This window comes from Kitasatospora sp. NPDC127116 (assembly GCF_042677365.1).
GTDB classification, from domain to species: Bacteria; Actinomycetota; Actinomycetes; order Streptomycetales; family Streptomycetaceae; genus Kitasatospora; species Kitasatospora lactacystinica.
Map to the genome: position 1 here is coordinate 1 of NZ_JBHXTL010000067.1, position 53,185 is coordinate 53,185.

The following is a 53,185-nucleotide window of genomic DNA, read 5'->3' on the forward strand; positions in this document are numbered from 1 at the left end:
GCACCAGTTGCTGGTGTGGGGCTCTGTGTGTTTGTTTAGGTTTATCTGCTCACGCTGGGGGTTTGGTTCGCGGCCCGCCCCGTCACCCCACTCCCGGCACCACTCCCGGCACCACTCCCGGCGACACGCCCGGCAAGACCCCTTGGGACGCTCCTCAGGGCGCTCCGGGGACGCGTTCGACGCGCGCCGCCTCCGGCGCGGGTGCCCCGTTCAGTGCTTGCGGCGGGTGACCAGTTCGGCGAGCGCCAGCAGTTCGTCCGCCGCGGCCGGCTCCGGGACGGCGGCGGCCAGCTGCGCCATCGCCGCGGCCATCCGCTCGCAGGACTCGCCCTGCGCCCAGCCGCGCCCGCCGGCCGCCTCGACGGCCGCCGCGCACTGCGCCAACTCATCGGCGTCCAGCGGGCGTTCGATCGCGTACAGCTCGGCCAGCAGCTTGCCCTCGACGGTGCCGGATCCCAGCGCCGCGACCACCGGCAGCGACTTCTTCCGGGCGACCAGGTCCGCGCCGACCGGCTTGCCGGTGACCGCCGGATCCCCCCAGATGCCGATCAGGTCGTCGATCAGCTGGAAGGCCAGGCCGATCTCCCGTCCGAAGCAGTCCAGCGCCTGCGCCGCGTCCTCGGAGGCGCCCGCGTACAGGGCGCCCATCGCGCAGGCCGCGCCCAGCAGCGCGCCGGTCTTGGCCTCCGCCATCGCCAGGCACTCGGGCAGCGAGACGTCGTTGCGCCGCTCGAAGGCGCAGTCGATCTGCTGGCCCTCGCAGAGCTCCACCACGCAGTCGGCGAGCCGGCGGATCGAGCCGTGGGCGGCCGGGTGGGTGTCCTCGGCGAGCAGCCGCAGCGCGAGGGAGTGCATGGCGTCCCCGGCCAGGATGGCCTCGGTGGTGCCGAACACCCGCCAGGCGGTGGGCCGGTGGCGCCGGGTGTCGTCCCGGTCGATGACGTCGTCGTGGAGCAGGGTGAAGTTGTGCACCAGCTCCACCGCGGCGGCCGCGGCGACGGCCTCGTTGGGTTTGCCGCCCAGGGCCTGGGTGGCGGCGAGGACCATGGCCGGTCGGATCGCCTTGCCTGCGGAGGCCTGGGCTGGGGTGCCGTCCGCCTCCCACCAGCCGAAGTGGTAGCCGGCCACCTTGCGCATGGTGCCGGGCAGCGAGTCGACGGCGGCCCGCAGGACCGGGTCGACCAGGGCGCGGGTCCGGGCGAGGATGTCGGCCGCCTCGTGGCCCTCTTTGTGGTCCCGCTCCAGCGTGGGACTGGTCATGGGTGTTTCCCCCTGTCGGGCGCCTGTCGTGGGACGGCCCGCCGACGGCGGGCCGGGGTTGCGCTGTGCCGGTGCGCGCCGGGCCGGTGCACAGCAGGTACGCACTGCGCCGGTACGCAGCAGGTATGCACCGGGCTGGTGCGCAGCACGTACGCGTCGGGCCGGTTACGCATCCGCCCGGCCGGGGCCGGTGGACGGCCCCGGCGGACGGCGCGGCTCTGCGAGCGGCCCCGCGAACCGTCGGTACTGCGCGATCCGTCAGTACTGCGCGATGTCCACGTTCTCCAGGACACCGACCGCGTCCGGCACCAGGATCGCGGCGGAGTAGTAGGCGCTCACCAGGTAGGAAATGATGGCCTTGTCGTCGATTCCCATGAACCGCACCGAGAGGCTGGGCTGGTATTCATCCGGAATTCCGGTCTGGTGCAGGCCGATGACGCCCTGGTTGTCCTCCCCGATTCGCATCGCGATGATCGAGCTGGTGCTCCCGACGATCGGGATCTTGTTGCACGGGAAGACCGGGACGCCGCGCCAGGACAGGATCTGCTTGCCCTCGACCTCGACCGTCCCCGGGTAGAGGCCGCGCTTGTTGAGCTCCCGGCCGAAGGCGGCGATGGCCCTGGGGTGGGCCAGGAACATCCTGGTGCCGCGGCGGCGGCTGAGCAGCTCGTCCATGTCGTCCGGGGTGGGCGGGCCGGAGTGGGTCTGGAACCGCTGCTCGTACGCGGCGTTGCCGAGCAGGCCGAACTCGGGGTTGTTGACGAGCTCGTGCTCCTGGCGCTCGCGCAGGGCCTCGATGGTCAGCCGCAGCTGGTGCTCGGTCTGGTTCATCGGCTGGTTGTAGAGGTCGGCGACCCGGGTGTGCACCTTGAGGATCGTCTGCGCGACGCTCAGCTCGTACTCGCGCGGCTTGAGCTCGTAGTCGACGAAGGCGCCGGGCAGCTCGTACTCGCCCTGGTGGCCGGCGGCGAGGTCGATCGCGGCCTCGCCGTGCTTGTTCTGCGCCTGCTGGAAGCCGTTCAGGTACTCGATGACCTGGAGCTGCAGCGCCTCGGAGCGGTCGTGCAGCTCCTGGAAGGAGGGCCAGGACAGCGTCAGTACGGTGCCGGAGGTCGCGGCGCGGACGGTGTACGGCCAGGCGCCGCCGTCCTGCCGGATCGCCTCGTCGCCGAGGTGGTCGCCGTCGGCGAGGGTGCCGACCACCGTCTCCTCGCCGTACTTGCCGGTGCCCAGCCGGTCGAGCTTGCCGTGGGCGATCAGGAACACCTCGGTGATCGGCGCCCCGGCCTGGACCAGGACGTCGCCCGCGCCGAAGTCCCGCTGCACGAAGCGCGAGGCCAGTTCCTCCAGCACGGCCTCGTCCTGGAAGCCGCGCAGCACCGGCACCTCGGCCAGCGTGGGCGGGACGATCCGCACCTCGGCGCCGGTCTTGACGAAACCCACCCGGCCGCGGCCGACCGAGTGGCGCAGGCGGCGGTTCACCCGGTAGGTGCCGCCGGACACCTGCACCCAGGGCAGCCTCCTGAGCAGCCAGCGCGGGCTGATGCCCTGCATCTGCGGCGCCGACTTGGTGGTCGTCGCGAGGTTCCGCGCGCCCGCCGTGCTCAGACTCTGCTGCTGCCGGATCTCCGGTTGCGCACCGGGCGCGGGAATACCGGCATTCGTTTCGGTCGACATGAGGGGAGCCCTTCGCATATCCCAATGAAGCGTCGCCTTGCACATGCGTGTTGCAGCTTCATGGTGGGCCCATTCAGGGGCGCCCCGCAATCACTCGTTCGAGTGGTTCCGAATGGCCGAACAAATAGTACGAATGGATCACCCGATCGATATTTGTTCGACTATTTATTCGAACATATCGGAGTGCCGCGCCCCATCCTCCCCCATCGAAGCCCCGACCCGCGCCACCCCGCGCCACCATCCGCCCACGGCGCCCCTGCCGTCCGGGCCGTTCGAACAGGCCGCTAGGGTGCCCTGACCCTTCGTCAACTTCCCTCCTGGGAGGGTCACATGAGTGCACCCGTACGTGTCTGGCTGAACCGCACCTACGCCGAGAACGTCTTCTTCATCGAGCAACTGCGCGCCGCCCCGCGCCCCGTCGTGGTCCACGCGACCCACGGCGACCCGGACTCCCCCGTGCTCGCCGCCGCCGACCACGGCACCCCGGAGCCCGCCGGCCTGGCCGCGGACGGCTACGTCGGCTACGCCCTGGACTACTGCGCCCGGCACGCGATCGACGTCTTCGTCCCGCAGCTGCACCAGCTCGCCATCGCCCTCGCCCGGCCGGAGTTCGAGGCGATCGGCACCACGCTGCTCTGCCCGCCGGCCACCGCGATAGCCGCCTTCACCAGCAAGGCGGACGGCTACGCCACGATCGCCGGGGCCGGGCTGCCCACCCCGCCCTGGTGGCGGGTGCGCACCCCCGCCGAGCTGTGGGACGCCGTCGAACGGATCGAGGGCACCGGCCGCACCGCCTGCCTCAAGCCCACCACCGGAGCCGGCGGCGCGGGCTTCCGGGTACTCACCCGGGAGCCCTACAACGCACGGCGGCTGGCCGGCTGGGACCACCGGGTGCAGGTCGAACAGGTCGCCGCGGCACTGGCCGGGGGCAGCCCGGACGGCGAGCCGGTCGACCTGCTGGTGATGCCCCACCTGGACGGGCCGGAGGTCTCGGTGGACTGCCTCGCCGACCGGGACGGCAGCCCGCTCGCCGCGGTCGGGCGCACCAAGGAGGGCCGCCGCCGGGGCTTCACCACCGAAGATTGCTACCTGGAGCCCGTCCGGCGGCTGGTCCGGGCGACCGGGATGGCGTACCTGTCCAACGTCCAGTTCCGCCGCCTCGACGGCCTGCCGGTGGTCATCGACGTCAACACCCGCCCCGCCGCCGGGCTCCACCAGCTGCGGCTGTGCGGACTCAACCTGCCGTGGGACGCGGTGCGGCTGGCGCTCGGCGAGCGACCGGAGTGCGCGGGGGCGGAGCCGGACGTGCGCGGCATCGAGTACACCCTGGTACCCGGCATCCGGCCGGTGCACCCGCAGCAGGAGCCCGGGCGGGTGTCTCCGGGGGCGCAGCCGGCGGCGGCCCGGGCGTGACGACCGGCGGGAGCGGCGGGCCGGGCGCGACGACCGGCGGGAGCGGCGGGCCCACTGCCGGCCGCGGGCCGCTCGCCGCCGCCCGCGCCCCCGCCCGCACCCCCGCCGCTACAGCGGGCCGTTCCAGTCGAGGGTCGGCTCCAGCACGCCCTCCAGGGTGAGCAGCCAGCGCTTCACCTCGATGCCGACCCGGCCGCCGCCGAAGCCGCCGATCCCGTCCGCCGCCACCACCCGGTGGCAGGGCACCAGCAGGGGGACGGGGTTCGCGGCCATCATCTGCCCGACCGTGCGGGCGGCCAGGCCGGGCTCCGTGATGTCCTCGAACACCCCGCTGCGGGCGGCCAGTTCGCCGTAGGTGATGGTCCGGCCGTACGGCACCTCCCGCCAGAGCGTCTGCAGCACCGCGCGGTGCGGGCCGGAGCTCAGGCTCCAGTCGACCGGCAGGCCCAACTCGCGGGTGCGGCCCGCCAGGTAGGCACCGATCCGCTCGGTGACGGCGGTGATCTTCGACTCGTCGGTGCACGCCGGCAGCTCGCCCTCGCGCGGCCCGGTGTAACCGGCCGACGCCACGCCGAGCGGGGTCACCGCGATGCGCATCGGCCCGCTGGGCAGCGGCGTGGGCACGGTCAGCCAGGACATCGACCAGGACTGCGACACGCTCGGGCCCCCACCCTCCGCCGGACCGGCCGCCGGCCACCCCGGCACCCGGGGGGCGTCCCCGCCCCGCGCGCCATCGTACGGCGGGCGGTCGCGCGCCGGGCGGTCGCGCGGCAGGCCGTCGGGCGGCGGGTGCCGGGGCGGCAGGCCGTGGCGCGGCGGTCCGCCGGACGACGGCCCGCCTGCGGCACGGGCGGCTCCGGTCAGAGCTGCGTCTTCAGCCCACGGGCGAGCGAAGCGCACCAGTGCACCAGATCGGCGCGGTCCGGGGACCGTCCCTCGCACAGCACGGCCAGCTGGTCGTCACTGAGCCGGTTCGACCCCGGGATCTCCAGCAGGTACGCCAGGTCCGCCAGTACGGTGGCGAGCCGCTCCGCGTCCGCGTGGTCCAGGGTGACCGCGGTCCCGTGATGGCTGATGGTGAGCGAGCCGGGCATGATCGACCTCCTCCGTCTCCCCCGTCCTCCACCGTACGACCGGGTCGGCCGCCCCGCCCGCCGCGGAGGCCTGCGTGCGCGGGAGGGGCAGCCGGTCGCGCTCCGGGGCCGGCCGGGCGCGGTGCGCGGTGGGCCGGGGGTGCGCCCCGAAGCCGTCCGAGGGGTTGGTCAGCTGTCCGGGCCCTCCTCCCAGCGGCGGTTCCGTACCGCCGGTACGGCCAACACTACGGCCCCGGCCGCCAGTTGCCAGACCGCCCCGACGAGCAGCACGGTGTCCGCGCCGAACCGGCCCGCCAGCGGACCGGCCGCCGCCAGTCCGAGCGGGCCGAGGGCGAAGGCGCCCAGGACGCCGAAGGCCGTCATCCGGCCGAGCAGCTCCACCGGCACCCACTTCTGCAGGGTGGTGTTGTAGAGCGTCCCGCAGACCGCCGAACCGGCCCCGGCCACCAGCGCGCCGGCGGCCACCCAGGGCAGCCCCGCCCCGGCCGCGAGCGCCCCGGAGGGCAGCGCCCAGGCCAGCGCCGCCGCGGACGCCACTGCGAGCGGACGGGCGGGCGCCCGGCCGAGCATCAGCAGGCCGCTCAGCACCGCCCCGGCGCCGTACACGCCCATCACCAGGCCCCAGGCCCGGGCGCCGCCGAGGCCCCGCTGCGAGAGCAGCGGGCCCAGCACCAGGAAGGGGGCCCAGACCAGCAGGTTGAACAGGCCCATCTGCGCGGTGGTGATCCACAGCCACGGGCGGGAGACGAACTCCGACCAGCCGGCCCGCACGTCCCGGATCATCGACTCCTCGCCGCCCGCCGCCCGTACCGGCAGCCGCAACCTGGCCAGCGCGAAGGCGCCGACGCCGTACGTCACCGCGTCGGCCAGCAGCACCGTCGCCGGCCCCCAGGCGGCGGTGACCAGCCCGGCGGTGGCGGGGCCGACCACGGTGGACACCGAACGGGCCAGCCCCAGCAAGGTGTTGGCGTCCGCCATCAGCTCCTTGCGGCGCACCAGATCGGGCACGATCGCGCCGAAGGCCGGCATGAACAGCCCCTCGCCGACCCCCCAGAGCGCCACCAGCACGACCATCGACCAGACCGGCGCGTGCCCGGCCGCCAGCAGTCCGGCGAACAGCGCCTGGACCAGGCCGCGCAGCAGGTCCGAGCCCAGCATCACCCGGCGGCTGCCGAGCCGGTCCGCGATCACCCCGCCGGCCAGCAGCACCAGCACCACCGGGAGGATCCGGGCCGCCATCACCCACCCCAGGGCGGTGCCGCCGCCACCGCCGGCTCCCCCGGCGCCGCCCTCGCCGTCGAGCACCGCGAAGGCGACCGCGACCGGCGCCATCGAGGAGCCGATCAGGGAGGTCGTGTATCCGATGAAGAACCACGTGAATTCGCGCTCGCCGAGCACGGCGAGACGGTCTCCCAGTCGCCTTCTGCGGGCCGGGATCCGTTCGGTCTGCATTGCCATGTGCAGCAAGTCTGCGGTCCGAAGGGGAGCGCTTCAAGGGATTCCGGCGAAAAAGTTGAGCCTTTTGGAGTCAATTTTCCGGGCGGAGCGAACTGCCGCAGTAAATTCGTCTTTCAATGGCTCCCGACCTGCCCTTTACTGCGATTCTTGGCTAGGGTTCGAGCGGCTTGGCGGAATTGATTTACTGCGGAAGAAGGCGATCGTGACAGAAACCGCGGCAGGACTCCCACCGGTCGAGTACGCCGTCGCCGTCGAGCGCTACCTGGCCGCCTCCGGGCTCGCCGACGGCTCCCGGCGGATCTACCGGATCGCGCTGGACACCTGGGCCTGGGCGCTCGCCGACCGGCCCTCCCCCACCGGCCCCGAACGGCGGCGGGCCCGGCCGCCCGTCCTGCCGCTCGCACTGCTCGACCACCCGGACGCCGCCGAACGACTGCGCGACGCGGCCGCCCGGCGCGCGGCCGACACCGACCCGCGCACCCTCAACCGGGAACTCTCCACCCTGCGCGCGGCCGTGGCCTGGTGGCGGGCCAGGGGCTGGCTCGACGGCGACCCGACCACCGGCCTGCTCGCCCGCCCGCTGCCCGAACCCGCGGCGGCCGCAGGCCCGTTGACCCCCGAGCAACTGCGCGCCCTGTTCACCCTCCGCGCGCCGCTGCGCGAACAGGCGCTCTGGCACCTGCTGCACGAGTCCGGCGCCGCGATCGAGACGGTCCTCGCCCTGGACACCGACCACCTCGACCCGCCCCGCCGCCGCACCCGCGCCGGGCAGGCCACCGTCCACTGGCAGTCCGGCACCGCCCGGCTGCTCCCCCTCCTGGTGGCCGGCCGCGTCACCGGCCCGCTCTTCCTCACCGACCGCCGTGCCCCCGCCGGCACCCCCGCCCGCGACCGCTGCCCGTACACCGGCCACGCCCGCCTCTCCTACCGCCGGGCCGCCGAGCTCTTCACGGCCCACACCCGGCCGCTCGGCCCGGGCTGGACCCTCCGCCGGCTGCGGGCGGGGCGGTAGCCGCGGGGCGGCGGCGCGCGGCGGGCAACGGGCAACGGGCAACGGGCAACGGGCAACGGGCAACGGGCAACCGCAACGTCGGCAGCGCCGCGCCGTTACGCAGCCGATGAACGGCCGTGACACGACCGGCCGAGGACCGCGACACGGCCCTCCTACCGTCATCCACGACGCCACCGGCCGAACCGGTCGAACCGGATGAGCCGGCCGGAGGGCGTCCTCGACGAGGACGTACGCGTCCGGCGCCGACGACGGACGTCCCGCGACACCGGCACGCCGGGGCCCGCGAACCGCACCGCGGACCGGCGGCCACCACCTACCGACCGATGCAGATGGAGACACCCCGCATGAGCAGGAGCCGTACCCACCACTCGCCCGCCCGCCGCGTCCTGGCGGTCTGCGCCCTGACCGGCGCCGCGCTGCTGGCCACCATCAGCGGCGGGCAGGCCTGGGCCGACGGCGTGCCGAAGCCGGCCGCCCCCAGTGTCGCCGCCCCGAACGGCGACGCGGCGCCGAGGACCGCCGTGCCCACGCCGTCCGCCGCCCCGAAGACCGACGCCTCGCCGGCCGTGGCCGCCCCCAAGGGCGTCGCCTCGCCCGCCCCGGTCGCGCCCGGTGCCGCCCAGCCGCAGGTCCGCGAGGTGCCCAAGGGCGCCGCGCAGGCCGGTGACGGCTCCGCCGCCTCCGAGGGTTCCGGCCTGATGCTCGCCGGTGGCGGCACCGTCGCGGCCGTCGGCGCCGCGGCCCTGGGCTTCGCCGTTCTGCGCCGCCGCTCCGGTGCGCGCGGCTGACACCGGTCCCGAGTCCGCCGGGGCCGTCCCGGTGGCGGGGACCGACACCCGCCGTCGCGCCAAGGACCACCGGCGGGGCCGCCGACGCGCCGCCCGGCCCGCTCCGGGCCCGCTGCGCCGCACCGCCTTCGGCACCGCGGGCCTGCTCTGCCTGGTCCTCGGCACCTCGCTCGCGCTGTCCGGCCGGGAGACCCCGGTGGTGCGGGTCGAGACCTCCGGGCACGGCACCGGCACCGGCACCGGCACGGACGCCCCGGCGATGGCCCCGGGCACCCCGGCCACGGCCGGCGCCGCGTCCACATCCACGTCCACCGCCCCGAAGCCGTACGCGTCCTCGCCGCCGACCCGCCTGCTGGTCCCCTCCGTCGGAGTGGACGCACCGGTGACCGACCTCGGCCTGAACCCCGACGGCACGGTCGAGGTACCGCCGGCCGACCGGGGCGAGGAGGTCGGCTGGTACCGCAACGGCCCCACGCCCGGCGAGAACGGCCCCGCCGTGCTCATCGGGCACTACGACACCGTGCACGGCCCGGCGGTCTTCAAGCAGCTGCCGAAGCTGCGGCCCGGCGAGCTGATCCGGATCCGGCGCGCCGACGGCAGCACCGTGGACTTCAAGGTCCGCACGCTGCTCCAGGCCGCCAAGGACCACTTCCCGACCGAGCAGGTGTACGGCGACACGCCCGCGCCCGCACTCCGGCTGATCACCTGCGGCGGGCGGATCGGCTCGGACGGCCACTGGACGGACAACATCATCGTGCTGGCGGACCTGGCCTGACGGCCGGGACCGGTCGTACGGACCGCATGAACCGCATGAACCACCTGGACCGTACGAGCCGTACGACCCACGTGGTCCGGACTACCCGGACTACCCGGACGACCCGCACGAAGTCACCGTCGCGGAACCGCCGACCACCGACCGCGCGACCTACCACCGGGGCGGTGACGGGAGCGACGACCGGAACGACGACCGGAGCGACGCCGCAGAGCAGGAGGACGAACACCGACCGTGGCAGCAACACCACCACCCCGCCGCCGGCCCGGCGCCGTCCAGCTCGCCACCCTGGCCGGCCTGGTCGTCGTCCTCGCCCTCGCCGGCCTGGCCTTCGGCCGCGCCACCCCCGGCGACCTGCGCGACCAGGGCCCGGTCCGGGCCGTCACGCCGCCGCCGGTGCTCCAGCCGCTCTGGCCGAAGCTGCCCACCTCCCCGCCGCCGTCCGCCGCCGCGGCGGCCGGCGTCACCCAGGAGCCGCCGCAGCCCGTACCGGACCTGACCGTCCCGGGGCACGACATCACCGCGGTCGACGTGCGCACCGTCCTCGCCAAGGACCCGAACGTGGGCCCGGAGGAGCGCCAGGCGCTCGGCTCCTGCGCCGGGTGCGAGGTCCGCGCCCCCGAGTTCCGCGACCTCTCCGGGGACGGGCAGCCCGAGCTGATCACCGTCGTCACCACCCCCGGGCGGGTCGTGCTGCACGTCTACGCCCTCGCCGAGGAGCACCTGCTGCCCGTCCTCCAGGTGCAGGTCCAGCCGGCGTTCAGCGCCGCTACCGTCGGCACCGACCTGTGGCTGTTCGAGCCCACCAGCGCCTACGCCCGGACCACCAGCCTCTACCAGTGGAACGACAACAGGCTCGTCCTGAAGGAGCGCAAGGACGAGGGCGTCGGCCTGCTCCCGCGCACCGGCGCGGACACCGCCGCCCCCGAGTCCGGCCCGGCGGTGGCACGCCCCACCCCGTTCGCGCCGAGGCAGGCGGCCCCCGAGGCCGTCGTCCCGTCCCCGCGCCCCGTCCGGCCGTCCTCCGGGCCCGCCGCGCCCTCCACCCCCTCGGGGCCCTCCGCCCCCGCCGTGCTCCCGGAAGCCAAGCGATGACCCCCGCCACCACCCCCGCCCACCCGCACATCCTCCTGGTCGAGGACGACGAGGTGATCCGCGAGGCCACCCGGATGGCCCTGGAACGCTACGGCTTCCCGGTCACCACGGCGGCCGACGGCCTGGAGGGGCTGGAGGCGTTCCACGCCGTCCGGCCCGACCTGCTCCTGCTGGACGTCATGCTGCCGCTGCTCGACGGGGTCGGCCTCTGCCGCCGGATCCGGGAGGAGAGCCAGCTGCCGATCCTGATGATGTCCGCCCGGACCGACCCGGTGGACGTGGTCTCCGGCCTGGAGGCAGGGGCGGACGACTACGTGGTCAAGCCCTTCGAGAGCGCCGTCCTGGTCGCCCGGATCCGTACGGTGCTGCGCCGCGTCCGGGTCGTCCCGGCGACCGACGCCCCACCGCCCCCGGACGCCCCGGCGGCCGACGCCCCGCCGCTCCCCGGCACCCCCGGGGTTCCCGGAGTTCCCGGGGTCCCGCAGCCGGCGGTCCCGCCGACCGCCCCCGCCCCCACCCCGTCCGTCCGCAGCTTCGACGGCCTCCAGGTGGACACCGACAGCATGGAGGTCCGGGTGGACGGCCGCCTCGTCCCGCTCACGCCCACCGAACTGCGGCTGCTGCTGGAGTTCACCGCCGCGCCCGGGATCGTGCTGGAGCGCTCCACCCTGCTCGAACGCGTCTGGGACTACGAATGGGGCGCCGACACCCGGGTCGTGGACGTCCACGTGCAGCGGCTGCGCGCCAAGATCGGCTCCGGCCGGATCGAGACCGTCCGCGGGTTCGGCTACAAGCTGCGGCGCCCGGCATGACCCTGCGCCGCCAGATCGCCACCGCCGTCGCCGCCATCGCCGTCCTGGTCGCGGTGGCCGTCGGCCTGCTGGTCCACCAGGCGATGATCCGTCAGCACGTGGACCAGGCCCGCTCCTCCGCACTCGCCGCCCTCGACTCGGCCCTGGCCGGCTACGGGCGCGACGGCGAGGTGGCCGGCCACGGCGCCGCCGTGAACGACCCGGCCCTGCCCGACCGGCTGCGCGCCCTCGCCGACGGCGGCCGGCACGGCTCGCTGCTCGCCGCCGACGGCACCGGCGAGTCCATGTGGGCGGCCGGCCCGGTGCAGAACGGGGTGCTGTCCGTCCGGGTGGACTTCACCCAGGACCGGCAGGCCATCGCCGACCTGGACCGGATCATCCTGCTCACCGTCGTCGCCGCGGTCTTCACCACCGTGCTGGCCGGCGTGCTCGTCGCCGACCGGATCAGCCGCAGGCTGCGCACCGCGGCCACCGCCGCCCGGGGCATCGCGGCCGGCGGGACGGACACCCGGATCGGCGAACTCGTCGACGGCAAGGACGAGGTCGCCGACCTCGCCGCCGCCGTCGACCTGATGTCCCGCACCCTGCACCGGCGCCTGGAGGACGAGCAGCGCTTCACCGCGGACGTCGCCCACGAGCTGCGCACCCCGCTCACCGGGCTGGTCACCGCCGCCGAGCTGCTGCCGCCCGGACGCCCCACCCAGCTCGTGCAGAACCGGGTCCAGGCACTGCGCGGCCTGGTCGAGGACCTGCTGGAGGTCTCCCGCCTGGACGCCGACGCCGAGTCCCCCGACCTCTCGGCCGTCCCCCTGGAGCGCGCGGCGCGCCGCACCGTCTCCCTCACCGGCCTGGACGTCACCGTCGACATCACCGCCGACCGGCAGGTCCGCACCGACCTGCGCCGGCTGGACCGCATCCTCGGGAACCTGATCCTCAACGCCCACCGCCACGGCGCCGGCCCGGTCCACCTGCACGTCGACGGCCTGCGGATCACCGTCCGCGACCACGGCCCCGGCTACCCCGAGGACCTCCTCCGGCACGGCCCGCAGCGCTTCCGCACCAACGCCCCCGAACGCGGCCGCGGGCACGGCCTCGGCCTCACCATCGCCACCGGCCACGCCCGCGTCATCGGCGCCGCCCTGACCTTCACCAACCACCCCGACGGCGGCGCCGTCGCCACCCTCGCCCTCCCCCCGGACTGACCCCGCCCACGCGAAAGGGCCGGCCCGACACCCCGTCGGACCGGCCCTTCCCTCGTACACCTGAGCCCCCTGTCGGGTTCGAACCGACGACCCCCGCTTTACAAGAACAGCGGTCACGGGGTGGCTGGTTGAGAGAGTCTCAGAGAGGTCCAGAGGGCCCAGGTAGACGCCTTGCCCCGCCGTCATCCCCCACTCCCGGAGAGTCTCAGAGAGGCTCAGAGAGTGGGGGATGTGGATTGGATGTGGACTCAGGACACGGCCCGGAGCTGCGGCTTCCCGCGCCGGACGAGCGCATCGCGCACCGACTCCACAACCTCCGGACCGGCGTGCTGGTACAGCCAGGTGACCGAGGACCCGCGGTCGTGCCCCATGATGGCCTGCACGTCCTTCTCCGGCACCCCGGCATCCTTGAGCCGGCTCGCGAAGCGGTGCCGGTAGTCGTGGGGGCGCGGCCACCACTCCATGCGCCCGGTCTCGGTGTTCAGCACCTTCCGGGCTACCCCGGCCTCCTGGATGGCCTTGATCCACACCCGCCGGAAGTTGTGCCGGCTGAGTACGCCGCGGCGCGGACCTACGAAGACCAGTTCCTCGGCGTGCATTCCGGATTGAGGCCCGGTCCTGGCTTCCGACGGCGACCAGCGCGCGACCATCGCCTCAACGGCAGCCAGCGCCGCAGGTGTCAACGGGACCGTCCGGAAGCCGGCGTTCGTCTTGGGAGCTTCCTGCCTGAACAGCTTGCCGTCCTCGTCCTCAGAGATCACCTCGACCACGCGGGCCGTCGCGGCGTCCCGGTCCACGTGGCACAGCCTCAGCCCGGTGTACTCGCCCCAACGCATACCGGTCTCGTCGGCGATGGTGAGGAGCGGGTGATAGTAGGCGGGGATGTGCGCGAGGATCTTCGCGCACTGCTCGTCTGTGGGCGGTGCGAGGTCGTCGGGGTGCTTGGCCGGCGGGGCCTCCAGCTCGACACCGAACGTGCAGTTGCTGGTGATGCGCTTGTCGAGGATCGCGGCCTGCATCATGCGGCGCATGAACTCCAGCACCTTCTTGCGGGTGTGGAAGCCCTTGACGTCGTTCTGCAGCCACGCGTCGAACTCGATGAAGCCGACCCCGTTGATCTTCCAGTCGCCCCACTGCGGCTTGATGTGGGTCGTCCAGACGCCTACCTTGCGCGCCCTGGTGGTCGGACGGCCCTTCTTCTTCTGGGTCTCCCACCACTTGGCGTGCCACTCCGTGACGGTGATCTCGCCGCGCTTCGGGTCCAGGTAGGTACCCTGCCGGACGTCCGTCCGGGTCTTGTCGAGGAAGGCGAGGGCCTCCTTCTCCTTCTCGAAGTTCTTCGCCTTCTGCCGGCCGTCCGGCCCGCGGTACCGGGCCTGCCACGAGCCGATGCAGTCGCGTCTCGCCTTGCGATTGCCCGGGTACTCCTCCAGGCACAGCTTGCAGCCGCAGGCCTTGTTCCGGATCTGTCGCGGGTTGTTCTGCGCCCTACGAGGCAACTCGGGCCCCCTCAGTCGCACGCTGGGCGGGGATGAGCGGCAGCCGTACAGGCTGGCCGCAGCAGCAGACGGCGCCGCCCGGCGGCTGAGGAATGGCGAGGGCGACGAGGACGGCCCGGATAGCGGTGATTGCTGCTCCGGCGGCGAGGCCGGCGGGGATCGTGATGGTGAGGGTGTCCGGATCCCAGGGCATGAGGGTGACCACTGGGGCCGTGCTTCTGCGGACGGTGATGCACATGCGCGCGCTCCCCCTGAGGGCATGGGTGAACTTGCCTGCGGCCGCTGGGGGAGGACGGGTCAGTGGCGCTGAGCACCAGAACATAGCGTGTGGCGTGGGGGTTGCGCGAGCAGTATGAGGGCGGGCGGCACTGGGTGACGCGCCCCTGTGGCATATGCCCGGGTTACGCCTGCGGGTCGTCGGCAGCGAGTGCCATCAGCTGCCGCTCGACGATGCGCTGCTCCTCGGCACTGAGACGCCGGTACAGCTCCAGGATGCGTTCCTCCGCATCCGGGGACAGCGGGCCCGGGGTGCGCCGGTTGGCCGCCGCAAAGACGTGCTCGCGGGGTTCACCGAGGGCATCCGCGAGCTTGTCGCAGGACTTGCGGCTTGGGATCCGGACTCCGTTGGCCCACGCATTCACGGCGGAGACGGATACGCCAGCACGTCGCGCGATCTCGGTCTGAGTGAGGTCCGGGTGCTCGTCCTGGACTCGCCGGATCAGCTGCGCGAGCGTCTCGCCGCCCTCGTCAACCGTGTTCATGACGCAAGCATGCCGCAGGCCCTTCCACATTTACAAGCGTGTCGTGGAAGGGTGGCGCAATCACGACCGTACCCAAACGGACGTTCGATTACTCGCGACACACCCAACCTCTCCAGGCCTCTCCGATCCCCTTGACGACCTTCCACTTCCACCGTAGAAATGTGGATGTCGGCAGCGACCAGCCACCGACACGGAAGAGAGGTCCCCATGTCCCGCCTGAACCGCAAGAGCGGCGGCCGGCCACTCCGCGAGGCCATGGCCGCCGCGGGGATGTCCATCCCCCAGCTCGCCGCGGCTACCAGGGCCGTGGACCCGGACGGCCGAGGCGTCAGCCGCTCCATCATCGGCGCCCTCGTCTCGCGGGGGTCGTTCACCCGCGACGTGGTCCGACTGCGGACGGCATGGCTCATTGCCACCGCCCTCGACCAGCCGCTCCAGCATCTCTTCGACATGCCTGGAGCTTCCACATCCACAAAGGAAAGGTCAATAGCCGGATGAGCATCACCGCGCTGCCGGCCCCGCTGCTCAAGCAGCGGGACGTCCAGGAGCACTACGGCGTCAGCGACTGGACCGTCAACCAGTGGGTCCGCAACGGCTGCCCGGTCGAGTACCTGCCGAACGGCCACCGCCGGTTCAACCTCGCCGAGGTCCGGGCCTGGATGGCCGAGCAGGCCCCGGCCGGCCGCGAGCAGCGCCGCCGCCAGTCCGAGCACGCGCTCTCGCAGCGCTCCGCCTGACCCCTCAGACATGGGTCGGGCCGCCCCGGATGCGACCCCAGGGACGGCCCCGGCCCACCGATCAACTCGTCGATGAAGGAAGGAGGTAGGCCAACATGAAGCCTACCCCGCGCACCACGCACCCCGCCCAGCTCAGCCCCGCGATCGCCCTCACGCAGCTGCTCTCCGAGAACCCCCACCTGCCCGCCCTGTACTGGGACATCCGGCTCGACGGCGAGCTGAACGGCCACCTGTGGGTGGACGACTCCCGTGCCGCGTCCGCCGCGTACCGGGCCGCGCTCGGCATCGACTACGTGCTGACGACCCCGTACAGCCTGCGGGGTGTGCCGGTGGTCGGCGAGTCGATGCGCACGGTGTGGCGGGACGTGCCGGTGCACCTGTCGTTCCGGTCGCTGGCGGCGGCGTACGAGCCCGCGTTGGCGGTGGCGGCATGACCGAGCCGCTGAGCATCAAGTACCTCGACAGGATCCGCTCCTCGTACGCGGGCACCGAGTCGACCGAGGGCCGGATCATCAACGAACTCCTCGACGAGATCGAGGAGCTGGACGCCACGCTGCGGACCTCGGAGGACGAGGTCGAGCGCCTGCGGGCGCAGGCCAAGCCGCAGGCGACGCCGTCCGGCAAGTGGCGCGCTCGGTGGCGCGACAAGGACGGGCAGCACTCGAAGATGTTCGACCGCCCCGCGGAGGCCCGGTCCTGGGCCCGCCAGATGGGCGGCCGGGTGGAACTCGCTCGTCCCAGGGGCGGTGTGTGATGTCCGACGTCACGAACCCGATCACCCGACGCGCGGCGATCCTGATCACCAACACCGCCGGTACGCCGGAGGAGATCGCCGCCGCGCTCGACGCCGCGGGGATGCTCCGGCGGCCGGCCGAGCGGATCACCGGCGCGTACCCGCTGTGGGTTCGGCCGACGGCGCTCGGTGTCGCGATCGACGCTCACCCGCTCGTCTCGGCGCTGGTCCGTGCCCTCGCCACCGAGGTGGCCGAGGACCCGGAGGGCGTCACGGCCGAGCTGGCGGTGATCGCTGAGGCGTCCGGGCCGGAGCAGGACTCCATGGTCGAGCAGCTGCTGATGCGGCTCGGCGGTACGGACGCGCGGTACGCGGCGGCGGATGCCCGGCGGTTGGCCGAGGTGCTGCTGTCGATGGTCGGTCCGGCGCTCTCCCAGCAGCAGAGGAGGGCCTCCTGATGGCCAAGCTCATCACGCGTGACGAGTGGCGGGTCGTCGTCACCGGCACCATCGACCTGTCCCTGCCGATCGGGCCCCGACTCCAGGTGCGTGTCAAGGACGCGGTGATCCCGCCCCAGCGTCTCGGCGACTTCGGGTGGGTGTCGATGTCCGACCGCCTCGCCAGCAGCGACATCGAAGGCGACTACCGGCGCCGGTGCGAAGAGATCATCCAGGCGTTGCGGGCCCAGCACCCGGGTGTCACGGCCACCGTGGAGTTCGACGCCACCGAGACGTGCTCGCACTGCGGGCTCGGCTGGGACGAGTGGACGACCGAGAGCGCCGAGCGGTGGCCGGACGAGGACTACGTCGTCGGTGAGCCGCTGTGCTGCGACGAGGCTCAGGGCGAGTGGCGTGCGGCTCGGGCGGGGGTGGCGTGATGCCGTGGATCTCTCGCCGCGCGCTGGCCGAGACGGCCGCCGCGATGACCCGACTCCGCGACCGGGCCCGCCAGTTGGAGGCTGACCTGCTGGAGCAGGGCCGCGCGAACGGGCGCCTCGCCGCCCGGGCCGTCGCGGCCGAGGCCCAGAACACCGGGGCCGCCTTCGCAGTCCGGGCCGCGCACCGCGGGCAGCACGAGGAGAACGCCAGGCTCCGGGCCGTACTGGACCAGCGGGACGCCACCATCCGGAGCCTGCGCCGGCAGCTCGACGACGCGCTCGGCTACGACCCCGACACCCACCTGTGTGTGGACGGGCGCCCGCACGACTTCGACGAGTTCGGGGCCGTGAACGACCGGCGCCGGTGCAAGCGGTGTCGGCACTCGTTCCCGACGGCCGAGCAGGCCGCACTTCTGAAGGAGGGCACTGCGTGACCACCACCGTGCCGGCCGGGGCTTCGGCCCCGGCCGCCGGGCGGCGCATCACCCCGACCGCCCGACTGCTCCTCCCCGCCGACGCCAACCGCGACCTGTGGCTGTCCGCCCGCCGCGACGGCATCGGCAGCAGCGACGTCGCCGGGATCCTCGGCGTCAGCGACGGCGACCACTCCACCCCGCTCCGCGTCTACCTCGACAAGCTCGGCGAGCTGGTCGACGACGCCGGCCAAGCTGCCTACTGGGGCACGGTCTTCGAGGAGCCCGTTGCCCGCGAGTGGGCCAAGCGCAACCGCTCCGTGGTCCGCCGGGTCGGCCTGGTCGCGCACCAGGACGAGCCGTGGATGCGCGCCACCCTCGACCGGCGAGTCGCCGAGTGCCCGTTGCCCGAGACCAGCCGCGAGGCCTGCGCGCTGGAGGTCAAGACCCGCAGCGCGTTCAAGACCGCCCGGTGGCACGCCGGCGCCCCGGACGACGTCCTCGCCCAGGTGCTGTGGCAGATGGCCGTCACCGGCTACCAGCACATGCACTACGCGGTACTGATCGGCGGCAACGACTACCGGCAGGGCGTCGTCCGCGCCGACCAGTACGCCCGGGTGACGGCCGACATCATCACCGCCGTCCGGCGCTTCTGGGAGGACCACGTCCTCGCCCAGACCCGGCCGCCGCACACCGGCAACCCCGAGCGGCTCGTCGAGATGTACCGGCGCCAGCACCCCGAGCGGGATGGTGTCGTGCACCTCGACCGGGTCGACGGCGCGCACGACGCGCTCATCGACTACGAGCAGAACCGCCTCGCCGAGGCCGCCGCAAAGAAGCGCAAGCAGGCCGCGCAGGCGGAGATGCTCCGCCACCTCGGCCCGGCGCAGACCGCCGTCCTCGGCGACCAGCGGGCGTACTCGCTGGAGCCCACCGAGCGCTCCACCTGCGACCTGGAGCGCCTCGCCGAGCGCTGGCCCGAGGCGTACGCGGACTGCGTCCGTACGACGCGCGGTGAGCGCCTCGACATCGACCCCCGATTCCGTCTCAAGTCCAGCAAGGAGGCCTGACCGCATGGGTCTGGCTGAGAACGCCGCCGCACTGGCCGGCCGCACCAACGACGTGCCCGCGGTCGAGCACCGCGAGGCCCTCGACTTCACCGAGCCCGACCTCGGCGACCTCACCCGGGACGCCGAGCAGGTATCCGCCGTCACCGCCTGGTCCCGCGTCATGGGCGAAGTCCGCTCGATCGGCAAGGACGACAACTTCGACGGCGGCCGGGCCGGCCGTTTCAAGTTCCGCGGCGTCGAGCGCGCGCTGAACTCGTTCGGTCCCGCGTGCCGCAAACACGGCGTCCTCGTCGTGCAGCACCGTGTCGAGACCGAGTACCGCGACATCTCGACCAGCAGCGGCGGCCGGATGCGCGAGTGCACCGCCCTGGTGACGTTCCGGATTTATGGCCCCGACGGCTCCTTCTTCGAGTCGCAGGCCGCCGGCGAGGCGTCCGACTCCGGCGGCCGGTCCACGCCGAAGGCCCAGTCGATCGCCCTGCGGACCCTGCTCATCAACAACGGGCTCGTGCCGACCGAGGACCGCGACGCCGACGCCGAGCACTTCGAGCGCGCGCAGGCCCCGGCCCGATCGGCAAACGACTACCGAGACGAGATCGTCGACCCGAACACCTCGCCCGGGCGGCTGAAGCAGATCGGCTACGAGCTGGGCAGCCTGCGGATGCTGAACGCGCGGGTCGTTAACGAGGTCGGTGACGAGGAGACCCTCGACGCGCTCGGCCGGCGGATGTACAGCGAGCGGACGGGCGGTGCCCAGTGAGCTGGCACACCGGCCGCTTCGCGGCCTTCGACACCGAGACGACCGGCGTGGACGTCGAGAAGGACCGCCTCGTCACCGCAGCTCTGCTGTTGGTCGGCGGCGGCCAGCCCACCGTGCCGCACACGTGGCTGGCCGACCCCGGGATCGACATCCCGGAGGCCGCCAGCGCGGTACACGGCGTCACCACCGAGCGCGCCCGCGCCGAGGGACGGCCCGCACCGATGGTCATCTCCGAGGTGGCCGCGCTGCTGGCCGACCAGATCACCGCCCGGGTGCCGCTGGTCGTCATGAACGCCCGGTACGACCTCACCCTGCTCGACCGCGAGTTGCAGCGTCACGGACTGCCGTCGCTGGCCGAGCAGGCCGGGGCCGAGCCGCTCGTCCTGGACCCGCTCGTCATGGACAAGCGGGCCGACCGGTTCCGGCGTGGCGGCCGCAAGTTGGTTGACCTCGCCCGGCACTACGACGTCCAGCTCGGCGACGACGCACACGACGCCGGCGCCGACGCCCTCGCCGCGGCCCGGATCGTCTACCGCATCGCGACCCGGTACCCGGCCGTGCAGGAGATCGACCTGCCGGAGCTGCACGACATGCAGGCGCACTGGGCGCGGGAGCAGGCCATCGGCCTGCAGGAGTACCTGCGCCGCAAGGACCCGGCCGCCGTGGTCGAGCCCGCGTGGCCGCTCGTCCCCCGCCCCCGGGCCGGTGCCTGATGGCCGCTCAGCTCGCTCTCCCGCTGCCCGCCAGTGTCTCCGTCCCGGCTCCGGCCGGGGCGGGGGCCCCCGGCCCGGTCCCGCTCGTCATCGGGCTGGACGTGTCCCTCTCGTGCACCGGCGTAGCCGGCCGCGGCTGGGCCGAGGCCATCCACTCCGGCAGGCTCACCGGCCACGAGCGCCTCGCCCACCAGCTCACCGAGATGCAGTCGTTCTACCGGCACGCCGAGCTGGTCGTCATCGAGGGCGCCGCCTACTCCCGAGCCCTGCAGCGCGGGCACGACGAGCTCGCCGCGATCCGCTGGATGGTCCGCCACGACCTGTGGCGCCGCCAGATCCCGTACGCCGTCGTGCCGCCCGACAACAGGACCATCTTCGCGACCGGCCGGGCCCGGTGGACCGGAGAGACCCCGGCGCAGGTCAAGGGCCGCGTCCGCGACGAGGTGCAGCGCCGCTACGGCGTGGAGTGCACCGGCCCGGGCCGCTACGACCAGGCCGACGCGTCGGTCCTCGCGGAGATGGGCCTCGCCCACCTCGGCCACCCCGGCGCCGCCCTGCCCCCTACCCACACCCGCGCGCTGGCCGGCGTCGACTGGCCCGAGAGGAGCGACGCGTGATCGCCACCGAGATCGACACCGCCTTCCCCTGCAAGGCCGCGCCCGAGCTGTTCCACGTCCCCGAGGGCCGCGAACCCGCCAACCACGCGATGGCCCGGATCAGCGCGGCCAAATCCCTGTGCTTCGTCTGCCCGGTCATCTCCGCGTGCCGCAACCTCGGCCGGCAGCTCCGCGAGATCGGCGTGTGGGGCGGCGAGGACGATGACGAGCGCGAGGCTGCGGGCTTCACGCCGGGCCCCACCGTCTACGTGGTCCACTACCCCGAGTGCGGTACCGAGGCCGGGGCGAAGCGCCACCGTCGTGCCGGAGAAGCGCCGTGCAGGCCGTGCCAGACCGCGGAATCCTTCGCCAACGTCGCACGTAAGCGCGAGTCCCCCCGACGCGGAACCCGGCCCGGTTACCAGCGGCACCGGCGCCGCGGCGAAACCGCGTGTGACCCGTGCCGGCACGCGAACTCGGCGGCCGACCGGCGCCTCGCCACGACCGGCAGCACCAAGGCCGCGGCGTGACGGCCACCGGCTGGGTCGGCGGGCTCACCATCCGCCCCAACCTCCGGCCGCCGACCGCGGACTACCTCTGCACCCGCTGCTGGCACCACCAGCGGCTCACCGGCCGCGACGCCATCCGGTACGGCGCCCGCGACCTGCCCATCACCCACCGGGCCGTCTGCCCGGCCCTCTCGAAGGAGCGCACCACATGACCGAGATCAAGTTCGACAGCAAGATCCTCGCCGACGTCGCCGCCGCCCTGGAACCCCACGCCGACACCATGTTCCAGCAGCGCAGCGGCCGGTGGATGGCCGTCATCGAGCTGGCCCACGTCGAGCGCACCGAGCCCGGCCCCGAGGAGGACAAGGACCGCGCCGTCAAGGTCCGCGTCGTGGCCGTCGAGGTCGCCGCCGACGAGTTCACCGACGAACGGCTCCGCGTGGCCCAGCAGGACATGTACCGGCACCGCACCTCGCGGGGCACCCTCGACGAGGTCGACAGCTACCGGGCCGACAACATCCTGCGCAACGGCATCGGACTCCACACCGACGCGGCGTGATGAGCGGGCCCCGCACCGCGGCGCGCACCACCTGCCCGCGGTGCGGGGCCACCATCCTCCGCACCCCCGACGGCCGCGAGCTGGACCCCGAGCCGCATCCCCTCGCGGTCCACCTCGCCGACGGCGGCCAGCTCGACGCCGCGCAGGCCCTGCCGATCCTCCTCGGCCACCAGCCGCCGCGCGCGCACCACCCGCACCGCCCCGGCCCCTACGGCTGCAACCCGCCCCCGCCGGCCGAGCAGCCGACCCTCTTCTAGGAGCACCGCACCGTGAGCAACGTCCACCCCTTCCCGGCCCCACCGGAGGACGACGGCGACTACATCGACCGCCCCGTCCCCGAGGACCAGGCAGCCGAGACGGCCGTGCTCGCCGCGTGCATGTACGACCCGGCCAACATCACCCGTGCCAGCTTCCTGCGCGGCTCGGACTTCGCCCGCCCCGTCCATGAGCTGATCTGGACTACCCTCCAGCAACAGGCCCGAACCGACGGGCCCACCGACCCGGTCGCCCTGCACAACGAGATCACCAAGCTCGGCCAAGGCCACCGCATCGGCGGCAACGCCAACCTGCTGTTCGGCATCGCCAACACCATCGTGGCCGGTGGCGTCGACTACTACGCGGGCATCGTGGCCGAGCAGGCCGCACTTCGCCGTGCCGACGCCCTCATGGTCCAGGTTCGGACGGCCATCGCCAAGCGGGTCAGCCCCAGCGACATCAAAGCCCTCCTCACCGAGCACCTGACCACCGAGCAGACCCGCGCGTCCGAGGCCGACGGCGGCGGGCCCGCCCACCTCCTCGCGTCCGCCCTCGACTTCGACGTCCTGTTCGGCACCAACTACGGCAACATCCAGCTCCTACCCGGCCAACTCCTCGCCCCCGGCCAGCAGGCCGCGCTGGTCGGCGAGGGTAAGGCCGGCAAGTCGCTGTTCGCGCAGGAGTGGGCGTGGCGTATGGCCACCGGCCGGCCGTTCCTTGGCGACCGCGCGCAGGCCCCGGTCCGCGTCACCTACATCGACGCGGAGAACGGCCACCCGGAACTGCAGCAGCGCCTACGCTCGTTCGGCGCCGGCCCGGCCGACATGGGCTCCATCACCTACCTGTCGTTCCCGCCCGTACGGCCCCTCGACACCCCCGGCGGCGGCCAAGACCTCTTCGCCATCGCCACCGCCACCCAAGCGCAGGTCGTGTTCATCGACACCATCAGCCGTTTCATCACCGGCGCCGAGAACGACGCCGACACGTGGCTCAACCTCTACCGCCACACCCTCATGCCCCTCAAGGCCGCCGGCATCGCCAGCATCCGGCTCGACCACATGGGCAAGGACGGCGAACGCGGCGCCCGCGGCTCGTCCGCCAAGACGCAGGACGTCGACCAGGTGTGGGAACTCAAGGCCCAAGGCGGCGGGATCCTCTCCCTCAAGCGAACCCACTCCCGGAACGGCATAGGCCCGAGCGAGTTCACCGTCCTGCGGCACTCGAAGCAGGTCGGTGGGGACTGGGTGTTCGGCGCGACCCGGCACGAGCTGATGACCTTCGCCGACCGCGCCACCCTGATCGAGGGCACCACCGAGTGGCTGGTCGCCCAGCTCGACAAGGCCAGCGTCGACCCGACGTGGGGCAGCCCCCGGGTGCTGACGTGGTGCCGTGATAACGGCATCCGGACGGCCAAGGCCAAGGTGGAGGAGGCGGTCCGGGTGCGGAAGGCGAGGCCCTCCGGGGACCTCCCCCCACACCTCCCCTACCCGTCAGTAACAGAAACTCCCCCCGACGCGCGGGGAGTTCAGGACAAAACCCCAGGTCAAACATCCCCCGGGGAGGTCCCGGGGACATCGGGGGACGTGCCTGCTACACCTCCCTCCCCCCGCCTCCCCCCTAAGGAGGGGGGAGGGGGGAGCGCACCGGGGGAGGAACAGCCTCTCTGCACCAACTGCGAACAACCCCTCCCCGCCTACCGAGCCACCGCCGGCTACGACACCCACCTCCTCTGCGACACCACCAACTGCCCCAACACCGAGGACCCCACCTGATGAACCAGCCCCAGCCCGCCCCCCTCGACCTCGACGCCATCCAGGCCCGCCACGCGGCGGCCACCGGCGGAAACTGGCGCTACGAGGCATACGCCGGACTCGGCGAGCACGGAGTCCTCGGCGCCGCCGACATCCCCATCGGCCGCCTCGACTTCGGAGACGGCGACCAGGCCGACGCCGACCGCGACTTCGTCCTCAACGCGCACCAGGACGTCACGGCCCTGCTCGCCCGGGTCCGGCAGCTGGAGACCGAGCTCGCCACCGAACGCGCCGTCGCCGAGTCCAACCAGCGGGCGGCCCGGCTCCTCGCCGAGGACGTGAAGCAGCTCACCGCCGAGGCCACCGCGGAACCCGAACTCCCCGTCCTCTCCGGCTGGGCCGCCGACATGGCCGGCGCCGGACTGGAGCCCTACGACGGCGCCCTCACCCTCGACGGCGACGACCGGCCCTTCCTCCGGGCCCACTTCGCTTTCGGCCCCGAGGTGCCCGAGGCCGCCCGCGCCGGCTTCGTCACCGAGATTGGCCGCATCATCCTCGACGAACTGTGAGGCCCCGTGCGCGGCCAGGACCGGACCGAGACAGGCCGCGCACGACCCCAGGCACCCCGAGTGCCGCACCGACGCCCACAGGCCCTTCTAGGGCCGCCACACACACCCACCACGGAGACCCGATGACCACTCAGCCCGCCCGTGACCTCCTCCTTGCCGAACTGCTGCACGGCGAAGACCCGACCGCCCCTGAGTACGCCGACGCCCGCGCCCGCCTGGACGGCCTGATCACCGACCACCGGGCCGAGGTGATCGCGCAGTTCAGTCAGACCGACGCCCGCGACGTCCTCGACCGCCACCGCGGTGAGACCCTGCGCAACGCCGCCGCCCGCGTCCTGGCCCTGCCCACCGCCAACGCGGGCCGGCACATTGCGGCCACCAGGGCCCAGATCGTCACGGCCGTGCAGGACGCCCGTACCACGCCCAGCGGCGACCCCATCGAGGACCCGATCGTCGCCAACTGGGACCGCATGGTCATTCACCCCACCGACCCGGCCGAGCCGACCATCGTCTGCTGCCGCACCGACGACGGGACGCCCGTCGCCCTCTTCCTCGACCCCGAACACCGCGAGGCCCTCGGCCTGCAGCTCGTCGACCCCGACGGCAGCTGACACCCCGTTGACGCCCGTCAGCCGCCCGCACGCTGCGGGCGGCCCCACCCCAAAGGAGAACCCGTGACCGACCAGCACCCCACCGACCTGCTCGCCGCTGCTGCACGCCTCCTGCGCGACCGCGCCACCACCGCCGCCGACCACGGCGGCCAGCAGTGACCAGGACCCTCACCATCTTCGAGGCCGACGTCCTCCGCTACCGCGCCCAGGGCTACCGCGACCACGAGATCGCCCGAGCCCTGCCCGCCGGCACCACCGAGCGGGACGTTCGCAACGCCGTCCTCCGTGCGGTCCGCGCGCTCGGCGCCCGCACCCTCGACCAGGCCATTCAGATCCAGATCCACAACCAGTCCAACCCGAACGGAGACCAGCCGTGATCGACCCCACCCACATCACCGCCTATCTCGACAAGCTCGTAACCGGCGCCCAGCCGTTCATCCTCCGCCGCCACACCGACGTCACCGGCGTCTCCGGCACTGGCATCGTCGCTGATGGCGTGCTTTTCCCCGCCGCTGGCAAGTCCCGGGCCGTCGTTCGTTGGCGCGGCGACCGCGGCTCCACCGTCGTCTGGGACCACCTCGGCCACGTCAAGGACATCCACGGCCATGACGGCGCCACGACCATCGAGTTGGTTCCGGTTGACGAGCTGATCGCCGCCCTCAAGGCCGTCGCCGCCATTGAGGGCGCGCCGACCACCTCCAGCGACCCGGGGGAGGCCGCCGCCAACGAGGGCTACAACGACGCCCTCGACGCCGTTCGCCTGGCCATCACTGATGCGATCGAGTCCCTCCACGACCACGACGACGCCGCGTGACCGTGTCCCCGTGGCTGGTCCTGGCCGGTGGCCTCCTCGGCGCCGGCCTCGGATCGGCCCTCCTTGGCCACCTCGACTCCCGGCAGCAGGCCGAGGAGACCGAGCAGGCCGCCACCGACGACCAGTTCGCCGTCCTCGTCACCACCCTGGAGCGCCAGTGACCGAGCACACGCCCCGCCCCGGTCGCACCTGGGAGACCGCCCTCGCTCGGGCCGAGATCGTCGTCCCCGACGACGCCCCCGACCCCCGTTCCAACCGGGCCGCGCGCCGGGCCCTCAAGCGCCAGCAGCGCAAGACCCGCAACCGCTGACACCCGTCACCCCGAGGAGGCCGCCCCCATGCACCTGCCCACGTTCATCCCCCGCACCGAGGCCGGCCTCCTCCCCTGCGCCGGCCAGCCCGAGCTGTACGACACCCCCGACACCCAGCCCGAGGCCGCCGCCCTGTGTGCCCGCTGCCCCGTCCGGCAGGCCTGCGACACCTGGGCCGTCGACCACGCCGAGTGGGGCACCTGGGCCGGCCGCACCGACCAGGACCGCGGTACCCCCCGCGAGGAACTCCCCGACCTCCGCCGCATCCCTGTCAACCCGGCCCTGCCCTGCGGCACCGAGCAGGCCCGCCGTCGCCACATCGGCCAGCAGGAACAGTGCCCGGTCTGCGACCAGGCATACGCCGGCCGCCTTCGTGACGAGCGCCTCGCTGCCCTTACCGCCCAGCACCGACGCCCCGGCGGCCCGACCAGGACCGGCTACCGGCTGCACCTGCTCCTCGACATACCGTCCTGCGGCCCGTGCCGTGCGGCCCAGGCTGCCAGCCTTCGCGAGCACCGCGGTCGGGCCGCGCTCGCAGCGTGAACACCCGTACCCGGTAGGCGTGTTGATGCCCGTCACCGGTAGACTGACCAGCAACAACAGAACGGGCCCACCTCGGCGACTGCAACGCCGGGCGGGCCCTTGACCGCAGGAGCATGCACTCCCATGGCCATCACCCAGCCTACCCGCGCCGTCGACCGGCACCGGGCCGTCCTCGGCCTCACCATCGGCGCCGCCCTCGTCACCATCGCGCTGACCGGCGGCGCCTTCTGGTTGAGCTACGAAGCCCTCCACGACCTCGCGCTCGACCACCACCTGACCGGCGCCCGCGCGTGGGCATGGCCCGCCACCCTCGACGGCTTCGTGATCTCCGGGGAGCTGCTCGTCCTGCGCGCCTCCCTGATGCGCCGCCTCGACTGGCTCGCCATGATCCTGGTCGCCACCGGCTCGGCCGGCTCGATCATCCTCAACGTCGTCTCCGTCGGCAGCAGGGTGGACACCACCACGCAGGTCGTCGCCGCGATCCCCCCGACCGCTGCCCTGCTCGCGTTCAGCGCGCTCATGCGCCAGCTCTACCGGGCGTTGGCCGGACTGCCCGTCGAGCCGCAGCCGCCCCTCGCCCGGCAGTCGGCGCCCGCCGAGACCGAGTTGACGCCCGTCATCATCCCGGCCCTGCCGCCCCGCCCGACCACGCCGCCCGCCCTGCCGCCGGTCACCTACGCCGACCCGCGGTGCGAGGCCATCCGCCGCCTGTACGACGGCGGCCGCCGGCCGGGCACCTCCACCATGCGGACCGCGCTGGAGCAGGCCGGGTACGGCACCCTCTCCGATGGGCTGATCCGCGGTACCCTGCGTGCCGAGGTCGAGCGGCTGGAGCCGGTGCTTGAGACCTACCCGCCCGAGAAGCAGCTTCGTGCCGCCTGAGCACGAGAGGATGGCCAGCATGAACAGCGACGACCTGCGAGCGTTCCTGATCGCCCGCCTCGACGAAGACGAGCAGGCCGCTCGTACCGCGCTCGGCACCAACGAGGTGGCCCGCCCGGCCGAGCAGCGCGCCCGCTGGGTACGTCGAGGAGACGAGATCTGGTCCCAGGGCCGGAACGACGTAATCGTGGTCGGGAAGACATGGGCCCGCCCCGGCGACCACATTGCCCGCCATGACCCGGCGCGGGTCCTGGCCGATGTGGACGCCAAGCGGCGGGTCCTCGCAGATGTGGAGAGCTTCACCGAGGACGGCGCGCTCGCCGTTCTCCAGCTGCTCGCGTTGCCCTACGCCGACCACCCCGACTACCGGCCCGAGTGGGCGCCCACCGCCTGACCCGGTAGCCGGGCTGCCTGATCCCGAGACCTCCCTACCCTCCGTGGGCAGGGAGGTCTCTTCATGCCGCACCAGCGAGCCGACATCACGCAGGCCAAGTTCGCCGCGTCCGACGCCGTCGAGATGCGCCGCACCGGCATGTCCTACCGCGCCATCGCTGCACAGCTCGACGTCGACCCGAAGACGGCGTGGAGGTACGTGCAGAACGCCCTCGCCGAGCGCGCCCGCGAGACCGCCCCCGACCGGGACGCCCTGATCGGCGAGCAGATCACCGTCTTGGAGACCATCCTCGAAGGCCTGCTGCCCAAGGCGGCGGCGGGCGACGCGCGCGCCGCCGAGGTGGTCATCCGGGCCATGGATCGGCATGCCCGGCTCTGGGGCCTCGACGCCCCCGTGCGGATCAAGACCGAGCCGACCGACGAGCGCATCGCCCGAATCCGGGCGCTGGCCGAGCAGATCGCCGAGGCCGGCCAGTGACGCCCGAGCAGCTCGCCGAGCTGGAGACCTACACCCCCGAAGAACTGGAGGTGCTGGAGCGCGAGCTGTCGGCCCGCCTGTGGCAGGCCCGGTGGGACCGGTGGACGCCGTACCCGTGGCAGGTCCCGCCCGGCGAGATCGAGACGCACGGCATGTGGCTGCAGCTCGGCGGCCGAGGAACGGGCAAGACGGACGGGTGCGCCAGGTACATGGTGCAGCACGTCAACGGCCCGCCCTGCGACCCCCGGCTGCCCGGCGGACACCGTATGAGCATCATCGCGCCGACGCAGGGTGACGCCGTCGAATCGGCCGTCAACGGGCCCAGCGGGCTCAAGGCCCACGACGCGCGGGTGATGCTGCGGACCACCGTCGGTGGCACCTACGCGAAGTGGCCCAGCGGGGCCGAGGCCAAGCTCTTCGGCGCCCACGGCCCGGACGACGTCGAACGCCTGCGCTCCGGCGGCAACAGGTGCCTCGTCTGGCTGGAGGAGGCCGCCGCGATGCGCCACCTTGGCCCGGCCCTCGCGCACTCCGCCATGGGCCTGCGCATCGGGGCGAACCCGCACTACATCGCCTCGACGACGCCCAAGCCGCGGCCTGAGCTGGTCGACCTGCTCGCCCGGACCGACGTCATCACCACCCGAGGCCGCACCCGCGACGCCCACCACCTGCCCGAGATGATGCGCACCAAGTTGCTGGCGCAGTACGCCGGCACCCGTCTGGAGCGGCAGGAGCTGAACGGCGAGATCCTCACCGACGTCGAGGGCGCCCTGTGGTCGGTCGGCCTGCTCGACGCCACCCGCGTCGGTGCCGCCCCGCCGCTGTCCCGGATCGTCGTCGCCGTCGACCCGGCCGCCACCTCCACCGAGGAAGCGGACGAGATGGGCATCATCGTGGCCGGCCTCGGCGCCGCCCGCGTCCCCGACCTCAACGGCACGATGCGCCAGCACGGCTACGTGATCGACGACTTGTCCGGCCGGATGCGCCCGATCGATGCGGCGCGCAAGGCGGTTGAGGCCTACCACGCGCACCGGGCGGACGCGATCGTGGCGGAGGTCAACAACGGCGGCGAGTGGATCGGCACCGTCGTACGGCAGGTCGACCCGCGCGTCAACTACCGCACCGTGTCCGCATCCCGGGGCAAGCTCACCCGCGCCGAGCCCGTCGCGGCCCTCTTCGAGCAGCACGCCGCGCACCTGGTCGTCCGCTCCTTCCCGCTCGACGACCAGCTCACCACCTGGGTACCCGGCCTCGCCGACTCCCCCGACCGCCTCGACGCCCTCGTCTGGGCCCTCACACACCTGATGCTCACCGCCGCCGGCAACTACGCCGCCGCGGCCTGAAAGGAGTTGACGCTGGTGGGACGCATCGCTGACGCCCGTCACGCCCTGTTCGGACGGCGCGCCGTCGCGCCTGCAGCCCTCGACACCCTGCGGGACCGCCGGCCGCTTGTCGTGTCGTCCGGCACCACGCTGACCCTGGACCTCGACGCGGAGGCCCGCGGCTACTCCAACAGCGCGGTGGCGTACCGGTGTGTCGCGGCGATCGCCGACAACGGCGCCTCGGTGGACATGGTCGTACGCAACGCCGAGGGCGATGCCATCCCCGGGCACCCGGTCGCGCACCTCTTCAACAAGCGACCCAACCCGCAGGTCTCCGCCCGGGTGTTCAAGAACATCCTGCTGCAGCAGGGCGAGCTGGCCGGGCAGTCCTTCGTCTACCTCGACCGCGGCGAGACCCGGCAGGGCGACGTCCAGGCTGCGTACAACGTCTACGACCCGGTGCAGGTCATCGTCGACCGGCCGGCCGACGGCAGGCCCACGGCCCGCGACATCCTCGGCTTCGTCGTCACCCGGTCCGACGGGCAGCGGATCCCCCTCCTCCCCGAGGAGGTGTTGTGGCTCAGGTACCCGCACCCCTTCGAGCCACTCGGCTGCATTGCCCCGTGGAAGGCCGCGCGGCACGCCGTCGACATGGACGCCTACGCCCGCGAGTGGCAGCGCTCCAGCTACCGCAACGGGGCGAGCCCGACCGGTGTGGTGTACCTCGGCGAGATGACCGAGGAGCAGTACAGCCAAGCCCGTGCCGCGTGGAAGTCGTCCGTTGCCGGACCGGCCAACGCCGGCCGCGCGCTGCTGGTCGCCTCCCCGCCCGGCTCCGCTGGGTCGGCCCCGTCGTACTCCCGCGTCGGTCTGACGGCGGAGGAGATGGACTACCTCGAATCGCGCATGGCCAACGCCGCGGAGGTGATGCTCGCGTTCGGCGTGCCCCGGGACTACCTCATGGGAGGCGCGACCTACGAGAACCGGGCGGCCAGCAAGGCGACGCTGTGGTCCGACACGATCAAGCCGAAGCTGGACGTCATCGCGAGCGAGGTCGACCTGCGGCTCCTGCCGTCCGATGCCGAGGAGGCCGGGTGGGCGTACGACGCCGTCGACGCTCTGCAGGAGACCCAGGACTCCCGTGCCACCCGGGTCCGGGACAACACGGCCGCGGACCTGCTGACCATCGACGAGGCCCGGGCAGAGATCGGCCGGCCCGCGCTGCCCGGCGGCATCGGTGACCAGACCATTACCCCGTACCGCGCCCAGTTCGCCCCCGTGCAGGCCCCGGCCGCCGGCGCCCGCGCCGACCTCGGCCTGCTGCAGCTGCTGGCCGCGCCGTCCGATGACGTGGTCGAGCAGTTGGCCGCCCGGGTCGCCGCCGCGCTGGCCGGGCCGCACCGACCCGTGATGATCGCGCCGGGGCCGCTGCAGGTGACGCGCGTCAGCAGCCCGTCAGCGCAGGACGTGCAGGCCGCGTACGACGCGATCGAGGCCGAGGGCCGGGCCGCTGTCCGCCGCCTCGCGCGCGAGCAGGCCGCCGCCGTCCTCCGCGACTTCGACCGGCTGATGGGCAAGCCCCAACGCTCCGCCGACTGGCTCGCCACCCTGTGCGGGCAGGCCGCCGCGCTGGCCGTCGAGGGCCGGGTCCGCATCACCACCCCCGACCCCGAGCAGACGCCGGCCGCCGAGATGACCGGGCTGGACATGGCGTCGGGCCCGGACGGCTGGGAGGAGCGCATCCGCGCGCGGGACCTGTTCGACCCCAGGTACTGGCGGAAGCGGACGGCCGAGGCCCTCGCCCCGTTCATCCGCCGCGCGTGGAAGCGCGGCGCCGAGGGCGTCCAGGACGGCTTCGACCTGGAACAGCCCACCGTCGCGCAGGCCCTCGCCGACCGGGTCGATGAGCTGGCCGGGCAGGTCACCGCGACCACCCGGCAGGTGCTGGAGTCCCAACTCCTGCAGCACGGCGTCGCCGAGGGCGAGTCCATCCCCCAGCTACGGGCCCGCCTGCAGAAGGTGTTCGGCGACCTCGCCGACTACCGCGCGACGATGATCGCCCGCACAGAGACGGTGGGCGCCTACAACGCGGCGGCGGTGATGGCCGCGCTGGACGCCGGCGCGGTGCGCAAGAAGTGGCTCGCCACCAACGACACCAGGACCCGGCAGTCGCACCGGGTCGCGAACGGCGACACCGTGGCGCTGAACAAGCGGTTCACGGCCACGCAGTCCCGGTGGCCCGGTGACCCGGCCGCCCCCGCGAACCAGTCGATCAACTGCAGGTGCACCCTGCTGTTTGAGTACGAGGAGAACTGACCATGGCCACCCTGCTGCGGGGCGAGGCCCCCGCCATCCTCCAGGCTGCCGAACAGGCCCAGTACCAGGGCGCGTACCGGCCGCCGGGCATCCCGCTCGCCGAGGTCCGCCGCGGCCCCTACGACGGCTACCGCATCGCCGTCCGCCGTGACCCGGCCGGCGAACCGCCTCGGACGCTGGCCATGGCCCACGGCCGGATCGTCTACGAGCTGGACCGGCCCGGGCCGGACGGCACGCTCGTCTACCGGTACTCGCCGCGGCTGTCGCCCGCGCACGAGGGGCTGATGCGCGCGGTCGCCGAGGTGTACGCCGAGCACGCGATGAAGAAGGGGCGGAGCTGATGGCCGAGTTGGAGCTGCGGCAGCTGGACGCGGTGGAGTGGCGCGTCGCCGATGGCGAGGATGGCACGTTCGAGGGGATCGCCTGCCGGTACGGCGTCGTCGACTCCTACGGCACGAAGTTCCACCCCGGCGTGTTCAAGAAGGGAAGCCGGGGCGACTTCGCGCTCCTCTTCATGCACGACCCGAGCAGGCCGGTCGGAACCTTCCGCGCGGAGGACCGTGCGGACCGCCTGTGGATCGGTGGCCGCTACGACGACACCCAGGCCGGGCGTGACGCACGGGCGATGGCCCTCTCCGGCTCGGCGCCCGAGCTGAGCGTCGGATTCGTCCGCACCGACCTGCCCCCGTTCGAGAAGCTGGCCCAGATGTCGGAGGACGAGTACAAGGACACCATGACCAACATCCGGGCGGCCAGGCTGGTCGAGGTCAGCCAGATCACCGCGCGAATGGCCGCTGTCCCGGGCTCCAAGCTGACGACCGTCCGCGCCGCACTCGGCGCGCTCTTCGACGACGGACCGACCGACGACCTCGACGCCCAGGTCGCTGCCGAGCGCGCGCGCCTCGCCGAGCAGGACGTCCGCCGCCGGGCCGCCGCCCGCCTCCGCCTCGCCACCGCAGGCCACTGACGCCCGTCACCCGGGGCCCGCCGCTGGTAGCCGAGCTGCCTCCGGCGGGCCCCGCCGTACTGTGCTCCCCATCCGGGTCGCCCGTACCGGACGTACAAGCCACGGGCGTTGCCGGGGCGTTCCACCGGCCGTGAAAGACGGACGCGACCCAGACACCACTGGGGCGCCGTCCGCGTCCCACGGACCGAGAGGAGCCCGGCATGGCCCCGAGCCTGACCGAGCAGCGTGACGAGGTGCTCCGCCTCCTCGCCGACGACACCTACTCCGGCGACATGGACGAGCTGCTCGCCCGCGCCGACCAGATCACCGGCCAGATCGAGCAGGCCCAGCAGCGTGACGCCCGACTCCGCGCGCTCCAGGCCGCCGCCCTGCCGGACGCCCCGCAGGGCACCGGCACCCGGGTGCAGCCCGGCCAGCAGCCCGACGACGGCAACCACCCCGCGGTCAGCGCGGCCGAGGCGTTCGTCCGGTCGAAGGCGCTGGAGCACTACCGCGCGTCCGGCATGGTCGGCAAGGTTGCCGTTGAGCACCGGGACGCCCCGGCCGGCACGACCTCCACCGCCACCCCGCTCAAGCAGAACCAGCGGCAGCCCGGGGTCATCCCGCAGAACCCCGACTACCCGCTCCTGATCGCCAACCTCCTCGACCGGCAGACCTCGGACGGCACCACCCTGGAGTACATGCGGGACGTGTCCGGCCCCGTCACCGGGGCGGGCACCTGGAACAAGGCCGCGGTCGTGCCCGAGGGCACCAACAAGCCCATGAGCGGGCCGTTCCAGTTCGACCTCATCACCACCAGCCTCAAGACCGTGGCCCACTGGGTGCCCATCACAAGGCAGGCGGCCGACGACAACGGGCAGCTGGTCGGCTACATCAACGGCCGACTGACGTACGGCCTGGACTTCAAGATGGACCGGGAGATTCTCACCGGCAACGGCACCACCCAGATGCAGGGCATCCTCACCACGCCCGGCCTCAACGCCTACCAGCCGGGCAGCGGGAACACCGACGCCAAGCTCATCACCATCCGCAAGGCCAGGACGGTCCAGGAGCTGGCGCTGTACCCGCCGGACGCCGTCGTGCTCAACCCGTCGGACTGGCAGGACATCGAACTCGACACCACCGCCACCGGCGAGTTCCGGGTCATCGCCAACGTGCAGGACGCCGGCGGCCCGCCGCGGATCTGGGGGCTGACGGTCGTCAGCACCGTCGCCATGGCCGCGGGCACCGCGCTGATGGGCGGCTTCCGCATGGGTGCGACGCTGTGGGAGCGGCAGGGCGTCACCATCCTGATGAGCGACAGCCACGCGGACTTCTTCATCGCCAACACCCTGGTGATCCTGGCGGAACGCCGCGCGAACCTCGCGGTGCACACCCCGGCCGCGTTCACCAAGGTCACGTTCCAGGCGCTGCCGTAATGGCCGGCGTCCCCCTGCAGGCGAACCTCACCAAGGGCGGCACCCGCCGCCCGGAGCAGGTCACCGTCGATGTGCAGGTCGTGTCCGGCGGCGCCGCGCTGCTGTCCGGCACCACCCTCCCGGTGGTCAACAACATCGCGGCGGCCCCGACCCAGGCCGACTTCAACAGCCTGCTGGCCGCGCTGCGGACCCGCGGCGTGATCGGAGGCAGCTGATGCCCGCCAAGCCCACCCCCACCGAGCCGGACCCGGTCGAGACCGATGTCGAGCAGGCCCCGGCCGGCCCCCAGCGGATCAGCCTGGTCGGCTTCGAGGTCGGCCGCCCCGCGCCGACCGACGCCTACCAGGCACTCCACACCGACGGCGGCGTCACCGGCCCCGCCTACACCACCCACCCCGGCGGCGGCGCCGTGCAGCACTGCGTCGCCGGAGCGACCGTCACCGACGGCGTCATGCGCGCGCTGACGGCCGCTGACGCCCCGCAGGAGGGCTGACCCCTCGTGTACTGCACTGTCGCCCAGGCCCGCGCCGCAGGTTGCACCGGCACCGACTCGGAGGTCATCGGGTGGATCCTCGCTGCCCAGCGGCGAGTTGACGCCTACACGCAGCAGTGCTTCGAGCCGACCGACCTCACCGTGTCGGGTGAGGTCGGCGGCGACGCGCGGATCCTGCTGCCCCGCCGGGTGCGGACCGTGGCGGCGGTCACCCTGTCCGCCGGACCCGGGACAGTCGACTACGTCGTCCCGCCGTCCGCGTACCGGGTCACCAGCAGCGCGGTGCTGGGGCAGGTCGACGCGGTGCAGCTCGCGCTGTGCGGCTTCAATGACCTGGTCGCCGGTGCGGAGTCGTACTCCGGCGGCTGGCCGAACCTGTGGCGCCGCTGGGGCACCACGGCGTCGGTCGCCGGATCGTACGGCTACGAGACTCCTCCGCCCGGGGCTGACCTGGCGACGGCCCAGGTCGCGGCGTGGGTGCAGGCCGTCACAACGGGACAGGGCACCCCGGGCGGAGGCATCGCCCCTGGTGGGCTGCGCGTGGACGACGAGGGCAACAACGTCGTCATCGAGCCCGACACCGGCGGCGAGGACGGGGCGGCGCCGCCGCGGTCCGGCACCGGCGTGACAACGGCGGACGTCCTCCTCGCCCCCTACCTCAACCACCACCAGCTGATCGGGGGCGCGTGATGGCCGGCATCCACTACACCGTCCGGTCGACCGACTTCCAGGGCGCCCTGCGCGGCGCGCTGGACCGGCTGTCCGGTGCGGCCCGGGCAGCGACCGAGCGCGCCGCGAACGACATGGTCAACCACGCCAAGTCCCTTGCGCCGGTGGACACCGGGCGGCTGCGGTCGAGCATCGTGGCCATCCCGGCCGGCGGCCGGCTCCGGTTCAGCGTGACGATCGGCACCAACGTGACGTACGCGACGGACGTCGAGTACGGCACCGCGCCGCACGTCATTGTCCCGAAGGGCAAGAAGGCCTTGTGGTGGCCGGGCGCCGCGCACCCGGTCGCGAAGGTCAACCACCCCGGCACCCGGGCCCAGCCGTTCATGCGGCCCGCCATCGCCATGGCCGAGACCTACCTGCGCCAGCACGCGAAGGGAATCCGTTGATGGCCGCCACCACAGCCGGATCGTTCCGGGCCTACCTCACGCCCCTGCTCGGCGGTGTGCCGGTGTTCCGCGACGGCCCGGCCGAGGGTCAGCCGCTGCCGTACGTCGTCGTGCAGGAGGGCACCAACTACGCCCTCCATCCGACGGCGAACGGCGACTACGGCGACCCCACTCGGGTCGTCACCATTCAGGAGCTGGTGCAGGTCGACGTCGTCCAGCAGGCCCGCACACAGGCCGGCGGGGCAGCCCCGAACGTCGAGGACTACCAGCTCGCCGAGCGGGTGATGTGGCTGTGCTCGCAGCCCGTCGTCCCGGGCCCCGGCAGCAGCGACATGGTCGCGGTCCGGTTCCAGACCGCGCACCGCGAGCCGATCGCCGACAACGCGATCCGCCACGTCATCACCGTCATGGTCACCCGCACCTTGCAGAAGGGCACCTGATGAGCACCTCCACCGAGCCCACCGACCCGGGCACCGGCAGCGGCGGCACCCCGACCGACCCGCCGCCGACCGGGCCCGTCGCCGAGCCCACCCCCGACGGCCAGACCTGGTACCCCCGCGAGCTGGTCGAGGCCCAGGGCTGGTGGCACCCCGCCGACCCCGCGCACATGGACCCGACGTGGCCCGCGTGGAAGCTGCCGGCCTGGTACTCCGGCCGGACCGGTGCGCTCGGCGTGCCCGGGCCGCCCGGGCTGCCCGGCACCAGCCAGTTCGTGTTCGGCGGGTGGCTCCCGTGGCAGGCCGGCGCCGAGCGCTACGACGCCGCGAAGGAGTGGCCGGCCGCCGTGCGGCTGACCATCCACGACATGCAGGCCGACCTGGGTCTCCTGCCGCCCGCCCCGGCACCGGTCGAGCCGCCGCCGGTCCAACAGCCGGCGGCCCAGGACGACCCGGACCCGGCGAGCCCGCCGTTCACCCCGCCCACCCTCGGCCAGCCGGCCGAGACCGACCCCGAAGGGACCATCTGATGGCCGGCCTCTCCCACGTCACGAAGCTGTTTTCGATCGTCGACTGCAAGCTGACCGTGCTCACCGCCGACCCGGTCGGCGGCACCGCCACGTACGCCGCGACCAGCATCGACATCCCGGGCATCCAGGAGCTGGCCATCTCCGGCAGCATCCAGTCGAAGACCTTGCGCGGCGACAACACCCTGCTGGACACCTCCTCGTACATCGACGGGGTGACCGCCTCCGCGAAGCACGCCCTGCTGTCCCTCGACGCGCTCGCGGCGATGCTCGGCGGTGCCGTCACCGACTCCGGCGCGACCCCGGCGCAGAAGGCCGTGTGGGAGCTCACCGGGTCCAGCGCCCCGACCTACTTCAAGATCGAGGGCGTCACCCCGCCCGGCGGCTCCAGCCTGATCGGTGGTGACGTGCACGTCACCCTCTCCAAGTGCATGCTCTCGAAGTTCCCCGACCTCGGGTTCGCGCAGGACGACTACCGCATCCCCAGCTTCGAGGTCAGCGCCGTCCCGCTCGCCAGCACCGGCAAGTGGCTGTCGATCACCCTCAACGAGACCGCCGTCGCCATCCCGTAGCACACGGCCCACCCTCCCACCACACCCCAGGGGACACCCACATGAGCGACCTCACCCCCGCCCAGGCCCTCGCCCAGCCCACCGACATCACCCTCGCCGACGGCAGCACGGCCGGGCTGCGGTACTCCTTCCGCAGCCTGGCCCTGCTGGAACAGCGCTTCGGCTCCGTCACCGGCATCCAGACCGCCATCGACCAGACCGGCGACGGCGCCGCGTTCGGTCCGCTGATGGACCTCCTCGGCGCCGGACTCGTCGGCCCCGGCGGCGGGTTCACCCCCCACCTGCGCCACCGGCAGGACGTCGCGGGCACCCGTACCGTCGAGGAGATCCTCTACCGCCGCAGCAGCGACGGCCGCGACCTCGGCGACCTCCTCGCCCCCCAGCTCATCCACGAGTACGCCGCCGCGATGCAGACCTCCCTCGTCTCCGCATTCGGCACCGGCAGCCCGGGAAACGACGCGGCCCCGGAGACGACCGGATCTCCTGGGCTGACCTGATCTACATCGGCACCGTCCAACTCCGCCGCACCACGGAGGAGTTCTGGGACATGAGCCCGGCCCTGCTGCACGCCCTCATCGACCGGCACCGCATCGCCACCGGCGCCACCGAGCCGGACGACGAACCCGACGACGACCCCGGCATGTACGCCACCCGCGAAGGCCTCATGGCCCTCGCCCAGATGCCGATAGGAGGCTGACCCCCGATGGCCGGAGAGCGCATCGACCTGCCGCGGCTGGTCACCAGCCTGGACATCGACCTGTCCGGCGTCGCAGGGGCCGAGGCCGAGGCTGCCGCCGAGGGCCGTGCCATCGGCACGCGGCTCGGCCAGGCAATCGACGACGCCGCCCGCTTCCGCCTCCAGCAGGCGTTCCGGGCGATCCCCGCCATCGACCTGCATGCCGACGCGACCGACGCCCAGCGCGAGGTGCAGGCCCTGCGTGCCCGGATGGTGGAGATCTGGCAGCGGCCGGTCGATGTCGAGGTTGACACCGCGCAGGCCCGGGTCGAGCTGGAGGAGATCCAGGCGGCGTTCCAGCGCCTTGCCGCCGAGCGCCCGGACATCGGGTTCGACCTCGACACGACCACGGTCCTGGCCGAGCTGGACTCTGTGGTGGCCGGCGTACAGCACGTCGACAACATGCGGGCCCTGGTCGAGGTCGATGTCGACGCGGGCGAGGCCATCGCGGAGCTGACCGCGGTGCATGAGGTGGCCGAGCACGTCGGCGACTCCGACGGGCCCGACCGGGCGGGGCGGAGCCTGGATCGGCTGGCCGTCGGCGCGGCCGGCGCTCTGCGGCCGTTGGCGGGGGTGGCTGCCGCCGGTGCGTCCACAGCCGCCACGCTCGGTGCTCTGGTCCCGGTGCTGTCGGGGGTGGTGGCTGCTCTGGCCGCCATGGCGCCGGCCGCCGGGGTCGCCGCGACCGCGGTGCTGTCGGTGGGCTCAGCGGTCGGTGCGCTCAAGGTCGGCACGCGCGGGATCGGCGCGGCCGTGCAGGCGGCGTGGGCCCCGGCGGAGGGCGGCGCCGCGGCGGCGGCCGGTGCGGCTCAGCAGGCGGCGAAGGCTCAGCGGGCGGTCGGCGATGCGATGCAGCAGGCTGCGGACGCCAACGAGCAGGCGGCGCGCCGGGTTTCGGATGCTCAGCGGTCGGTGGGCGACGCGACGAAGGCGGCGGCGGACGCGCAGGTGCAGGCCGCGCGGTCGGTGGCGCAGGCCGAACGGTCGCTGGCGGACGCACAGAGGGCGAGCCTTGCGGCCCAGCAGGCGCTGGCCGACGCCCGCAAGGGAGCCGCGCAGGATCTGGAGGACCTGAACAACCGGCTCACCGACTCCGGGCTCGACCAGCGCGAGAACACCCTGCGGGTACAGGAGGCCCAGGAGTCCCTCAACAAGGTGATGGCCGACCCGTCCGCGACGGAGCGGCAGAAGGAACAGGCCCTGCTCGCGCTCGACCAGGCGACGCAGCGGCTGCACGAGCAGGGCATCGCCTACAACCGCCTCAAGACCCAGGTCGAGCAGGCCAACGCCGCCGGTATCGAGGGCAGTCAGCGTGTGGTGGCCGCGCAGGCCAAGGTCGAGGACAGCACCCGCACGGTCGGCGACCGCGCGCAGGCTGCCGCGGACGCCCAGGTCGCTGCGGCCGACCGCATCGCCGCGGCAGACCGCCAGCTCGCCGACCGCAAACAGGCCCTCGCCGACGCGCAGGCCGAGCAGGCGAAGACCGCCGAGAAGGGCCTGCGTGCGATAGCAGATGCGCAGGAGGCCCTCACCCAGCAGGCCGGCGGGGCGGCTGGCGGTGTCGACGCCTTGGCCGAGGCGATGGCCAAGTTGGCCCCGTCGGCGCGCGCGTTCGTCGAAGCGCTGGCCGGGCTCAAGCCCCAGCTGGACGCGATCAAACTGGACGTGCAGCAGACCCTCTTCAAGGGCCTGGACGAGACCCTGCGGACCACCGCGACGGCCACCCTGCCGGTGCTGCACGGGGCGCTGAAAACGGCTGCTGGGCACCTGAACACCATGGCCAAGGAGACCGGCGCGACGGCGACCGAGCTGGCCGAGTCGGGCACGCTCGGACGGGCGCTCGGCTCCGCCTCGAACGGCCTCGCGAACATGGCCAAGTTGCCGGGCACCGTGATCCAGGGGCTGGTGCAGGTCGGCGCGGCGGCGGCCCCGTCGTTCGACCGGCTGTCGGCGTCCGCCGGTGGCGCGCTGGCCGGCGTGCAGCAGCGGATGACCGAGGCGTTCAACAGCGGCAGCATGCAGAAGGCGATCGAGCAGGCCATCGCGTTGGTCTCGCAGATGGGCCGCGTACTGGGCAACATCGGCTCGATCGTGGGCAACGTGTTCGGTGCGGCCCAGTCGAACGGCGCGTCGTTCATCTCCACGCTGGAGAAGATGACTGCTGCGGCGGCGGCTGCGTTCGGCACTCCGGCTGTGCAGCAGGGGCTGCAGGCCCTGTTCGAGACCATGGGGCTGCTGGCCACGACCGCGGCCCCGCTCCTCGGACAGGCGCTGCAGGCCATCGGCCCGGTCATCACGGCACTCGCGCCCGGCATTCAGGCCCTGATCGCGGCGCTCGGCCCGGCGCTGGGCTCGGTGATCGCGGCGCTCGGCCCGGTCCTGCAGTCGGCCGCGCAGGCGATCAGCGCGCTGGCGCTCGCGTTCGCTCCGGTGCTGCCCGTGGTCGGGCAGCTGGTGGCCGCGCTGCTGCCGGTGCTGGTGCCGCTGCTGGATGCGGTCGCGACAATCGCGCAGCAGCTTGCGCCGGTGATCGGCGTGCTGGCGCAGGTGATCGGGGAGACGCTGTCTCCGATCCTCGGCGTGCTGCCGGTGCTGCTGGAGCCGTTCCTGTTGCTGGTGACCACGCTCACGGGCGCGCTGCTGCCGGTGCTGACGCAGTTGCTGCAGGAGCTGCCCCTGCCGATGCTGGCGCAGTCGTTCGTGCAGATCGCCACCGCGCTGGCGCCCGTGCTGGTCCAGCTCGCCACGCTGGCAGGTCAGTTCCTCAACGCGATCATGCCCATCCTGACACCGATCATCTCGCTGATCGTCCGGCTCGCTGCGGTGTTCACCGGCGAACTGGGCAGGGCGATCACGAACATCGTGGTGCCTGCGCTGCGGCTGATCACCAGCCTGTTGACGGGGGACCTGTCCGGGGCGGTCGAGGCTGGAAAGCAGTTGTTGGGCGGGCTCGCCAGTGCCGTGGTGACGGTCTTCTGGGAGCTGCCGCAGAAGCTCGGCGAAACGTTCTCGCGGCTCGCGAGCAGCCTGCTGGACGTCGGCAAGAAGATCATCAAGTCGCTGATCGACGGCATCACGTCGGGCTTCAAATCCGTCAAGGACACGCTGAGTTCGCTGACTGACCTGCTGCCCGACTGGAAGGGCCCGGCCGAGCGGGACGAGAAGATCCTGACCCCGGCCGGTGGGCTCATCATGGACGGCCTGATGCGCGGCATCGCCGCCCGGGTCCCGGCCCTGCGTGACCAACTACAGGGCATCACGGCGCAGATCGCCGGGTCGCTGGACGGCGACAGCCTGCTGCTGGCCGGCAACCCGGGCGCGCTCACCGGGGCGTACGCGGGGGCCGCCCGGCCGGTGTTGCAGCAGAACACCATCAACATGTACGGATCGCAGGCCACCGCCCAGGACGTCAGCCGTGAGCTGTCCTGGCAGGCCGGACTGGGGGTGCGATGACCGCCGTCGGACGCGTGGTGTGGAACGGGCTGGCCATGGGCCCCGGCACCCCCTACGCCATCTCGGATCTCCCCGACCTCGACGACATGCCCGACGTCCGTGCCTACGACGTCGACCGCACCGGTGCGCACGGCACGTGGACCGGCCCGGACTACGTCGGCGCCCGGGTCATCACGGTGGGCATCACCCTGCGCGGGCAGGACCCGGACGACCTCGGCCGGCTCATCGCCGCGCTGAAGCGCGCGTGCCAGCCCGCCCCGGCCCCGCAGCAGCTGCAGTTCCCCGACCGCGGGCTGATGGTCTACGGCAAGGTGCGGCGCCGCCGGATCCCGTACGACGCGACCTCGTTGCAGCGGACCACCGTGGCTCAGGTGCAGTGGTACTGCGACGACCCGCGGGTGTACTCCCTCGCGCAGTACACCGGCGGCCCGGTGGTCTCGTATGCGCCGGCGTCCGGCCGCTCCTACCCGCGGACCTACCCGTGGCTGTACGGGACGGGCGGGTCGGGCGGGTCGGTGACGTGCGTCAACGGCGGTGCCTCCGAGACGTTCCTGTTGCTGCGGATCGACGGGCCGTGCGTGCGGCCGTCGGTGCAGCTATCGGAGACCGGAGCCGTGCTCCAGCTCAACAACACGCTGGGCCCGGGCGAGTACGTGCTGATCAACACGGCGATCCGGGCCGTCCTCGCCAACGGCAGCACGCCGCGCCGTGACTGGGTGGTCGCCGGATCGGACTGGCCCGTGATGGTCCCCGGCGCCAACACGTTCGTCTACCGCGGCGATCCGTACGGGGACGGCACCCAGCCCACCTACCTCACCGTGATGTGGCGCGACGCCACCCTGTAGAGAGGACCACCTGATGGCGATCATCAGCCCGCCCGCCTACCAGCAGGGCGGTACCTACTCCGCCCGCACCGACCGCCTGTCCGTCATCACCGGCATGCTCGGCTACCACGGCAACAGCGGCGACGAAGCGTCCCTTCGGACCCGCAGCGGTGTGCGCCCGTCGTACCAGCAGCAGCAGCTGGCGGTCTCTGCGCAGGGCACCCCGAACATGACCGTCAGCGTGTCCGCAGGCATCTGCTATGTGCAGAACAAGGACCTCGCGAACTACGGGGCGTACACCGTCATCAACGACGCCCCGGTGACGCTGCCGATCGCCGCATCGTCGGGCAGCCAGTACCGCAAGGACACCGTGGTCGCACAGGTGCTGGACGCCGAGACGCTCGGCACCGTCAACAGCGGCTCCCTGGTGGTGGTGCAGGGCCCGTATGCGGCCACCGCAGGCGGTACGACCCGCGGCATCCTGCCGCCGAACAGCATCCCGCTGGCGGACATCGCGGTCGACGCCGGGGTCACCTCCATCACCAACGCGAAGATCAGCGATGCCCGCTCCTACCAGGTCGCCTCCGGCGGCATCCTGCCGGTCGTTTCCACCGCCCTGCCCGACCACCCGGCGCCCGGGCAGGTCATGTACGCCACCGACACCGACGTGTTCCTGTACGGCAAGGGCGACGGCTCTCGGGCCGAACTGCCGCTCGCTGGCAGCGCTGGCATCGGCACCTTCCGGTACGCCGCCAAGACCCTCAACCAGCAGCTCACGAACAACGCTACGTTGGGCAACGACACTCACCTGGTCGTGCCGGTCCTCGCGAACGCCACCTACATCGTCGAGGGCGCGATCTTCTACGACGGCGCCTACAACCAGGGCGACTTGAAAGCGGACTGGTCCATCCCGATCGGGTCCAATTTGATGTGGTCCATCAACGGCCCTGCGACGGGCGGGCAGGCCGCGTACGCGTCGCAGTCCGCGCTGGCCGGCACCCCGCTGACGGCCGGCACGTATGGCACGGGCGGCACCCAGACCACCATCACCCCCCGCGGCCTGCTGACCACCGGTGCGACGGCCGGCAGCTTGCAGTTCCGGTGGGCGCAGAACAACGCGCACGCATCCACGCTGACGCTCTACCAGCGGTCGTGGATCCGCGTGCAGAGGATGGCCTGATGACGACCCCTGTCGGTGCCGTGGTCCACCGGTACACCTACCTGTTCTGCGACTTGATGTCGGACCGGGTGCTCGCGGAGCTGCCCGTCATCGGCGCCGAGTACTCCACCGAGCTGAACGGCGTCGGCACGTTCAAGGGCACGATTGCGTTGACCGACGAGGTTGCCCAGCTCGGCCCGATGGACGCGACCACCCCGGACCGTACCGCCCTGTACATCGACCGGGACGGGGTGATCGTGTGGGCCGGGATCATCTGGATCAGGCGCCCGCTGACCTCGGCGAACGGGATCATCTGGGGTATGGAGCTGGGGGGCTCGGAGTTCCCGTCGTACTGGCAGAAGCGGTTCGTCAACAAGCTGCTGTCCACGGACTACAACCTGCTCGTCTCCAACTCGGCGGACACCCGCTACGTACCGGACGGCCAGCGCATGTTCGACGACCAGGTGTGGATCGTCTGGTCGCTGCTGCGGTACGCCGAGGCCGACCCGAGCAACGCGGGCACCATCCACGTGGACACCAACCCGCTGATCAACCCCACCGGCGTCACCCGGGCCCGGACCTACGACCCGGCCCAGCAGCGGACCGACATCCTCACCCTGATCCGGCAGCTGGCGGCTGTGGACGGCGGGTTCGACTGGGGTGTCGAGTCGGGGTGGAACGCCAACGGCAGCCGGTACCGGCGGTGGGCAGTCTGGTACCCGCGCCGCGGCCGGCGTGCCTCCGCGACCGGGTTCCAGTTCCAGTACGGGCCGGGCGGCAACGTGATCACCCCGGACTGGCCGGAGGACGGCATGGGCTACGCCAACCGCGTGTGGGCCCGCGGGTCCGGGGCCGGGCAGGACGTGGTGACCGGCGTCGCGGAGGCCCCCGACCAGTGGGGCGCCGGGTACCCGCTGATGGAGGCCGTGGAGACCTACGACGGGGTGACGCAGGCGAACACCATCCAGGCGCACGCGCAGGCCTCGCTGAACGCCCGGTCGCAGGCCACGACGGCGCCCACGTTCGTCGTGGACGCGGACTCGGACCCGGTGCTCGGCTCCTACACGGTGGGCGACAGCGCGGTGTTCGCGATCGACCCGTGCCCGTACTACCCGCAGGGGCAGGTTCAGGAGCTGAGGATCCTCAGCATCAAGGTGTCGGTGACCGGCGGCCCTGAGAAGGTCGCCCTGACGTGCGGAGCGTGATGACGTGCCCGAGTACCTGCGGCAGCAGTCCCTGGAGGACCGGGTGGCGGAGCTGGAGCGGCGACTCGCCGAGCTGACCCGCACCAACCAGGTCGGGTCCACCACCCTCACCAACGGCACCCTGCGGATTCGGCAGGGCGGCGCGATCATCGTCATGTCCGCCCAGGACCCCACCCGCGAGGTCATCCGCATCGGCGACATCCGCATGCCCGACGCCAACGGCACCCCGCAGATGGGCATGCAGATGCGCCGGGACACGCCAGCGAACGAGCTGTTGTTCGCCCAGCAAGACGGCAATGCCTGGTCCACCACCGGGTTCGGGACGCAGGGCCTCGCGATGTACGACCGGGCCGGGCACGTCATCATCAGCGCGGACACCATCTCCGGCAAGGGCACCTCGTTCCCGTGGCGGCCGGTCGGGTTCGGCGGCAGCGGGTTCTTCTCCAGCGCCCGCACCCCGAACACCACGTGGCAGGAGCTGCTGGTCGCGCAGGTGCCGTGCGACGGCCCCCGCTTGAACCTGACGGTGGGCCTGGTGGGTGACCAGGTCGGCGGGATCAACACCGGTGGCGACTACCGGGTGGTTGTGGCGAACGCGACCACCGTCGCTTCCGGTCAGGTGCCTGCCTCGTTCAACTGGATCTTCCCGATGGTCGGCATCGACATGACGCCGTGGTACGCGCCCGGGAACTGGGTGCGGGTGGCGGTGCAGGTGCAACGGACCTCGGGGGCGACAACCGGCGGCACGGACAACAACGGCGGCAGCATCCGGGCGGAGATGATCGGTGCGTACCTGCTGGGCTCATAGGGGCTGCTGGTAGCCGGGCTGCCCCTCGGGGTGATCTCCCTACCCTCGCAAGGGACATGGCCCTGACGGGTCACCCCCGACCGAGGAGGGGCCGATGCCCGACCTGTGGATGCGGGGCGCCGAGGTACACGACCTCGGCGACCACGCGCCGACCGACCAGCAGTACCCGCCGAAGGCCATCGCCCACATCACGTGGGACCGCAACGCGACCGCCGCCGCACCGCAGGACTGGTGCGACTTCGATGACCTCGTGTCCTACTTCACCGGCAGCGGGCGCGCCTCCGCACCCCACCTGATCTGGGACCCGTTCACCGGCCGGATCGCCCAGCTGTACCCGGCCACCTCCCGCTCCAAGAGCGTGGCCGACGGACCCGGCGGCACCCGCACCAACCGGGCCGGCCGCGTCGTGATCCAGATCGAGGCGGTGTTCTTCCCGTACTGCCGCTACCAGGGCCGGGTGTACCCGCGGCTGGTGGACACGCCGTGCGCGGGCTGGGACCGGCTGCACGCATGGATCGCCTCATGGGGCGTCCCGGATGCGTGGCCGATGGGCCGGCCGACCGACTTCACCAGCCGCCGAGACGAGCGCACGTGGGAGACCACGGGCGGCTGGTACGCGCACGCGCACGTGCCGGAGAACGACCACCAAGACCCGGGCTCGTGGCCGGGCTTCACCACCACCAGCACGGCGCCGAGCGCCGAGGAGGACGACATGACCCCTGAGCAGATGCTCGCGGCCCGCCTCGGGTCGCAGTACACCACCCCCGAAGGCTTCACCCCGACCGTCGCGGACGCCCTCAACGGCGCTGCGTACGCCACCCAGCAGGCTACCGCCGCAGTCGCCGCGGTCGAGAAGCTGCGGGCGGACCTGCCGCAGCTCCTCCTGACCACGCTGCTGCCCGAGTACGCGGCCCTGCCCGACGGCTACCGGCCTACGCTCGCCGAGGCCCTCAACGGCAGCAAGCAGGCGGACTACAAGCTCACCGAGCTGGCCGCCGTGGTGCAGGGCGTGGCCAAGACGGTGGACCAGCTCAAGGCCCAGCTCACCACGAGGGGACCGTTCTGATGCGCGACTCGACCCGCCGCACGATCCGCACCACGGTGCAGACCGGGCTGTCCCTTGCCGCGGCGGCACCGTTGATCGTGGGCGCCTCGGGTGTCCCGCAGACCGCGTGGGGGGTTGGCGCGGGGCTGGCGGTGGCGGCCGGCGTGACCAGGGTGATGGCGTTGCCCGTGGTGGATCGGCTCCTGCCTTCGTGGCTGCGGTCGGCGCCGGACCCGGACGCCGACGTGCTGCGGCAGGCGGTGCGCGAGTGACCAGCCCTCCGGACTCGACGGCGCTGGAGCTGGAGCGGCTGCGCGGCGCCGTGTCGACGGGGTTCGCCGAGGTCAAGGGGGGTCTGTCGCTCATGGTCCAACGCGCCGGGCAGACCGACCAGCAGCTCCGCGACCACTCCGGCCAGCTCTCCGAGCACGATCAGCGGATCGACTCGCTGGAGCGGGACAGGGCCGCGTCGGAGGAAGTCCGTCGTTCGGATCGCCGCCGGACCCAGGCGCTCAGTGCGCTGGCTGGAGCTGCCGCTGCAGCGGCTGCGGTCATCCCGCTCGTCTCCCGCTGAACCACGTCGCCCCCGCCCGGCCGAAGGGCCGAACGGGGGCTTCGTCGTGTTCCGGGTCAGGCCTGGGGTGGGTACTGGCCGGGCTCGAAACCCTTGTACTTCGTGACGGTCTTGCGCCCGCGGCGGGCCATGAGGAAGACGGGGGTCCACAGGCCGCAGGTACAGAGCATCATGAAGATGTGGCCTGCGAGGGCGAACGGGCCCATGCGGCGGCGGGTGACGATCTTGGGCACGGATTCTCCTGCGGTCGGTGGGCCACGAACCTACCGACGGCGGCTGGTGGGCGGGCACCGTGTGACGGATCTGTGACCAACCGCCTGACGTGTCATCACCCGGAACCTACACTCGGCAGCATGGACGCTGCCGAGTGGGTCTACGACGTTGAGTTCGTGATTGCCGAGCCGGACGACCAGCCGGCTCCCGAACGGAGGACGCTGCGGGTGCAGGTCACCGACCCAGACCCGCAACCGCAGTCTGGGCCGGCCATCGCCATCATCCACCGCGCGCTTCGGGAAGCGATTCGCGAGGCCGACCCCGAGGCCTATGCGTGCATCAGGAACCCGGACGACCTGGTCATCATCAAGCTCCGCGCCACGACCTAGGACCGGCGTTTCGCGTCCTCCAGCTTTCCGCGGTAGAACGCGGCGTCGCGCGGGTAGCCGGTCAGCTCGGCCAACCCGTCGCCGAGGGCGTCGACTGCGCGACGCCAGTCCCGTGCGGCGTACGCCGCCTCACCCTGTAGAAGTCGCGCCCGGGTGGGCGACAGCCAGTACAGCCAGCCCGGCCGGTCGGTCTCGTCAGGCGCCCGCAGTGCAGCCTCGTAGGACTCATCGGCGAGCCGGTGCGCCCGGTCGCGCTCGCCCACGGCCGCAGCCGCCATCGCAGCAGTGTGCGCAGCCACGGATGCAGCGCTCGGAGACAGGCCTGAACCTATGGCGCTTTCAGCCGTGCGAAATGCGCGCACCGGGTCGCCGCCGCCGAGCTGGTAGTAGGCACGGACGCGGGTGATCCAGCTGGCCATGTCGGCACTGCCGGCGTCCAGTGCCCATCCGTGGGCAATCCCGAGCCAGGCGAAAGCGGCACCGTACTCATGCTGGCCGTGGGCCACCCAGCTGAGCCAGTGCGCATGCTCGGCACTCAGCAGGATCAGCCGGTCGGCGGTCGGCCCAGCCGCTCCGGGGATCAGCTGGGTGACGGTGTCGAGCTGGCTACGGACGACCGGCCACAGGTCTGCGCCGGCACCGTCGTCCTCGGCTCGCCGGTGTTCGGCTAGTACCCGGGCGATCCACTCGGCACTGCGCGTGTCGGTGCGGCCGGTGGTGTGCGCCCGGGCGATGCGTTCGGTCAGCTCCGGGTCGGGAGACCAGGACGACTGAACCGCGCTTAGGCCGATGAGCTCGGACGGTACGGATAGGCCCCTGGTGATGCGGTCCATGACGGCGCGCTCCTTGATCGTACGACGGCCGCGCTCGATGAGTGAGACGTCGGCCTGCGAGAGGCCTACGAGTCCAGCCAGGGCGGTCTGGGAGATCCCGGCGGCACGCCGGTACTCCCGCAGGATGGCAGCCCAGTCTCCCTGCGCCCAGGCGGTACGTAGGCGCGGATCCACCCATGGTGTCGGTGCACTCATGCTCTTGACGATATGTCAGGCACATGGGGCTGCATATGGAGTTAGCCGGATCGGGTGACGACGATGCTGACATGACGATGGTCCACTCGGCACCAGCGCCGGTACTGGTCGAGCGCCAGTCGGATCCCCCCGGAGGCCAGTTCTGGATCACCAGCGACCAACTGCACGCCCAAGCGTGCATCTGCTGTGGTCGCGACGGTGGCCAGCTGGTGCCGGCAGGCCACGTCTACACCCCCACCCGCCCGCGCAAGGCCCCGCTCGGCTGGCCCGTGGTAGCGCACCCCACATGCACCAAGGAGAGTGATGTACCCCAACGATGACGCCCACCCGGAGCCGGGCGGCCCGGAGTGGCAGGCCACGGTTGCTGGCCTGGAGGACCTTGGCGCGCACATCCGCGCCACCCGGGCCGGGTCGCCCGACGGGGAGCCCTCCGACGGAAGTCCGAGCACCTGATGCCGAAGCAAGGCGCCCCGGCTGGCCCGCGAGGCGGGCGCACGGAGCTCGCGCCGGAGCAGCAGGAGGAGATCATCCGCCGATACCAGGATGACGGCGTGTCGGTGTATCGGCTTTCCCGGGAGTACGGCCGTCGCGACATGTGGCTCCGCGCGCGCCTGGTCCAGTGGGGCGTGACGCTGCGGAGCTACGCCGAAGCCAGGCAGGCCCGCAACTGGGTCCGGGCGCGTCACGATGGTGACCCCCGTCTATGAGGAGGACGTCGTGACCGACAGGATCCCCCCGCACGGCCAGGGCCGCTGGCACGACCAGCGCGGCCGCCGGGGCACGCGCGGCCCGAACCGGGTGCCCCGGCACCCCACCATGCCGTTGCCCGATGAAGTGCTGGAAGAGCTGGATATCGAGGAGGACGAGATGACACCACAGAAGGACCCGTCGGGCGGATCCGGCGGGATCGGCGGCCCGAAGGCACCGCCGGCCGCACCGAGGACCCCGCCTCCGCCGCCCCCGCCGCCGTCCGAGTAGGCCGGGTCAGGCGTCGCGGAACAGCCGCCACGTGGGCTCGCCGAGGCCGGACGCGATCCGGTACGCCACGTCGATCGAGATCGCGTGCTGACCGCGCTCGGCCCGACTGATGGTGCGGTGGTCAAGGCCGGCCCGCTCGGCGAGCTGGACCTGAGAGAGCTCGGCGGCTAAGCGGAGCATTCGGATGCGAGCGCCCACGTCCCAGCGGTGCTGCTGGACCTCGCGGGAGTGATCATCTGTGGGCACCAGTCCACGCTTACTGGCCCCGACCTGCAATGTCTTTGCCAAGCGTGGCAAATCTCGCGACAATCATCGCCCCAGCCGCCCCTTCGGGGGCCCACAAGAGCGGGGCCGGAGGTTGCGTATCCCCCGGCTCCGTCAGACGCCGCCCCGGCGGCGTCCCGCCCCGGCACCCGCGTGGTGCCGGGGCGGTTGCTCGTTGGCTGAGATTCAGTTCTCGCCGTCGCCAAGGACCCGCTACGGTGGCAACAGAAAGCCCCCCGCCGGTTCTCTCGACGGGGGGCTTCCGCGTGGTCGGCCTGCGGTTGTCCTCCCCGGCCGTCCACGTCTACGCGAAGGGGGCGTATCCGGCCGCGCGCAAGCTCGGCCGCCCCTACGGACACGACTGTACGCGACGCACCTGACGCCAGCGCAAGGTTTAGTTGAACGTTCTTTTGCCTTGGCGCGCGGGGGTTGTGGACTTTATGCGGACTTCCAAGATCGACAAAGGGCCCGAACCGTGATCGCGTTCGGGCCCTTTTGCCTGGTCAGACACCTGAGCCCCCTGTCGGGTTCGAACCGACGACCCCCGCTTTACAAGAGCGGTGCTCTGGCCAGCTGAGCTAAGGAGGCACGGTGGCCGTCCGCGATGGATCACGGCGGCACCGGGGGCAGTCTACCGGGCCCGGGTGACGGGATGGGGGGATATCCGGGGCTTGGTGGGATGGGTGGGCGTGATGGAACCGATGCCGAAATCGGGTCGGGTGGGGGCTGACAAGTCACGGAACCGCAGGTAGCGTCGCCGGGAGTCGGTTCGAGCAGTGGTTCAGACCACTGGCGGCCCGGCGGAACCCTGACAAACCCCCCTTTACTCGGATCGTCCGGCACGTTCCTGCCGGTGAAGGAGAGCGACAACCATGGCTTCTGTCACGTACGACAAGGCGACCCGCGTCTACCCCGGGGCGGACAAGCCCTCGGTGGACGCGCTGGAGCTGGAGATCGCGGACGGCGAGTTCCTCGTGCTGGTCGGCCCCTCGGGCTGCGGCAAGTCGACCAGCCTGCGCATGCTGGCCGGCCTGGAGGACGTCAACGCCGGTGCGATCCGGATCGGCGACCGCGACGTCACCCACCTGCCGCCGAAGGACCGGGACATCGCCATGGTGTTCCAGAACTACGCGCTCTACCCGCACATGACCGTCGCCGACAACATGGGCTTCGCGCTCAAGATCGCCGGCGTGAACAAGGCGGACATCCGCACCAAGGTCGAGGAAGCGGCGAAGATCCTCGACCTGACCGACTACCTGGACCGCAAGCCGAAGGCGCTCTCCGGCGGTCAGCGCCAGCGCGTCGCGATGGGCCGGGCGATCGTCCGCCAGCCGCAGGTCTTCCTGATGGACGAGCCGCTGTCGAACCTGGACGCCAAGCTCCGCGTCTCCACCCGCACCCAGATCGCCGGCCTCCAGCGCCGCCTGGGCATCACCACGGTCTACGTCACCCACGACCAGACCGAGGCGCTCACCATGGGCGACCGGGTCGCGGTGCTCAAGGACGGTCTGCTCCAGCAGGTCGACACCCCGCGCAACATGTACGACAAGCCCGCCAACCTCTTCGTGGCCGGCTTCATCGGCTCGCCGGCCATGAACCTGGTCGAGGTGCCGCTGGTGGACGGCGGCGTGAAGTTCGGCGGCTCGGTCGTCAACATCTCCCGCGAGGACCTGTCCGGCGCCGGCACCGACAAGACGGTGACCGTCGGCATCCGCCCCGAGCACTTCGAGGTCGTCCCGTCGGGCGGCATCGAGGGCGTCGCGGTGACCGTCAACGTGGTCGAGGAGCTCGGCTCGGACGGCTTCGTCTACGGCACCACCCAGATCGGCGGCAAGGACCACGAGCTGGTCGTCCGCGTGCCCGGCCGCCAGATCCCGGCCCGCGGCGAGACCATCCACGTCGTGCCGATCGCCAACGAGACCCACGTCTTCTCCACCAGCTCCGGCCTGCGCCTGAGCAACTGACGCGACCTCGCGCCTCCCCGGAGCCCGTCGGACCCCCGTGGTCCGGCGGGCTCCGTCCGCACACCCCCGCGTCAACACGGCGGAGGGACGAAACCGGACAGTGTGTCACTCGATGGTGTAACGGAGGGCGATCCTGCCCGTACCCACCGCTACTCTCCTGAGGGTGAAGCAGCTAGTGCGCCGTATCGGCCAGACCGTCGCCCTGACCCTGCCGGTCGTCCTGGTGACCACCGGCACCCTCGCCGTGACCCGGGTCCCGTGGGCCCCGCCGACCGGGCTCGACCAGCAGGTCGTGGCGGCGTCGAGCGGCGACGGCGCCGGGATCGGGCGTTCCAACAACGCGGCCGGCGCCGCGGCCAGGACCTCGGACGGGCTCGCCCCGCAGGACTCGCTGCGGGTGGCGCTGCTCGACGAGCTGCGCGCGAAGAACCCCTCCGCCGCGCTGGACCTGCTGGAGCGCTCGATGCGCGAGCAGCCCTCGCTGACGCCCTACTGCACCTCGCTGGCCGGCGAGCTGGGCAAGGCGGCGGTGCGCAAGTACCAGGGCGACGTCCAGCGGGCCCGCTCCTTCGCCCGCCCGGTCTGCGACGGCTCGTTCGCGGCCGGCGTCGTCGGCTGAGGAAGGCCGGAGGCGGTCGGAGGCGGTCGGAGACGGCTGCGGAAGGCTGCGGAAGGCCGGGCGGACCCCGGTCCCCGAGGCGGCTGACACCCCCGTCCGCCGCCTTATTGTTCAGGCATGACCGCTGACTCCGGCCCCACCGCCGACCTCCCGTCCGCCCGGCCCCCGCAGCCCCACGCGCCCCGGCCGACCACGACGCCCGTCACCCAGGCCGTCATCCTGGCCGGCGGCCAGGGCTCCCGGCTGCGCCCCTACACGGACGACCGCCCGAAGCCGCTGGTCGAGATCCCCGGGACGGGCACGCCGATCCTCGGCCACCAGCTGGCCTGGCTGGCCGAG

70 protein-coding genes and 1 tRNA gene (1 of these 71 cut by a window edge) are annotated in these 53,185 nt (G+C 72.6%); 60 read left to right on the forward strand and 11 right to left on the reverse strand.

Translation table 11 applies throughout. From position 1 onward, the window contains the following. Positions 1-210: 210 nt before the first annotated feature. Together ACFVHV_RS25010 and ACFVHV_RS25015 are read right to left on the reverse strand one after the other, a co-directional pair. Positions 211-1,260 (reverse strand): family 2 encapsulin nanocompartment cargo protein polyprenyl transferase, encoded by a 1,050-nt coding sequence (locus ACFVHV_RS25010; RefSeq protein WP_359914577.1) that lies wholly within the window; start codon positions 1,258-1,260, stop codon positions 211-213. A gap of 258 nt (positions 1,261-1,518) precedes the next feature. Further along, entirely contained in the window at positions 1,519-2,937 is a 1,419-nt protein-coding gene (locus ACFVHV_RS25015; RefSeq protein ID WP_380353548.1) for a family 2B encapsulin nanocompartment shell protein, read from the reverse strand. A gap of 330 nt (positions 2,938-3,267) precedes the next feature. Here ACFVHV_RS25015 and ACFVHV_RS25020 point away from each other — a divergent pair, with 330 nt between their 5' ends. Beyond that, positions 3,268-4,350: an ATP-grasp domain-containing protein gene (locus ACFVHV_RS25020; RefSeq protein WP_359914572.1), complete on the forward strand. Its 1,083-nt coding sequence runs from the start codon at positions 3,268-3,270 to the stop codon at positions 4,348-4,350. Between the two features lie 108 nt (positions 4,351-4,458). On the opposite strand, the gene ACFVHV_RS25025 is transcribed toward ACFVHV_RS25020, so the two are convergent. The 3 genes from ACFVHV_RS25025 to ACFVHV_RS25035 all read right to left on the reverse strand — a co-directional run bounded on the left by ACFVHV_RS25025 (position 4,459) and on the right by ACFVHV_RS25035 (position 6,902). Beyond that, complete coding sequence (locus ACFVHV_RS25025) at positions 4,459-5,007, reverse strand: methylated-DNA--[protein]-cysteine S-methyltransferase (protein ID WP_380353551.1); 549 nt, start codon at positions 5,005-5,007, stop codon at positions 4,459-4,461. Between the two features lie 203 nt (positions 5,008-5,210). Then, positions 5,211-5,444, reverse strand: a complete 234-nt coding sequence (locus tag ACFVHV_RS25030) for a hypothetical protein (RefSeq protein ID WP_359914569.1) — start codon at positions 5,442-5,444, stop codon at positions 5,211-5,213. A 168-nt stretch (positions 5,445-5,612) separates the two neighbouring features. Next, positions 5,613-6,902, reverse strand: a complete 1,290-nt coding sequence (locus ACFVHV_RS25035; protein WP_380353553.1) for an MFS transporter — start codon at positions 6,900-6,902, stop codon at positions 5,613-5,615. Positions 6,903-7,104: 202 nt separating this feature from the next. Here ACFVHV_RS25035 and ACFVHV_RS25040 point away from each other — a divergent pair, with 202 nt between their 5' ends. The 6 genes from ACFVHV_RS25040 (at position 7,105) to ACFVHV_RS25065 (ending at position 12,583) form a co-directional block, all read left to right on the forward strand. Then, positions 7,105-7,914 carry a hypothetical protein gene (locus tag ACFVHV_RS25040; RefSeq protein ID WP_359915297.1) on the forward strand — a complete coding sequence of 270 codons (810 nt, stop codon included), beginning with the start codon at positions 7,105-7,107 and terminating at the stop codon, positions 7,912-7,914. Positions 7,915-8,258: 344 nt separating this feature from the next. Beyond that, on the forward strand, positions 8,259-8,702 hold the full coding sequence (locus ACFVHV_RS25045) for a sortase-dependent protein (RefSeq protein ID WP_380353555.1): 444 nt from the start codon (positions 8,259-8,261) through the stop codon (positions 8,700-8,702). Between the two features lie 31 nt (positions 8,703-8,733). Continuing rightward, a complete protein-coding gene (locus ACFVHV_RS25050) occupies positions 8,734-9,477 on the forward strand; it encodes a class F sortase (protein ID WP_380353558.1) in 744 nt (247 codons plus the stop codon). A gap of 231 nt (positions 9,478-9,708) precedes the next feature. Next, complete coding sequence (locus tag ACFVHV_RS25055) at positions 9,709-10,569, forward strand: hypothetical protein (RefSeq protein WP_380353560.1); 861 nt, start codon at positions 9,709-9,711, stop codon at positions 10,567-10,569. Further along, positions 10,566-11,381, forward strand: coding sequence for a response regulator transcription factor (locus ACFVHV_RS25060; RefSeq protein WP_359915305.1), 816 nt, complete (start codon positions 10,566-10,568; stop codon positions 11,379-11,381). Before ACFVHV_RS25055 ends, ACFVHV_RS25060 begins: the two co-directional genes overlap by 4 nt. Further along, positions 11,378-12,583 carry a HAMP domain-containing sensor histidine kinase gene (locus ACFVHV_RS25065; protein WP_359915306.1) on the forward strand — a complete coding sequence of 402 codons (1,206 nt, stop codon included), beginning with the start codon at positions 11,378-11,380 and terminating at the stop codon, positions 12,581-12,583. The genes ACFVHV_RS25060 and ACFVHV_RS25065 overlap by 4 nt, the downstream gene beginning before the upstream one ends. A gap of 248 nt (positions 12,584-12,831) precedes the next feature. Here ACFVHV_RS25065 and ACFVHV_RS25070 read toward each other — a convergent pair whose 3' ends face one another. Continuing rightward, positions 12,832-14,082 (reverse strand): tyrosine-type recombinase/integrase, encoded by a 1,251-nt coding sequence (locus ACFVHV_RS25070; protein WP_380353563.1) that lies wholly within the window; start codon positions 14,080-14,082, stop codon positions 12,832-12,834. 401 nt (positions 14,083-14,483) lie between these two features. Next, positions 14,484-14,843 (reverse strand): helix-turn-helix transcriptional regulator, encoded by a 360-nt coding sequence (locus tag ACFVHV_RS25075; RefSeq protein ID WP_380353565.1) that lies wholly within the window; start codon positions 14,841-14,843, stop codon positions 14,484-14,486. 494 nt (positions 14,844-15,337) lie between these two features. Here ACFVHV_RS25075 and ACFVHV_RS25080 point away from each other — a divergent pair, with 494 nt between their 5' ends. The 47 genes from ACFVHV_RS25080 (at position 15,338) to ACFVHV_RS25310 (ending at position 47,391) form a co-directional block, all read left to right on the forward strand. Then, positions 15,338-15,580, forward strand: a complete 243-nt coding sequence (locus ACFVHV_RS25080) for a hypothetical protein (protein WP_380353567.1) — start codon at positions 15,338-15,340, stop codon at positions 15,578-15,580. Positions 15,581-15,675: 95 nt separating this feature from the next. Continuing rightward, positions 15,676-16,014, forward strand: coding sequence for a hypothetical protein (locus tag ACFVHV_RS25085; protein WP_380353569.1), 339 nt, complete (start codon positions 15,676-15,678; stop codon positions 16,012-16,014). Next, on the forward strand, positions 16,011-16,334 hold the full coding sequence (locus ACFVHV_RS25090; protein WP_380353572.1) for a hypothetical protein: 324 nt from the start codon (positions 16,011-16,013) through the stop codon (positions 16,332-16,334). Before ACFVHV_RS25085 ends, ACFVHV_RS25090 begins: the two co-directional genes overlap by 4 nt. After that, the gene (locus ACFVHV_RS25095; RefSeq protein ID WP_380353574.1) at positions 16,334-16,771 is read left to right on the forward strand and encodes a hypothetical protein; all 438 of its coding nucleotides are present in this window, start codon (positions 16,334-16,336) and stop codon (positions 16,769-16,771) included. The genes ACFVHV_RS25090 and ACFVHV_RS25095 overlap by 1 nt, the downstream gene beginning before the upstream one ends. Beyond that, positions 16,771-17,190 carry a hypothetical protein gene (locus tag ACFVHV_RS25100; RefSeq protein WP_380353577.1) on the forward strand — a complete coding sequence of 140 codons (420 nt, stop codon included), beginning with the start codon at positions 16,771-16,773 and terminating at the stop codon, positions 17,188-17,190. Before ACFVHV_RS25095 ends, ACFVHV_RS25100 begins: the two co-directional genes overlap by 1 nt. Further along, the gene (locus tag ACFVHV_RS25105; protein ID WP_380353579.1) at positions 17,190-17,624 is read left to right on the forward strand and encodes a hypothetical protein; all 435 of its coding nucleotides are present in this window, start codon (positions 17,190-17,192) and stop codon (positions 17,622-17,624) included. Before ACFVHV_RS25100 ends, ACFVHV_RS25105 begins: the two co-directional genes overlap by 1 nt. Continuing rightward, on the forward strand, positions 17,621-18,673 hold the full coding sequence (locus ACFVHV_RS25110; protein WP_380353582.1) for a YqaJ viral recombinase family protein: 1,053 nt from the start codon (positions 17,621-17,623) through the stop codon (positions 18,671-18,673). The genes ACFVHV_RS25105 and ACFVHV_RS25110 overlap by 4 nt, the downstream gene beginning before the upstream one ends. A 4-nt stretch (positions 18,674-18,677) precedes the next feature. Further along, positions 18,678-19,433 carry an ERF family protein gene (locus ACFVHV_RS25115; RefSeq protein ID WP_380353583.1) on the forward strand — a complete coding sequence of 252 codons (756 nt, stop codon included), beginning with the start codon at positions 18,678-18,680 and terminating at the stop codon, positions 19,431-19,433. After that, a complete protein-coding gene (locus ACFVHV_RS25120; protein ID WP_380353585.1) occupies positions 19,430-20,146 on the forward strand; it encodes an exonuclease domain-containing protein in 717 nt (238 codons plus the stop codon). The genes ACFVHV_RS25115 and ACFVHV_RS25120 overlap by 4 nt, the downstream gene beginning before the upstream one ends. After that, positions 20,146-20,763 carry a hypothetical protein gene (locus ACFVHV_RS25125; RefSeq protein WP_380353587.1) on the forward strand — a complete coding sequence of 206 codons (618 nt, stop codon included), beginning with the start codon at positions 20,146-20,148 and terminating at the stop codon, positions 20,761-20,763. The genes ACFVHV_RS25120 and ACFVHV_RS25125 overlap by 1 nt, the downstream gene beginning before the upstream one ends. Continuing rightward, positions 20,760-21,272 (forward strand): WhiB family transcriptional regulator, encoded by a 513-nt coding sequence (locus ACFVHV_RS25130; protein ID WP_380353590.1) that lies wholly within the window; start codon positions 20,760-20,762, stop codon positions 21,270-21,272. Before ACFVHV_RS25125 ends, ACFVHV_RS25130 begins: the two co-directional genes overlap by 4 nt. Further along, the gene (locus ACFVHV_RS25135; RefSeq protein WP_380353592.1) at positions 21,269-21,463 is read left to right on the forward strand and encodes a transcription factor WhiB; all 195 of its coding nucleotides are present in this window, start codon (positions 21,269-21,271) and stop codon (positions 21,461-21,463) included. The genes ACFVHV_RS25130 and ACFVHV_RS25135 overlap by 4 nt, the downstream gene beginning before the upstream one ends. Next, entirely contained in the window at positions 21,460-21,810 is a 351-nt protein-coding gene (locus ACFVHV_RS25140; RefSeq protein WP_380353595.1) for a hypothetical protein, read from the forward strand. Before ACFVHV_RS25135 ends, ACFVHV_RS25140 begins: the two co-directional genes overlap by 4 nt. After that, a complete protein-coding gene (locus ACFVHV_RS25145) occupies positions 21,807-22,067 on the forward strand; it encodes a hypothetical protein (RefSeq protein ID WP_380353597.1) in 261 nt (86 codons plus the stop codon). The genes ACFVHV_RS25140 and ACFVHV_RS25145 overlap by 4 nt, the downstream gene beginning before the upstream one ends. A 12-nt stretch (positions 22,068-22,079) precedes the next feature. Continuing rightward, positions 22,080-23,837 (forward strand): AAA family ATPase, encoded by a 1,758-nt coding sequence (locus tag ACFVHV_RS25150; RefSeq protein WP_380353600.1) that lies wholly within the window; start codon positions 22,080-22,082, stop codon positions 23,835-23,837. After that, positions 23,837-24,385 (forward strand): hypothetical protein, encoded by a 549-nt coding sequence (locus tag ACFVHV_RS25155; RefSeq protein WP_380353602.1) that lies wholly within the window; start codon positions 23,837-23,839, stop codon positions 24,383-24,385. The genes ACFVHV_RS25150 and ACFVHV_RS25155 overlap by 1 nt, the downstream gene beginning before the upstream one ends. Positions 24,386-24,507: 122 nt before the next feature. Beyond that, entirely contained in the window at positions 24,508-24,996 is a 489-nt protein-coding gene (locus ACFVHV_RS25160; protein WP_380353604.1) for a hypothetical protein, read from the forward strand. A 155-nt stretch (positions 24,997-25,151) separates the two neighbouring features. Then, complete coding sequence (locus ACFVHV_RS25165; protein WP_380353607.1) at positions 25,152-25,373, forward strand: hypothetical protein; 222 nt, start codon at positions 25,152-25,154, stop codon at positions 25,371-25,373. After that, positions 25,370-25,810, forward strand: coding sequence for a hypothetical protein (locus tag ACFVHV_RS25170; RefSeq protein WP_380353608.1), 441 nt, complete (start codon positions 25,370-25,372; stop codon positions 25,808-25,810). The genes ACFVHV_RS25165 and ACFVHV_RS25170 overlap by 4 nt, the downstream gene beginning before the upstream one ends. Next, on the forward strand, positions 25,807-25,971 hold the full coding sequence (locus ACFVHV_RS25175; protein ID WP_380353611.1) for a hypothetical protein: 165 nt from the start codon (positions 25,807-25,809) through the stop codon (positions 25,969-25,971). Before ACFVHV_RS25170 ends, ACFVHV_RS25175 begins: the two co-directional genes overlap by 4 nt. After that, the gene (locus ACFVHV_RS25180; RefSeq protein ID WP_380353613.1) at positions 25,968-26,120 is read left to right on the forward strand and encodes a hypothetical protein; all 153 of its coding nucleotides are present in this window, start codon (positions 25,968-25,970) and stop codon (positions 26,118-26,120) included. The genes ACFVHV_RS25175 and ACFVHV_RS25180 overlap by 4 nt, the downstream gene beginning before the upstream one ends. Before the next feature lie 28 nt (positions 26,121-26,148). Continuing rightward, positions 26,149-26,664, forward strand: a complete 516-nt coding sequence (locus ACFVHV_RS25185) for a WhiB family transcriptional regulator (protein WP_380353614.1) — start codon at positions 26,149-26,151, stop codon at positions 26,662-26,664. 123 nt (positions 26,665-26,787) lie between these two features. After that, complete coding sequence (locus ACFVHV_RS25190) at positions 26,788-27,546, forward strand: DUF2637 domain-containing protein (protein WP_380353616.1); 759 nt, start codon at positions 26,788-26,790, stop codon at positions 27,544-27,546. Positions 27,547-27,565: 19 nt separating this feature from the next. After that, positions 27,566-27,940, forward strand: a complete 375-nt coding sequence (locus ACFVHV_RS25195; protein ID WP_380353619.1) for a DUF6221 family protein — start codon at positions 27,566-27,568, stop codon at positions 27,938-27,940. A gap of 63 nt (positions 27,941-28,003) precedes the next feature. Then, positions 28,004-28,417 carry a hypothetical protein gene (locus ACFVHV_RS25200; RefSeq protein WP_380353622.1) on the forward strand — a complete coding sequence of 138 codons (414 nt, stop codon included), beginning with the start codon at positions 28,004-28,006 and terminating at the stop codon, positions 28,415-28,417. Next, positions 28,414-29,760 (forward strand): terminase large subunit domain-containing protein, encoded by a 1,347-nt coding sequence (locus ACFVHV_RS25205; RefSeq protein ID WP_380353624.1) that lies wholly within the window; start codon positions 28,414-28,416, stop codon positions 29,758-29,760. The genes ACFVHV_RS25200 and ACFVHV_RS25205 overlap by 4 nt, the downstream gene beginning before the upstream one ends. Before the next feature lie 15 nt (positions 29,761-29,775). Next, complete coding sequence (locus ACFVHV_RS25210; RefSeq protein ID WP_380353626.1) at positions 29,776-32,055, forward strand: phage portal protein; 2,280 nt, start codon at positions 29,776-29,778, stop codon at positions 32,053-32,055. Positions 32,056-32,057: 2 nt separating this feature from the next. Beyond that, the gene (locus ACFVHV_RS25215) at positions 32,058-32,396 is read left to right on the forward strand and encodes a hypothetical protein (RefSeq protein ID WP_380353629.1); all 339 of its coding nucleotides are present in this window, start codon (positions 32,058-32,060) and stop codon (positions 32,394-32,396) included. Further along, on the forward strand, positions 32,396-33,022 hold the full coding sequence (locus ACFVHV_RS25220) for an HK97 family phage prohead protease (protein ID WP_380353631.1): 627 nt from the start codon (positions 32,396-32,398) through the stop codon (positions 33,020-33,022). Before ACFVHV_RS25215 ends, ACFVHV_RS25220 begins: the two co-directional genes overlap by 1 nt. A 200-nt stretch (positions 33,023-33,222) precedes the next feature. Then, a complete protein-coding gene (locus ACFVHV_RS25225) occupies positions 33,223-34,440 on the forward strand; it encodes a phage major capsid protein (RefSeq protein WP_380353634.1) in 1,218 nt (405 codons plus the stop codon). Continuing rightward, positions 34,440-34,655 carry a hypothetical protein gene (locus ACFVHV_RS25230; protein WP_380353635.1) on the forward strand — a complete coding sequence of 72 codons (216 nt, stop codon included), beginning with the start codon at positions 34,440-34,442 and terminating at the stop codon, positions 34,653-34,655. Before ACFVHV_RS25225 ends, ACFVHV_RS25230 begins: the two co-directional genes overlap by 1 nt. Next, positions 34,655-34,933: a hypothetical protein gene (locus ACFVHV_RS25235; RefSeq protein WP_380353638.1), complete on the forward strand. Its 279-nt coding sequence runs from the start codon at positions 34,655-34,657 to the stop codon at positions 34,931-34,933. Before ACFVHV_RS25230 ends, ACFVHV_RS25235 begins: the two co-directional genes overlap by 1 nt. A gap of 6 nt (positions 34,934-34,939) precedes the next feature. Next, positions 34,940-35,623: a hypothetical protein gene (locus ACFVHV_RS25240; RefSeq protein ID WP_380353640.1), complete on the forward strand. Its 684-nt coding sequence runs from the start codon at positions 34,940-34,942 to the stop codon at positions 35,621-35,623. After that, positions 35,623-36,051 carry an HK97-gp10 family putative phage morphogenesis protein gene (locus ACFVHV_RS25245; protein ID WP_380353643.1) on the forward strand — a complete coding sequence of 143 codons (429 nt, stop codon included), beginning with the start codon at positions 35,623-35,625 and terminating at the stop codon, positions 36,049-36,051. The genes ACFVHV_RS25240 and ACFVHV_RS25245 overlap by 1 nt, the downstream gene beginning before the upstream one ends. Continuing rightward, entirely contained in the window at positions 36,051-36,491 is a 441-nt protein-coding gene (locus tag ACFVHV_RS25250) for a hypothetical protein (protein ID WP_380353644.1), read from the forward strand. The genes ACFVHV_RS25245 and ACFVHV_RS25250 overlap by 1 nt, the downstream gene beginning before the upstream one ends. Continuing rightward, on the forward strand, positions 36,491-37,018 hold the full coding sequence (locus ACFVHV_RS25255; protein ID WP_380353646.1) for a hypothetical protein: 528 nt from the start codon (positions 36,491-36,493) through the stop codon (positions 37,016-37,018). Before ACFVHV_RS25250 ends, ACFVHV_RS25255 begins: the two co-directional genes overlap by 1 nt. Continuing rightward, complete coding sequence (locus tag ACFVHV_RS25260) at positions 37,018-37,587, forward strand: phage tail protein (protein ID WP_380353647.1); 570 nt, start codon at positions 37,018-37,020, stop codon at positions 37,585-37,587. Before ACFVHV_RS25255 ends, ACFVHV_RS25260 begins: the two co-directional genes overlap by 1 nt. Before the next feature lie 41 nt (positions 37,588-37,628). Then, positions 37,629-38,084: a hypothetical protein gene (locus ACFVHV_RS25265; RefSeq protein ID WP_380353650.1), complete on the forward strand. Its 456-nt coding sequence runs from the start codon at positions 37,629-37,631 to the stop codon at positions 38,082-38,084. Positions 38,085-38,134: 50 nt separating this feature from the next. Continuing rightward, a complete protein-coding gene (locus tag ACFVHV_RS25270) occupies positions 38,135-38,284 on the forward strand; it encodes a hypothetical protein (protein ID WP_380353652.1) in 150 nt (49 codons plus the stop codon). A gap of 6 nt (positions 38,285-38,290) precedes the next feature. Continuing rightward, complete coding sequence (locus ACFVHV_RS25275) at positions 38,291-41,776, forward strand: hypothetical protein (RefSeq protein WP_380353655.1); 3,486 nt, start codon at positions 38,291-38,293, stop codon at positions 41,774-41,776. After that, positions 41,773-42,621, forward strand: a complete 849-nt coding sequence (locus ACFVHV_RS25280) for a phage distal tail protein (protein ID WP_380353657.1) — start codon at positions 41,773-41,775, stop codon at positions 42,619-42,621. The genes ACFVHV_RS25275 and ACFVHV_RS25280 overlap by 4 nt, the downstream gene beginning before the upstream one ends. A 13-nt stretch (positions 42,622-42,634) precedes the next feature. Continuing rightward, positions 42,635-43,780, forward strand: a complete 1,146-nt coding sequence (locus ACFVHV_RS25285) for a hypothetical protein (RefSeq protein WP_380353659.1) — start codon at positions 42,635-42,637, stop codon at positions 43,778-43,780. Next, positions 43,780-44,964 carry a hypothetical protein gene (locus tag ACFVHV_RS25290; protein WP_380353662.1) on the forward strand — a complete coding sequence of 395 codons (1,185 nt, stop codon included), beginning with the start codon at positions 43,780-43,782 and terminating at the stop codon, positions 44,962-44,964. Before ACFVHV_RS25285 ends, ACFVHV_RS25290 begins: the two co-directional genes overlap by 1 nt. A gap of 4 nt (positions 44,965-44,968) precedes the next feature. Then, positions 44,969-45,772: a hypothetical protein gene (locus tag ACFVHV_RS25295; protein ID WP_380353665.1), complete on the forward strand. Its 804-nt coding sequence runs from the start codon at positions 44,969-44,971 to the stop codon at positions 45,770-45,772. A 94-nt stretch (positions 45,773-45,866) separates the two neighbouring features. Then, positions 45,867-46,838 (forward strand): hypothetical protein, encoded by a 972-nt coding sequence (locus ACFVHV_RS25300; protein ID WP_380353667.1) that lies wholly within the window; start codon positions 45,867-45,869, stop codon positions 46,836-46,838. Further along, entirely contained in the window at positions 46,838-47,089 is a 252-nt protein-coding gene (locus tag ACFVHV_RS25305; RefSeq protein WP_380353669.1) for a hypothetical protein, read from the forward strand. Before ACFVHV_RS25300 ends, ACFVHV_RS25305 begins: the two co-directional genes overlap by 1 nt. Then, positions 47,086-47,391: a hypothetical protein gene (locus tag ACFVHV_RS25310; protein WP_380353672.1), complete on the forward strand. Its 306-nt coding sequence runs from the start codon at positions 47,086-47,088 to the stop codon at positions 47,389-47,391. The genes ACFVHV_RS25305 and ACFVHV_RS25310 overlap by 4 nt, the downstream gene beginning before the upstream one ends. A gap of 56 nt (positions 47,392-47,447) precedes the next feature. Here ACFVHV_RS25310 and ACFVHV_RS25315 read toward each other — a convergent pair whose 3' ends face one another. Further along, complete coding sequence (locus tag ACFVHV_RS25315) at positions 47,448-47,624, reverse strand: hypothetical protein (RefSeq protein ID WP_380353675.1); 177 nt, start codon at positions 47,622-47,624, stop codon at positions 47,448-47,450. Between the two features lie 120 nt (positions 47,625-47,744). Between ACFVHV_RS25315 and ACFVHV_RS25320 the strand changes: the two genes are divergently transcribed. Next, positions 47,745-47,993 carry a hypothetical protein gene (locus ACFVHV_RS25320; protein ID WP_380353677.1) on the forward strand — a complete coding sequence of 83 codons (249 nt, stop codon included), beginning with the start codon at positions 47,745-47,747 and terminating at the stop codon, positions 47,991-47,993. Here the strand turns inward: ACFVHV_RS25320 and ACFVHV_RS25325 are convergent. Further along, the gene (locus tag ACFVHV_RS25325) at positions 47,990-49,021 is read right to left on the reverse strand and encodes a helix-turn-helix domain-containing protein (RefSeq protein WP_380353680.1); all 1,032 of its coding nucleotides are present in this window, start codon (positions 49,019-49,021) and stop codon (positions 47,990-47,992) included. The genes ACFVHV_RS25320 and ACFVHV_RS25325 overlap by 4 nt on opposite strands. Positions 49,022-49,324: 303 nt before the next feature. Here ACFVHV_RS25325 and ACFVHV_RS25330 point away from each other — a divergent pair, with 303 nt between their 5' ends. Continuing rightward, positions 49,325-49,474, forward strand: coding sequence for a hypothetical protein (locus ACFVHV_RS25330; RefSeq protein WP_380353683.1), 150 nt, complete (start codon positions 49,325-49,327; stop codon positions 49,472-49,474). A 264-nt stretch (positions 49,475-49,738) separates the two neighbouring features. Beyond that, complete coding sequence (locus ACFVHV_RS25335) at positions 49,739-49,999, forward strand: hypothetical protein (RefSeq protein WP_380353685.1); 261 nt, start codon at positions 49,739-49,741, stop codon at positions 49,997-49,999. A gap of 6 nt (positions 50,000-50,005) precedes the next feature. Here the strand turns inward: ACFVHV_RS25335 and ACFVHV_RS25340 are convergent, their stop codons facing one another. Further along, the gene (locus tag ACFVHV_RS25340) at positions 50,006-50,245 is read right to left on the reverse strand and encodes a helix-turn-helix transcriptional regulator (RefSeq protein ID WP_380353688.1); all 240 of its coding nucleotides are present in this window, start codon (positions 50,243-50,245) and stop codon (positions 50,006-50,008) included. Positions 50,246-50,777: 532 nt separating this feature from the next. Then, positions 50,778-50,851, reverse strand: a tRNA-Thr gene (locus ACFVHV_RS25345). Positions 50,852-51,135: 284 nt separating this feature from the next. Between ACFVHV_RS25345 and ACFVHV_RS25350 the strand changes: the two genes are divergently transcribed. The 3 genes from ACFVHV_RS25350 to ACFVHV_RS25360 all read left to right on the forward strand — a co-directional run. Beyond that, a complete protein-coding gene (locus tag ACFVHV_RS25350; RefSeq protein ID WP_359915308.1) occupies positions 51,136-52,227 on the forward strand; it encodes a sn-glycerol-3-phosphate ABC transporter ATP-binding protein UgpC in 1,092 nt (363 codons plus the stop codon). Between the two features lie 163 nt (positions 52,228-52,390). Beyond that, complete coding sequence (locus ACFVHV_RS25355; protein ID WP_359915310.1) at positions 52,391-52,846, forward strand: hypothetical protein; 456 nt, start codon at positions 52,391-52,393, stop codon at positions 52,844-52,846. A 117-nt stretch (positions 52,847-52,963) separates the two neighbouring features. After that, positions 52,964-53,185, forward strand: partial view of a nucleotidyltransferase family protein gene (locus ACFVHV_RS25360; protein WP_359915312.1) — the beginning only. The gene runs 579 nt beyond the window's last position; 222 of the gene's 801 nt are visible here — the first part of the coding sequence; it begins with the start codon at positions 52,964-52,966; the stop codon falls past the right edge of the window.

Excerpts from the sequence above, each read along its gene's own strand:
- ACFVHV_RS25080 (WP_380353567.1), top strand. The coding sequence starts at position 15,338 with ATGAGCATCACCGCGCTGCCGGCCCCGCTGCTCAAGCAGCGGGACGTC.
- ACFVHV_RS25265 (WP_380353650.1), top strand. The coding sequence starts at position 37,629 with ATGAGCGACCTCACCCCCGCCCAGGCCCTCGCCCAGCCCACCGACATC.
- ACFVHV_RS25195 (WP_380353619.1), top strand. The coding sequence starts at position 27,566 with ATGAACAGCGACGACCTGCGAGCGTTCCTGATCGCCCGCCTCGACGAA.
- ACFVHV_RS25065 (WP_359915306.1), top strand. The coding sequence starts at position 11,378 with ATGACCCTGCGCCGCCAGATCGCCACCGCCGTCGCCGCCATCGCCGTC.
- ACFVHV_RS25330 (WP_380353683.1), top strand. The coding sequence starts at position 49,325 with ATGTACCCCAACGATGACGCCCACCCGGAGCCGGGCGGCCCGGAGTGG.
- ACFVHV_RS25230 (WP_380353635.1), top strand. The coding sequence starts at position 34,440 with ATGGCCGGCGTCCCCCTGCAGGCGAACCTCACCAAGGGCGGCACCCGC.
- ACFVHV_RS25035 (WP_380353553.1), bottom strand. The coding sequence starts at position 6,902 with ATGGCAATGCAGACCGAACGGATCCCGGCCCGCAGAAGGCGACTGGGA.
- ACFVHV_RS25300 (WP_380353667.1), top strand. The coding sequence starts at position 45,867 with ATGCCCGACCTGTGGATGCGGGGCGCCGAGGTACACGACCTCGGCGAC.
- ACFVHV_RS25200 (WP_380353622.1), top strand. The coding sequence starts at position 28,004 with ATGCCGCACCAGCGAGCCGACATCACGCAGGCCAAGTTCGCCGCGTCC.
- ACFVHV_RS25125 (WP_380353587.1), top strand. The coding sequence starts at position 20,146 with ATGGCCGCTCAGCTCGCTCTCCCGCTGCCCGCCAGTGTCTCCGTCCCG.
- ACFVHV_RS25285 (WP_380353659.1), top strand. The coding sequence starts at position 42,635 with ATGGCGATCATCAGCCCGCCCGCCTACCAGCAGGGCGGTACCTACTCC.
- ACFVHV_RS25085 (WP_380353569.1), top strand. The coding sequence starts at position 15,676 with ATGAAGCCTACCCCGCGCACCACGCACCCCGCCCAGCTCAGCCCCGCG.
- ACFVHV_RS25090 (WP_380353572.1), top strand. The coding sequence starts at position 16,011 with ATGACCGAGCCGCTGAGCATCAAGTACCTCGACAGGATCCGCTCCTCG.
- ACFVHV_RS25015 (WP_380353548.1), bottom strand. The coding sequence starts at position 2,937 with ATGTCGACCGAAACGAATGCCGGTATTCCCGCGCCCGGTGCGCAACCG.
- ACFVHV_RS25320 (WP_380353677.1), top strand. The coding sequence starts at position 47,745 with ATGGACGCTGCCGAGTGGGTCTACGACGTTGAGTTCGTGATTGCCGAG.
- ACFVHV_RS25245 (WP_380353643.1), top strand. The coding sequence starts at position 35,623 with ATGGCCGGCATCCACTACACCGTCCGGTCGACCGACTTCCAGGGCGCC.
- ACFVHV_RS25045 (WP_380353555.1), top strand. The coding sequence starts at position 8,259 with ATGAGCAGGAGCCGTACCCACCACTCGCCCGCCCGCCGCGTCCTGGCG.
- ACFVHV_RS25305 (WP_380353669.1), top strand. The coding sequence starts at position 46,838 with ATGCGCGACTCGACCCGCCGCACGATCCGCACCACGGTGCAGACCGGG.
- ACFVHV_RS25235 (WP_380353638.1), top strand. The coding sequence starts at position 34,655 with ATGCCCGCCAAGCCCACCCCCACCGAGCCGGACCCGGTCGAGACCGAT.
- ACFVHV_RS25280 (WP_380353657.1), top strand. The coding sequence starts at position 41,773 with ATGACCGCCGTCGGACGCGTGGTGTGGAACGGGCTGGCCATGGGCCCC.
- ACFVHV_RS25350 (WP_359915308.1), top strand. The coding sequence starts at position 51,136 with ATGGCTTCTGTCACGTACGACAAGGCGACCCGCGTCTACCCCGGGGCG.
- ACFVHV_RS25075 (WP_380353565.1), bottom strand. The coding sequence starts at position 14,843 with ATGAACACGGTTGACGAGGGCGGCGAGACGCTCGCGCAGCTGATCCGG.
- ACFVHV_RS25290 (WP_380353662.1), top strand. The coding sequence starts at position 43,780 with ATGACGACCCCTGTCGGTGCCGTGGTCCACCGGTACACCTACCTGTTC.
- ACFVHV_RS25255 (WP_380353646.1), top strand. The coding sequence starts at position 36,491 with ATGAGCACCTCCACCGAGCCCACCGACCCGGGCACCGGCAGCGGCGGC.
- ACFVHV_RS25275 (WP_380353655.1), top strand. The coding sequence starts at position 38,291 with ATGGCCGGAGAGCGCATCGACCTGCCGCGGCTGGTCACCAGCCTGGAC.
- ACFVHV_RS25140 (WP_380353595.1), top strand. The coding sequence starts at position 21,460 with ATGACCGAGATCAAGTTCGACAGCAAGATCCTCGCCGACGTCGCCGCC.
- ACFVHV_RS25220 (WP_380353631.1), top strand. The coding sequence starts at position 32,396 with ATGGCCGAGTTGGAGCTGCGGCAGCTGGACGCGGTGGAGTGGCGCGTC.
- ACFVHV_RS25190 (WP_380353616.1), top strand. The coding sequence starts at position 26,788 with ATGGCCATCACCCAGCCTACCCGCGCCGTCGACCGGCACCGGGCCGTC.
- ACFVHV_RS25185 (WP_380353614.1), top strand. The coding sequence starts at position 26,149 with ATGCACCTGCCCACGTTCATCCCCCGCACCGAGGCCGGCCTCCTCCCC.
- ACFVHV_RS25115 (WP_380353583.1), top strand. The coding sequence starts at position 18,678 with ATGGGTCTGGCTGAGAACGCCGCCGCACTGGCCGGCCGCACCAACGAC.
- ACFVHV_RS25325 (WP_380353680.1), bottom strand. The coding sequence starts at position 49,021 with ATGAGTGCACCGACACCATGGGTGGATCCGCGCCTACGTACCGCCTGG.
- ACFVHV_RS25060 (WP_359915305.1), top strand. The coding sequence starts at position 10,566 with ATGACCCCCGCCACCACCCCCGCCCACCCGCACATCCTCCTGGTCGAG.
- ACFVHV_RS25020 (WP_359914572.1), top strand. The coding sequence starts at position 3,268 with ATGAGTGCACCCGTACGTGTCTGGCTGAACCGCACCTACGCCGAGAAC.
- ACFVHV_RS25225 (WP_380353634.1), top strand. The coding sequence starts at position 33,223 with ATGGCCCCGAGCCTGACCGAGCAGCGTGACGAGGTGCTCCGCCTCCTC.
- ACFVHV_RS25270 (WP_380353652.1), top strand. The coding sequence starts at position 38,135 with ATGAGCCCGGCCCTGCTGCACGCCCTCATCGACCGGCACCGCATCGCC.
- ACFVHV_RS25100 (WP_380353577.1), top strand. The coding sequence starts at position 16,771 with ATGGCCAAGCTCATCACGCGTGACGAGTGGCGGGTCGTCGTCACCGGC.
- ACFVHV_RS25030 (WP_359914569.1), bottom strand. The coding sequence starts at position 5,444 with ATGCCCGGCTCGCTCACCATCAGCCATCACGGGACCGCGGTCACCCTG.
- ACFVHV_RS25010 (WP_359914577.1), bottom strand. The coding sequence starts at position 1,260 with ATGACCAGTCCCACGCTGGAGCGGGACCACAAAGAGGGCCACGAGGCG.
- ACFVHV_RS25250 (WP_380353644.1), top strand. The coding sequence starts at position 36,051 with ATGGCCGCCACCACAGCCGGATCGTTCCGGGCCTACCTCACGCCCCTG.
- ACFVHV_RS25155 (WP_380353602.1), top strand. The coding sequence starts at position 23,837 with ATGAACCAGCCCCAGCCCGCCCCCCTCGACCTCGACGCCATCCAGGCC.
- ACFVHV_RS25260 (WP_380353647.1), top strand. The coding sequence starts at position 37,018 with ATGGCCGGCCTCTCCCACGTCACGAAGCTGTTTTCGATCGTCGACTGC.
- ACFVHV_RS25215 (WP_380353629.1), top strand. The coding sequence starts at position 32,058 with ATGGCCACCCTGCTGCGGGGCGAGGCCCCCGCCATCCTCCAGGCTGCC.
- ACFVHV_RS25160 (WP_380353604.1), top strand. The coding sequence starts at position 24,508 with ATGACCACTCAGCCCGCCCGTGACCTCCTCCTTGCCGAACTGCTGCAC.
- ACFVHV_RS25095 (WP_380353574.1), top strand. The coding sequence starts at position 16,334 with ATGTCCGACGTCACGAACCCGATCACCCGACGCGCGGCGATCCTGATC.
- ACFVHV_RS25105 (WP_380353579.1), top strand. The coding sequence starts at position 17,190 with ATGCCGTGGATCTCTCGCCGCGCGCTGGCCGAGACGGCCGCCGCGATG.